We start from the raw sequence: 55,826 nt of genomic DNA, 5'->3' as shown, positions 1-55,826 counted from the left end.
GGCGCCAGGGGAGGCGCCGGTGGGGGTGGATGATGCGTAATCTCCCGGCCTTTACGCTGGCCGGATACGACAAGGGCCGCGGGAAGCTGACCCAGGCGCTGTGGTTCGCGGTGATGAACACCGTCTTCATGGCCTGGTTCTGCCCGGCCCGGCTGCGGGTCGCGCTGCTGCGCGCCTTCGGGGCGCGGATCGGCGAAGGCGTGCTGATACGCCACCGGGTGCGGGTCCTGTGGCCGTGGAAGCTCACCGTCGGCGACCACACCTGGATCGGCGAGGGCGCCTGGCTGCTCAACCTCGAGCCCATCACCCTCGGCGCCAACGTCTGCGTCTCCCAGGAGGCGCTGCTGTGCACCGGCAGCCACGACCACCGGGCCGCGGACTTCCGCTACCGCAACGCCCCCATCACCGTCGAGGACGGAGCCTGGGTCGCCGCCCGCGCCACCGTGCTCGCCGGTGTCACCGTCGGCCGCCACGCGGTCGTTGCCGCGGGCACCACGCTCCACCGCGACCTGCCCGAACTGACCCTGCACACCGCGGACGGCCGCCGGCCGATCCCGGTCCCCGCATGAGCCCCGGAGCGGACATGAGTGCCGGGAGAGCCACGAGCGCCGAGAGAGCCATGAGAGTCCTGCACGCCGTCACCCTGCACAGCCCCACCCACGCCTTCGGCGGCCCCGTGCGGGTCGCCCTCAACCTCTGCAAGGGGCTGGCCGCCCGCGGCCACCAGGTCCGGCTCACCGCCCTCGGTGACGGCTTCGACGGCCCGCTGCCGACCGACGTGGAGGGCGTGCCCGCCCGCCTCTTCCAGGCCCGCTCCATCCTGCCGCTCGGCTTCAGCGGGATCACCTCCCCGCAACTGCTCGCCGGCGCGCACCGGCTCGTACGGGACGCGGACGTCGTCCATGTCCATCTCGCCCGCGACCTGGTGACCCTGCCGATCGCGCTGGCCGCGCTGCGCGCCGGACGCCCGCTGGTCCTGCAGACCCACGGCATGGTCGACCCGAGCGAGAAGCTGCTCGCCAAGGCCCTGGACGCCCTCGCCGTGCGCCGGGTCCTGACGCGCGCCTCGGCGGTGCTGTATCTGACCGGCCATGAGCGCACCGGCCTCGACGCCGTCCTGGGACGGCCCCTGGAGCACGCCGTACGGCTGGTGAACGGCGTGCCCGCGCAGGAGGCGCGCCCCGCGCCCGCCGGCCCGCCGCGGATCCTGTATGCGGCCCGGCTCCAGGCCCGTAAGCGGCCGACCGACTTCGTGGCGGCGGTGCCCGAGATCCTGCGGGCCCATCCGGACGCCCGGTTCGTGGTGGCCGGACCCGACGAGGGTGAACGGGCCGCCGTGGAGGAGCTGATCGCGCGCCTGGGCGTCGGCGACCGGGTGAGCGTCCCCGGCCCGCTGTCGGCGGAGCGGATGCGCGAGGAGCTCGGCCGGGCGCACGTCTACGTCCTGCCGTCGGTCGACGAGCCGTTCCCGATGTCCGTGCTCGAATCGCTCTCCGTCGGCACCCCGGCCGTCGTCACCACCTCCAACGGGCTCGCCCGGGACATCGAGGAGGCGGGCGCCGGACGGGTGGTGGCCGACGCGGCCGGGCTCGCGCCCGCCGTCCTCGGCCTGCTCGATCCGGCGGCGAACGACAACGCCTCCGTGGCGGCCCGGAAGCTGGCCACGGAGGCGTTCTCGATGGACGCGGTGCTCGACACCCTGCTGGGGGTGTACGAACGCGCCACGCGCGCGTGATGGGGTTGAGGGTCAGGCGGGCAGCCAGGCGTAGCAGCCGGTGGAGGTGAACTCCTTGGTGCCCGCCGGGACCTTGGCCTTGACCGTCCCGTCGGCGCCGGTCGCGGGCCCGGAGGCGAGCACCTTGCCGCCGCTGCCCACGGCCCGCCAGCTGCACGCCGGGTTGGTGGTCAGCGCCCGGTAGGTCCCGGCGGCCGGCCGGTTCTTCGTGCCGTCTGGGAAGCCCTTCGAGGCGGCCGTCACCAGCGGCTTCTGCTCGGGGCACAGGTGCTCGACGACGTCGGCGGCGTCCGGGATGTCGCCCGCGATGATCGCGCCGACGGCGGCGTCCTTGTCCCGCTTGGCGGTACGCGCCAGGCGCTGGCAGGACTCGTCGCCGGTCTGGAGGACCGCGGCCGGGTCCATGCTCGCGGGCACCCGGCCCTCGAGGAACTTCTTCTGGGCCTTGGTGAACGACCCGGTGGCCGGGGTGATCTTCGCGTCGGGGAGCACGGGCCCCTTGGACGCGCTGGGGGAGGGGGCGGTCTCCGGGCTGCTCTGTGGGTCGGGCGCGTCGACCGAGGCGGCCGGGGACGGCGGCGGGTCCGCCTTGGCCTTGCCGTCGCTCCCGGACGAGCAGGCGGACAGCGACAGCAGGGCGGCGGTCAGGACGGCCGCGACCCGCGCCGGGCGCCGGTGGAATCCACGCATGAAAGGGCTCCTGTGGTACGGGAGATGCGGGGCCCGGCGCTGCCGGGCCCCGCATCCTGTTGTCACGAACTCGACGGCGTTACGGGGCGCCGAAGGTCAGCACCAGCTGCGGGGTCCCCTCCGCGGCCGGCGCCTCCGACGACCAGAGCCACAGCGGGTCGGTGCCGGTGCTGGTCAGCGCGACGCTGTAGGAGCCACCGAGCTCCGAGGCGAGCGCCGTCGGGTCCAGCGTGGCCGAGTAGACGGTCGAGCCGTCCGTGGCCCCGCTGAGGGTGCCGATCGGCGCGGTGCCGAGCGACGGGCGGTTGGTGTACGACAGCTGCGACTCGGACCAGTCGCCCGTGACCGGGACGACGGAGACCTTGTCGGCCGTGCCCGCGCCGGTCATCGTGGTGGTCTTCACCGCGAGCCGGGCGTTCTTGAGCACCGTTCCGGCCGGCGCGGCCGGCAGGTTGAACCGCAGGTACGACTCGTACGCCGAGGTGCCGCGCACCGCCATCGAGGTCGACGTGCCGTAGTTGGTGCCCGGCGCGCCCGCGTTGGCGTAGGTGTCGTCCGTGGCGGTCACGGTGGAGACCGTGTCGGCCGGGGCGGTGGCCAGCGCATAGTGCTTGGCGACCTGCTGGGCGCTGAGCGCGGTCGGGTAGACCGCGGCCTCGTCGAGCTGGCCCGCGAAGAAGGTGCTCGACGGACGCAGCGGCCAGCCGGTCAGGTTGTCCGCGCCGACGTGCCAGTAGCCGGTGTACTGCTGGCTGGTGGTGACGCCGTTGGACGCGACCTGCTTGCCGTCGACGTACAGGGTCATGCCGCCGGGGCCCTGGGTGCCGACGACGTGGTGCCACTGGCCGTTGTTGTACGAGCCCCACGTCGACAGGGTGCGCGTACCGCCGCTGTACACACCGAACACCAGGTTGCCGGTGTTGGTCATGTACAGGTGCTTGTCGTAGTTGCCGCTGTTACGGGTGGTGTTGTTGCCGAAGCCGATCAGCTTTCCACCGCGGGTCGAGGTCGTCTTGAACCACGTCTCGATGGTGAAGGTGCCCGGCGAGTTGACCCGCTTGTCGCTGTAGAGCTTCTGGTTGGTGCCGTTGAGCGCGACCGCGGTGCTCGGGCCGTTGACCGCGGGCGGGGTCTGGCGCAGCGTCGGCGCGTTCACGTACAGACCGTTGTTGTTGGCGTTGGAGGAGTCGGCCACGTACGGCGTGGTGGACTCGTCGAAGCGCCAGTACAGGCTCGCGCCGTCGGCGACGACCTGCGAGGGGTAGGCCTCGGTGGAGGTCGGCACGGTCACGGTCGCGTTGGCGGACTGCGCGCTGGTGTTGCCGTCGGCGTCCGCGGCGGTGACCCGGTAGCTGTAGGTCTGGCCGGGGGTGACCGAGGTGTCCTTGAAGGAGAACTGCGGACGCGCCCACAGCAGCGACTCGCCCTCGACCGTGTGGACCGGGGTGGTGGAGCCGTTGCGGTAGACCTTGTACGTCAGCTTGCTGTCGTCGAGGTCCGTGCTGGCGCGCCAGCGCACGTGGACCTGGTTCGGCGAGATGGCCGCCGCGCTGGCCTGCGGGACGGTCGGCGCGCCCTTGTCGGGGCCGGTCGCGAACCGGGTCAGGCCCTGCTGGGCCTTGCCGTTGGTGGTGGTGAACTCGCCGCCGACCCAGAGGTACTTCGTGGCGCCCGAGCCGGAGATGGTGAAGGCGCGCGGGCCGATGCCCTCGCCCAGACCGTCGTTGGTGTCCGGGAACCAGCCGAGCTTGCCGGTGCTGGTGGTCGGCTGCGCGAGCAGGTGGTAGCGGCGCCCGTCGGGGAACTCGCCGACGCTGGAGCAGTCGTGGGCGTGCGAGGCGCTGTAGAGGACGCCCTGGTACTCCTCGACGGCCTGGGTGGCGCCGAGGCAGGTGTCGCGCCAGCGCTGCTCGTAGTTGCTCAGGTTGAAGGCGATACGGCCGTCGAAGACGCCGCCGCCGGTGCCTTCGTTGCCGGTGTAGAAGCCGGTGCCGTCGGTCTCGATGTCCTTGACCACGGAGTTGGTCGGGATGAAGCCGTTGGGGTAGGCCTTCGTCACCGCGCCGGAGTGGGCGTCGACCACGGCGAGCGCGTGCGAGTTGGTGCCGTTGACGGTGAAGAAGTCACCGCCGATGAGCACCTTGGAGCCGTCGGGGGTGACCTCGATGGCCCGGCCCGGCTCGTCCGCGTCGGCCTTGAAGGGCAGCAGCTCGCCGGAGGTGGTGACGGCCGCGAACCGCTCGCGCTGGTGGCCGTTGACGGTGGCGAAGTCGCCGGCGGCGTAGACCGTGTCGTCGGTGACGGCCAGGGCCCGCACGGTGGCGGGGAAGCTCGGCGTGAAGGCCGGCTTCGCCTTGCAGGTGGCGATGTCGATGGCCGCGAGGCTGCTGACCGGCGTGCCGTTGACCGCGCCGAAGTAGCCGCCGGCGTAGAGGGTCTTCTGGTCCGGGGAGACGACGAGCGTGCGGACGGTCGCGCTGCCCTCCCCGACCGTGAAGGACAGGGCGCAGGAGGTGGGCGCGCCGGTGGCCGCGTTGAGCGCGGCGAAGTTGACGGCGCCCTTCGGGGTGCCGGTGGCGCCCTCGGGCGGGCGGACCTCGGAGAAGGTGCCGCCGACGAAGACGGTGTCGCCCGCCTGGGCCAGCGCCCAGACGATGCCGTTGGTCTGCCAGGTGGGCAGAGCGTCCGCGGTGAAGGCGACGGGCGGGGTGACCGCTCCGGCCTTGGGCGCCAGGGCCCATCCTCCGACCCCTGCGGCGCCTACCGTCAGGACGAGGGCAGCGGCGAGCCCCCATGATTTACGCATGTTCCCCCCAGGCGTCAGAGCCCAGTTCATATGGCGAGAATTCGTGCTCAAAGAGTGTGTGTGATGCTCAGAGAGTGTGTGAAAGCGAACTGTACGACGAAATGACAAGCTCGGCGCCACACTTGACCAATCCGGTATCTCCGGTGGCCGCGCACCTCACGGCGCGCGGCCGCCCCGGCGGTCGGCCGGGGCGGCCATCAAGATGAAACCGCAGGTCAGCGGTCGATACGCACCGAGGCACCGGCCAGCTGGTCGGTCACCTGGCGGATGTCGGCGTCGACCATGATCCTGGCCAGCTCCTCCACCTGCACGGTGGGCTTCCAGCCAAGAAGATCGCGGGCCTTGCTCGCGTCGCCGATCAGGGCGTCGACCTCGCTGGGGCGCTCGTACTTGGGGTCGTAGCGGACGTACTCGGCCCAGTCCAGCTCCGCGTGGGCGAAGGCCGTCTCCACGAACTGCCGCACCGTCGCCGGGACGCCGGTGGCCACCACGTAGTCGGTCGGCTCGTCCTGCTGGAGCATGCGCCACATCGCATCCACGTACTCCGGGGCGTACCCCCAGTCCCGTACCGCGTCCAGGTTGCCCATGTAGAGGCGGTCCTGAAGGCCCGCCTTGATCCGGGCCACGGCCCGGGTGACCTTGCGGGTCACGAAGGTCTCACCGCGGCGCGGGGACTCGTGGTTGAAGAGGATCCCGTTGACGGCGAACATGTCGTACGCCTCACGGTAGTTGACCGTGGTCCAGTACGCGAAGACCTTGGCGGCGCCGTAGGGGCTGCGCGGGTGGAAGGGGGTCTGTTCGTTCTGCGGGGGCGGGGTCGCGCCGAACATCTCGGAGGACGAGGCCTGGTAGATGCGGGTGTTCACACCGCTGGCCCGGATCGCCTCCAGGAGGCGCAGCGCGCCGAGGCCGGTCACGTCGCCGGTGTAGAGCGGCGCGTCGAAGGAGACCCGCACATGGGACTGGGCGCCGAGGTTGTAGACCTCGTCCGGCTGGATGTCGCGGAGCAGGTTCACCAGCGCCACGCCGTCGGAGAGGTCCGCGTGGTGCAGCACGAACGAGCGGTCCACCGTCTGCGGGTCCTGGTAGATGTGGTCGATCCGCTCGGTGTTGAAACTGGACGAGCGGCGCACGAGCCCGTGCACCGTGTACCCCTTCGAGAGCAGCAGCTCTGCGAGGTAGGAACCGTCCTGCCCGGTCACGCCGGTGATCAGCGCGGTCTTGCTCATGCGGGTTGCCCCCAGAAAGAGAGTGTCATTCGTACAAAAATGCGGGGTATGCCCCCGATGATGGAACCGGGCCTGGCATGATCCCCCGTATGACTGCATCGCTGCCGTACCTGCCCACGCACGCCCGGATCTTCGTCGCGGGCCACCGTGGCCTCGTCGGATCCGCCGTCGCCAGGCGGCTGACCGCCGACGGCCACGAGGTGATCACCCGGGGCCGCGAGGAGCTCGACCTGCGTGACGGGGCCGCGACCGAGGCCTTCCTCAAGGACGTCCGGCCCGACGCCGTCGTCCTCGCGGCCGCGAAGGTCGGCGGCATCATGGCCAACAGCACCTACCCGGTGCAGTTCCTGGAGGACAACCTCAGGATCCAGCTGAGCGTCATCTCCGGCGCCCATGCCGCCGGCGTCGGCCGGCTGCTGTTCCTCGGCTCGTCCTGCATCTACCCGAAGCTGGCCCCCCAGCCGATCAGCGAGGACGCCCTGCTGACCGGTCCGCTGGAGCCCACCAACGAGGCCTACGCGCTGGCCAAGATCGCCGGCATCGTCCAGGTGCAGTCGTACCGGAAGCAGTACGGCGCCTCGTTCATCTCGGCGATGCCGACGAATCTCTACGGCCCCGGAGACAACTTCGACCTGGAGACCTCGCACGTCCTGCCCGCCCTCGTCCGCCGCTTCCACGAGGCGGCCGCCGAGGGGCGCGAGGAGGTCGTGCTGTGGGGCTCGGGCACCCCGCGCCGGGAGTTCCTGCACGTGGACGACCTCGCCGCGGCGTGCGCACTGCTGTTGGCCGCCTACGACGGCGACGAGCCGGTCAACATCGGCTGCGGCGAGGACCTGACCATCCGCGAGCTCGCCGAGACGGTCGCCGAGGTGACCGGCTTCACCGGCCGGCTCGCCTGGGACACGAGCAAGCCCGACGGAACGCCGCGCAAGCTGCTCGACGTCACCCGGCTCACCTCGCTCGGCTGGCAGCCGCAGATCAAGCTGCGGGACGGAATCGCCGCCACCTATGCCTGGTGGCGCGAGCAGAGCTGATCGCATCCGGCCGGCCCGTCAGTACGCGCCGCGACCGTCGACGACGGCGCGGAGCGTACGGGCCATCACATCGACGTCGCTGGTGAACGACCAGTTGTCGACATAGTGCAGATCAAGCTCAATCGTTTCGTCCCAGGACAGGTCCGAACGGCCGCTGATCTGCCACAGACCGGTCATACCGGGCCGTACGGTCAGCCGCCGCAGCTCCACCTCGTCGTAGCGCGCGACCTCCTCGGGCAGCGGCGGGCGCGGCCCCACCAGCGACATCGAGCCGGTGAGGACGTTGATGAGCTGTGGCAGTTCGTCGAGCGAGGTACGGCGCAGCAGCCGGCCCACCCGGGTCACCCGGGGGTCGCGGCGCATCTTGAACATCAGCCCGTCGTGCTCGTTGGCCTGCGCCAGCTCCGCCTTGCGGGCGTCGGCGTCCAGGAACATGGTGCGGAACTTCCACATCACGAACGGCGTCCGGTCCTGCCCGACCCGCTCCTGCCGGTAGAACACCGGCCCGGGGGAGGTGAGCCGCACGGCCGCCCCTATGGCCAGGAACAGCGGCGAGAGGACGACAAGGCCCAGCGCGGCGCCCACCCGGTCCATGGCGTTCTTCAGGACCTGCTGGACCCCGCTGCGCACCGGCGGCGCGACCCGAAGCAGTGCCATGCCGGCGGCCGACGTGGTCTCCAGGCGCTTGACGGCGCACTCCACCAGGCCAGGCGCCAATGCCAGTTCGGTGCCCGCGTCGTGCAGCCCCCAGGAGAGCCGGCGCAGCCGGGGGCCGGCCATGTGCGCGCCCGCGGCGACGAGCACCAGATCGGCCTGGAGCTCGGCGGCGGCGGTGAGGACGACGGTGGTGTCGCCGTCGGGCGACGGCGGGGCCGTCAGGCCGAGCCGGGCGGCCACCGGCGCACCGGTCCGTACCTGTCCCTCGCCGACGGCGACGACGCCGACGACGACGTACGGATGGTCGGTGCGGCCCGCCAGGTGCTCGGCCACGTCCCCGGCCGCGGCCGGTTCGCCGAGCACCAGGACGCGCGTGACGACCTGCGCCTCGCGGCGCTCGGCCACCAGGTGGTGGTAGGTCGCCTTGCGGCAGAACAGGGTGAGCGCGGGCGCGGGCAGCAGCGCCAGCAGGCAGAGCAGCGGCGGATGGTGGAGCTCGGCGGCGGCCCGCAGGACCGCCAGTACGCCCACGAGGATCAGCCAGTCGTGCAGCACGGGCAGGCTGCCCCGCGACTCGCCGAGCTCCCGGCGGGCGTAACGGCGCCTGGCGGAACGTATCGCCAGCCAGGCGGCCGCGGCCACGGCCGCGCATATCAGGGCATACGGCTGATGCTCGGCGCGCAGGATGGACGCGACGGGCAGCGCCACACCGGCCGCGTCGACGAGCAGCGCGGCCGGCAGATACCAGCGCGCCTTGGCGCGTGGGTGTGGGTGGACCGGTCTGGACCTGGTTTCTCCAGGAGCAGCGGTCTCAGTTGTACGGACATGCCACATGTACCCCCCCGGCACGTGTTGACGTTCGACGCACCGTTCGCCAAACCTCTGATCGGTGAACAAGCGTCGCAACGCGGAACAGTACGACAAACACACGTAGCTCCGCTGCTGTTCACACGAAAGACGCCACCGGGTGATGGCGTGTTCATCTCGCGAGACGGGGGCCGGTGTGGTCACGGCGGAGCACATGATACTTCCGGTAGACCAGTGGTTTCGCAGGTGAGCCCGGCAAAGGCGGGCCACCCGTGGTGACCGGGGATGATGGGGCTCCCCGGCCGGCGGCGGCGAGGGATGTGGCGCATTCCACGCGCCGCGTTCGAACACCCCGTACGGCTGTGCGGAGACGGGCCTCCATGCGCCCGCGCGGATGTTGCGGCCCGATGCGGAACGCCCACCGGGCCGCTCGGGCGCCGGTCACCGCGCCCGGGCGTCGGCAAGCGGTACGCGCGCGTGGACCCGGCGGCGCCCGGTGCGTGTTGAACGGCCGCCCGGGATCGGGTCTACTGACTGGCACGCCCGCGCGGTTCTGCAGGCCAGGGGGCATCCAGCCGTGCCTCCGCCCGGCCGGGCCACCCGCGCCGGTGCCCTGCCCGAGCCGGACAACACCGGCCACGCGCGCGGCGGCGCGCCCGCCGCCCGGAAGGAACACCCATGGGGGACACGCCCGCAGGCCCGTCCAGCCCGCGCCGCCGTCACCGCGCGCGTGGACCACGCCGGCTCCTGCCCGCACTGCTGCTGGGCGTCATCGCGCTCGGCGCCTGGGCCGGCAGTTCCATGGCTGCCTGGAACGACGCGCCGCCGCCCTCCGCCGAGCGGCCCCCGCTGACCGGAAAGGCGCCCGCCACGGGCCGGCCCGGCACGGAACTCCCCTTCGACATGCCCTCCACGCGCGCCCTGCGCGCCTCCGGCCGGCTCGTCTTCGCGCACTACTTCACGCCGTACCCCCTGTCCCTGGACAACCGGCCCGCGCGGGAGGACTACTACACCCGCAACTACCTCACCCGGCACGGTGAGAAGGGCAAGCATCAGAGATACGGCGGCCTGCTCCGCGACCGGCCGCTGCCCGTCGCCCCGCGGCTGGGGAACTGGGAGCTCGCCAACCTCCGCCAGGAGGTCCGCACCGCCCGCGCCGCCGGACTCGACGGCTTCACCGTCGACATCCTCTCCCTGTCGGGGCGCAACTGGGAGCGGGTCAACCTCCTGCTCGACGCCGCCCACGCCGAGGACCCCGGCTTCCGGATCATGCTGATGCCGGACATGACCTCACTGCGCGCCGACCCGGCGACGCTCGCCGCGCGCCTCGCCCAGCTGGGCCGGCACCCCGCCGTGCACCGCCTCCCCGACGGCCGGCTCGTCGTCTCGCCGTTCAAGGCCGAGGCCAAGGACCCCGGCTGGTGGTCGCACACCCTCTCCGCGCTGGAGCGGCGGCACGCCACCCGTACCGCTCTGGTGCCGCTCTTCCTCGACCTCGCGGGCAACGCCGAGCGGTTCGCCCCGATCAGCCATGGTTTCTCCGAGTGGGGCAGCCGCAGCCACACACGCCAGTCCGGCGCCACCGCCGACACCCGGCTCGCCCACCGGCTCGGCAAGATCTGGATGCAGCCCGTCTCCGTCCAGGACGCCCGCCCCAACCAGGGCGTCTACGACGAAGCCGGCAACACCGCGACGCTCCGGGCCAGCTGGGGCCACGCCATCGACGACGGCGCCGACTGGGTCCAGCTCACCACCTGGAACGACTACTCCGAGGGCAGCCACTTCGCGCCCTCGCTCCGCCACGGCCACGCCTATCTCGACCTGTCCTCGTACTACCTGACCCGGTTCAAGACCGGGAAGTGGCCGCGCATCGTCCGTGACACCGTCTACCTCACCTCACGCGCCCAGTTCGCCGGAGCCACACCCCCGGCGCGCGCCCAGCGGCTCACCATGAGCATCCGGCCGGGCAGCGCCGAACCGCGCGACACGGTCGAGGTGCTGACCTTCCTCACCGCGCCGGCGACCGTCCACACCTTCAACGGCGGCGAGCGGGCGAGCCACCGGGCTCCGGCGGGGGTCCATCCGAAGCTGCTGCCGCTGCGCCACGGCTTCAGCGCCGCCACCGTCGAGCGCGGCGCCGCCGTCACCGCCGAGGCGTCCGCCCGCCACCAGGTCCGCGAGCGGATCGACGTCCAGGACCTCCAGTACTACGCGGTGACCAGTGGGCGCCCCGGCGCGGGCGGCTGGTCGGGCGACTAGGGCCTGCCCGGCCGATCATGTGACTCCTCCGCTCCTCCGCGCACGAGTCGTTCCTGTGGGGTGCCCGCGCGCACCCGTGCACCGCGCCCGGTCCGGCGCCGACCGTCGGCCGCCGACCAGGTTGTGGAGGCTCTGATCTGCGGCAACGGATTAATCGGCGTGCTTCCCGGCAGGCCCGTCGGGCATCATCACGGGATGATCGGCAATCGGATCACCCATCGCATGGCGGACGGCGTCCGTGTCCCCGGAACCTGGCGCCACGCGTTCATATGCAACGGCGGCACCTACTTCCTCACCGACCTCTTCATCTACGCTGACGGTCTCGTCGACTGCTGGGAACTGGTCACGCTCGACGAGTTCGAGAAGAAGCTCCGCAGCGGGTGGGTGGCCACCAGCCTTCCTGACGGCGGCCCGGCATCCGCACACCACCTGGCCTCGTGGACCTTCGGTGACCCGGACACCTGGCTGACCCCGGAGCTGCTGCTCGCCGAAGTCCGCGACACCATCGACGAGCTGAACGGTCGCCCCGATTCGACCGGCCGCTGCCTGGCGGCGGTGGAGGTGTTCCTCGCCGAGCGGACGGAGGAGAACCGGTCCGCGGCCAGGGCCGCCTATCTGGCCATCCCCGAGACTGTGCGTCATTACGCTCTCGGCGACATGGACCGCAAGGACCGTCCCCTGCAGGTCCTGGTGGCGGGGCCGGGCGGTCGCTTTCCCCGCTGGCCTGACGAAAGGGTTTCGCAGGAGGAGTACGACGAGGCCGTCGCGTACTTCGAGGAGCGGCGCCGATGGCGGGCCGAGGCACCTTCGCGGGTGCCGGCGGACGGGGCGGTGAACTCCTTCGCCCCCGCGGTGAAGCTGTACCACTCGTATCCGCAGCGCGCGCTCGAGCACCCGGACAAGCGGTGCCTGCGCAATGACTACCCCGCACCCATCACCCTGGACGACGTCACCTATCCGTCGGTGGCGCACGCCTACTGGGCCCAGTCCGTCGCCGCACCGGAGGTGCGCATTTCGGTTGTCACTGCGGAGACCGGGGCGAAGGCCCACGCACTCGCGGCCAAGGCGACGCGACGTGAGGGCTGGGAGCGGACCCGCACGGCAGTCATGGCCCGATTGCTGCGCACCAAGTACGAGCAGCACTCCGACCTCGCCGCGATCCTTCTGGCCACGGGTGACGCGACCTTGCTCTACGACGACGCGAACTCGGATTTCTGGGGCGACAACGGAGGCCGGGGCCGAAACTGGACGGGCCGCCTCTTGGAACTCGTCCGGTCCGAACTGCTGGCCGGCCAGGCCCGCGTCGACTAGGAACCGTCCGGCCGATCGTGTGACTGTCGCTTGATCTGCTCGTTCTCCAGGTATGGGGCGGGGTGAACGCGGTGATCTGTCGGAGTGGTTCAGGCCGTGGAAGACGGTCTACGAGCGCCATCGACTCTGGTCGGCCGACGGCACCTGGGAACGGCTGCTGCAGCAGGTCCAGGCCGCGGTCGAGGCCGCCGGCGAGATCGACTGGGACATCTCGGTGGACTCCACCAGCGTGCGAGCGCACCAGCACGCGGCCGGTGCCCGGACCGACCCGCCTCCGGCACCTGCCGTGCCAAACGGGGACAAGGCACCAGAACATCAGGATGAACCGCCGTGGCAGAGCCTCCTCGGCCGCCTGGTGGAGGTGGTGAGCGAGGCGAGGGCCTGGGCCGCTCGCGCGGCGGCTTCACCAGCAGGATTCACCTGAGTGCCGACGGCCGCTGCCGCCCGCTGTCCCTGGTCGTCACCGAAGGGCAACGGACGGACTGCACGCAGTTCGTGTCAGTGCTGGAGAAGATCCGCGTTCCTCGTCTCAGGCCGGGGAGGCCCCGAAAGAAGCCCGACAGCGTCGCGGCAGACAAGGGGTACAGCAACGGCCCCTGCCGCGGCTATCTGCGGCGACGGGGCATCCGGCACACGATTCCGGAGAAGATCGACAGCCGGGCTGCCCGCCTGCGCAGGGGATCACGGGGCGGGCGCCCGCCGGGCTTCGACGAGGAGCGGTACAAGAAGCGCAACACCGCGGAGCGGGCCATCAACAGACTCAAGAACTCCCGGGCGGTGGCCACCCGGTATGACAAGCGCGGCTATGTCTTCCTCGGTACCGTCACCGCCGCAGCCGTGGTCATCTGGCTTCGAGCTTGGGACCGTCTCATAGCGCGAAGGGCCGGTACTCCAGAGCCTGATCGATAACCTCAGCGGCTGTCGGCTCCGGGCCCTTCGGCCAGAAGATCAAGCCGCTGACATAGCCACTCGGGCACCCAAAAGCCCTGTCCAGCACCTCCAAGACCTGGGCGAGCTTGGCATCGTCGGCATAGTCCGCGTCCATGACCTTCTGCACCATCGCAACGGCAGTCTCGCGAGCCATCACCACTGCAGTCACCCCCTTCAAACGAAGGGGAGCCTAGCGACTCACATGATCGGCCGGACAGTTCCTAGTCGCGGCGCAGCAGCCGGGTGATCACCGACTCCAGATAGGCGGGCAGCTCAGGGCCCGCCGGGAGCACCTGCGGGACGGCGTGGCCCAGCTGGGTGTGGCCGAGGTAGCAGGAGTACGCGAGGAGTCCACGCTGCCGTGCCTCGGCGGGCGGGAAGCCGTACTCCTCGAAGAGATGGGCCACGTAACCGATCCGGCGCTCCGTCACCCGCCGCAGGACGGCGGCGACCAGCGGGTGGTCGGCGGTGGCCAGCAGCGACATCTCCAGCGGGTCGGCGGCCGCGGCGGCGATCACCTCGTCGAAGAGATGGCGCAGCCGCTTCTCGGCGTCCGGCTCGCGCTCGGTGGCGGTGATGATCGCCTCCGTGCAGAGCTCCTCCCAGCGGGTGAGCGCGGCCTCGATCAGCGCGTCCCGGTTGGTGAAGTGCCAGTAGAAGCTGCCCTTGGTGGTGCCCAGCCGGGTGGCGAGCGGCTCCACGGCCACGGCGGCGAGTCCGCGCTCGCCGATCGCCGCCAGGGCCGCGTCGGCCCAGTCGGTCGCGGTGAGCCTCTTGCGCCCTTGGGTGGCCGCCCGCGCCGCGCCGCCTGCCCGCGCCTTCTGGTCCGTCCGGTCCGCTCTCGCCCGCGCCATGTCCATACGGTACCGTATGGTGGAACATACGCCACCGTATGGAGGTGTGCCATGCGCACGCTGCACAACGTCCACGAACGTGTCGTCGACGCTCCGGCCGAAGCCGTGGGAGCCCTGATCGACCGGATCTCCGCACCGGACGACCCCCTCAGCCCCAGCCCGGTCTGGCCCCCGATCCTCTTCGACCGCCCCCTGGCGGTCGGCGCGGACGGCGGCCACGGCTTCGTCCGCTACTCGGTGAGTGCCTACGAGCCGGGCCGCAGCATCCGCTTCGACTTCCCGCCCGAGGAAGGCGGCCACCACCGGCTGGAGGTGGAGCCTCTCGGCCCGGACCGCTGCCGGATCCGGCACGTCATCGAGCAGCGGCAGGGCCTCAAGGACTCGCTCGTCTGGTCCCTGCTCATCGGCACGCTCCACGACCTGTTCGTCGAGGAGTTCTTCGACAACGTCACCCGGACCGCCACCCCCGCCGCACCACTGCGCCCCGTGCGCTGGACGCGCCGGGCCCGTGCCCTGCACCGGCTGGTCTTCGACCGCCCGCGGGCGGTCGAGGTCCCGGCCGGCGCCGCCCTGGCCCACCAGGCCGTCCCCAGGCCCGACTTCGCGGACGCCTGGCAGCTGGACCTGAGGCCCGGCATGCCGCGCGACCCGCTCGCCTGGCGCGAGGTGCTGTCCTTCGCCGTCCGGGGCAGCAGCCAGGACGAACTGCTGCTCGGCGAGGACGCGGCCCATCTCGACTTCCGCGCCTCGGTCCTGATCCGCGACGACACCATCACCCTCACCACGGTCGTCACCACCCACAACCGCCTCGGCAGGCTCTACTTCGCCGTCGCCCGCCGCGCCCACCCCTTCATGACCCGGTGGATGCTCCGGCGCGCCTACCGCCGCCTCGCCTTCGCGGCGCCGTCCGCGGCGGAGCGCACGGCCAGGCACGCACCGGCGTCCGACGGCGTTGTCAGTGCCTCCCCCTAACGTTTCCGGTGTGGGGCTCGCGGACCGATCCGTGAGGTCCGTCCGGTTCTGCCCTGGGAGGGGTCTGCCTTGACGACGACGTATCTGGAACTGTCCGAGGACGGCGGCGGTGCGCACAAGTTCTACGAAGTGACCGTGGAGGGGCTGGTGGTGTCGGTCCGTTACGGCCGGATCGGCGCCGGCGGGCAGACCCAGACGTCGACCTTCCCGACCGTGCAGAAGGCGCAGGCCGCGGCGGCGAAGAAGGTCGGCGAGAAGGTCCGCAAGGGCTACGCCCCGGCCGTCCCCGGCGCCCGCGCGGCCCGCGCCGTCACTCGCCGCCAGGTCTCCTCGGCCCCCTCCACGGCCCGCGCCGTCGCCCCGGTGCTGTGGCGCTTCCGTACGGGATCCGCGGCGTTCGGCATCCACGTCGACGACGACCGCTGCTGGGTGGGCAACCAGTCCGGCGACGTCTACACCCTCAGCCACGCGGGGGAGGTGCTGGCCCGCTTCAACCTGCCGGACGGCGTCAAGTGCCTGGTCGCCGACGACTTCTGGATCTACGCGGGCTGTGACGACGGGCGGGTCTACGACCTGTCCTCGAAGCTGCCGTTCGCGGCGTACGACATCGCCGCCGACGTCGACATCTTCTGGCTCGACATCCACGAGGGCGTGCTGAACGTCGCCGACCGCGCCGGGCGCCTCACCGTCATCGACCACGAGGACGAGCACCAGTGGTCCCGGCGCAGCCGGGGCGAGCACGCCTGGATGGTCCGCGCCGACGACCGGGCCGTCTACCACGGCCACCAGGGGGGCGTGACCGCCTACGCCCCCGACGGCGGCGGCGAGTTGTGGCACACCGCCACCCGGGGCGGGGTGCTCTTCGGCTGGCAGGAGGACGACGCCGTGTATGCCGGCACGGCCCGCAACACCGTCCAGCGGCTGTCCAAGGCGAGCGGCGCCGTCGAGGCGACGTACCCCTGCGACAGCGCCGTCTACTCGTGCGCGACCTCGCCCGGCGGCCGGTTCGTCTTCGCCGGGGACTCGGCCTCCTCCGTCTACTGCTTCGACCGTGACGGTACCCGGCTGTGGAAGCTCTCCACGGGTGGCGGCTCCGCCCTGTCCATGCAGTACCGCGACGAGCGGCTCTATCTGGTCACCACGGACGGTTCGCTGGTGTGCGTCGACGCGAGCGAGGCCGCGGTCACCGCCGCCCAGCAGGGCACCGTCCCGGTCGCCCGGGACGTCAAGCTCGCCGCGGCCACGCCTACGTACGCCCCGGCGACGGCGGCGACGGCGGTCGCCTCCGTGACGGTGGCCCCGGCGGGCGCGGTCGTCGTGGAGTGCGTCCAGGAGGCCGGCCGGATGCGGGTCCATGTGGTCTCGGAGGGCTACGAGCCGTCCTGGAACGTCCAGTTCCCCCGCGCGATACGGGAGCCGGGCGCCCGGTACGTGGTCGACGCGCTGCACGCCGCGTCCGGCGGGTTCTACCGGGTCCGCGGTGACATCCGGCGGCTGCTGTGACCACCGCGCCGGACGGTGGCGGGACCTTCGAGCCCGCCACCGGCGACGGCCCCCTCACCCCGCCCGGCTCGGCCGAGCGGCGCGCGGCCGAGGTACGGGTGGCCGCCGAGAGCCTGATGCAGATCCGGCGGCTCACCCGCACCGCGGGCGGCGATCCCCGGACGGCCCCGGCCGCCTGGGAACTGGCCCGTCCGGTACGGGCCGTGGCGCTCGCCCTGGAAGCGGCCGGGATCAGCCCCTCGGCCGTCGACGCCGAGGGCCGCCGGGTGGCGACGGGGTACAGGGTGCGGGCGGCCGACCGCCGCCACAGCGCCGTGGTGGAGTGGCTGGGGCCGCCGGGCAGCGGCGCCCAGGGGGAGGAGGAGCGTGAACTGACCGGCTGCGCCCGGGCCCTGGCGGAGCTGGGCTGGGAGGCGCTGCTCTACCGGGGGCCGCGCGGCCGCCGCTTCCTGGAGGTCGAGCCGGCCGGCCCCTGAACGAGGCTCAGCCCATGAAGAGACGGAAGTGGTCCGCCGCCAGGGAGCCGTCGCAGACCGCAAGCGCGGCCGGCCGGTTGCCGGAGTCGACCACCTTCGCCGGGTGCGTCGTACGGGCCCCGGCCAGGGTCACCCGTACGGTACGGGCCTCCGTGCAGACCGGGCGGCCCGAGGGGGAGGCGCCCGCGACCGCGGCGCGGTGGCGCAGTACGGCGACGGCTTCCTTGCCGGCCTTCAGCACCATCGGCTCGGCCTTCGCGCCGAGCGGCGTGGACGCCAGCGTCACGGCGCCGGCACCGGTGCCGGCGGCACTGTCGGTCTCGGCGGTGAGGGTGGGGAAACCGTCGAGCAGGCACGGCTCCTGGGTGTTGTTCAACGCCAGCAGCTTGCCGCGCCCGGACTCGCCCCTTGCCGGGGCGGGCCCGTCGTCGACGACGACCTCGTACAGCATGTTCAGCCCCTCGCAGCGGGCCACGCCGTCGAGGGAGTTGCCCGCGCTGTCGGTCGCGGCCGCGGACGGGGTGGCGGAGGCCGCGGCGGACGGGGGCGCGGACGTGGGCGTGGCCGCGGTGGGCGGCCCGGCCTTGTCGGCGGGGCCGGGGGCCTCGCCGCCGCAGGCGCTCAGCGCGAGCGTGAGGGCGGCCGCGGTCAGCACGGCGCGCAGGGTGTCGGGCATGGTGCGGCTCCCCCGTGGGCGGGGCGCGACGGGCGGTCGCGCGGGTGGGGTTCGAGCATGGCGGGCAGAGGCGGCGCCGCGCCCGCGCGGCGCCCGCGCTCCACCCGCAGGGACCAACGGGTCAGGCGATCGAGGCGGAGACGATCGCGGAGACCGCGAGGTTGCACGAGGCGGTCACCCAGACCGCCGGGTGCGGCTGCGGATCGACCAGGGTGGCGCCCAGCTTGCCCGGGGTGACCAGGTCGACGACGAGGAAGGCCACCGCCATCATCACCAGGCCCAGCAGACCGAACGCGGCGGTGGACACAAGGCCCTTGCCGAAGTCGTGGTACGTCGTCCAGATGGAGGTGAAGACGATGCCGCCTATGCCGAGCAGCGCCGAACTCAGCAGCGTCGCGGCGTTGCGGTTGCGCTCCTGCCAGATCTGGCGGCCGAGCTTGCCGGGAGTCAGCGCATCGATGAGGAAGATGCCGAGGATCAGCAGAACCACGCCGAGGGCACCGTAGGCGGTGGCCCGGCCGAGTCCGTTGACGATGTCGCTCATGAAGTTGCCGGCTCCGTGTCAGAAAGAGATCGATCGTTTGACCGAAACGATCGTGGTCAGGGAGAGGCAAAATCTAGCGCACGGGTCAAGTGACCGGGTCGGGGCGGCACTCGTATGCCCGGCTCAGGGCGGTTCGTGTACCCGGCTCGGGGCGGTTCTGTGGCCGGATCAGGGGGTTCGCGTCCGCTCACACCCCCGCCGGGAGCCGTTTCGCACGCGCCCGTAGGGAGAACGCGGCGAAGATCTCGACGATGCCGAGGGCCACCAGCCAGCAGCCGCCGACCCAGGTGAGCACCGCGACCGACTCCAACGGCGAGACGATCAGGACGACACCGGCCAGCGCGCTCAGCACGCCGAGGAAGGCCTGCCAGCCCCGGGCGGGCATGGCCGGGTCGCTTGCCGCGGCGACCGCCTGGGTGATGCCCCGGAAGAGCCAGCCGATACCGATCCACAGCGCCAGCAGCAGGATCGACTGCATCGCGCCGCGGAAGCAGAACAGCCCCAGCAGGATCGACAGGACGCCGCTGATGAAGGCCATCACCCGCAGCGCGGTCGACACATGGGTGCCGAAGGCGCCCACCAGCTGCATCATGCCGCTGAAGATCAGATACAGACCGAACAGCACCCCGGCGGCGAGCAGCGAGGCCCCCGGCCAGACCAGTACCAGCACCCCGAGGATCAGGGCGGCGATCCCGGCCAGGAGGACGGCCTGCCAGGCGCTGTGGGCGAGGAACTCCAGCGGTCCGGCGCCGGCCGGCGTCCCCGCCGGCTCCTCGAACAGGTCGCCGGGGCCGCGCGCCTCGCCGAGGCGGGCGGAGGTACCAGCGGCACCGGCGGCACCAGCGGTACCAGCGGCACCGGAGTCACCGGGGGCGTCTGGGGAACTGAAGGGCCCGAAGGCCCCGGCTTCACCGGGGGGCCTGGTGGGGCCGCCGGGCTCGGAGCGACCCGAGGGGGCCGCGGGGCCCGCCCCCGGATCGCGCGGAAACGCCTCGCGGCGCGGGTCGTCCGGCCCGCCCGGCCCCTCCGGTCCGTTCGGTCCGTTCGGCCCGTTCGGCCCGCCCGGCCCCTCCGGCCGGTTCGGTCCGTTCGGTCCGTTCGGCCCGTTCGGGTCGTAGGGATCGCGATCACGCATGTCGCTCATATCCGATTGTTCGATCGGCGTCCCGGCGCCCGCCACCGCTGCGACCCGTCGGAGTGCCGCCGCGTACGTCTTCTCCCGCACCCGCCCTGCCCCGTACGGCCCAGTCCGGCAGCGCCCAGGCCCGCCCGCCGCACGAGAGTGGTGGCACGACCCCTGACCCACCGCCGCCCGGGAGACCCCATGACCCGCCTCAACATGAGCTGCCTCAACCGACACGATCTCGGACTGCTCGCCCTACGGACCGGGACGGGCGCGGTCCTCGTCGCGCACGGCGCCCAGAAACTCTTCGGCTGGTTCGGCGGGGGCGGCCTGGACGGCACCACCAAGGCCATGGAGGCGATGGGGTTCCGCCCTGGCAGGCAGAGCGCGATGGCCGCCGGGCTCGGCGAGGCCGGCGGCGGTCTGCTCCTCGCCCTCGGCCTTGCCACCCCCGCCGCGGGCGCCGCCGCCGCGGGAGCGATGGCGGGCGCGGTCTCCGTCCACGCCCCGGCCGGTTTCTTCGCCCAGGCCGGCGGCTTCGAGTACCCCGCCTTCCTCGGCTTCACCGCGGCCGCCATCGGCCTCACCGGCCCCGGCGACTACTCCCTGGACCACGTCACCGGCCACCTCTTCGACCGGCCCTGGACGGTGGCCGCGGCCTTCCTCGGCAGCGCGGTGGCGGCGTCCGTCGTCGTCGGCGCCCGCGCCATGCGACAGGCCCGGGCCGAGGAGTCCGCGCCCGACCAGGACACCAACGCAGCCTGACGCCTTCGCACTCCGCACCGACGCACCCCCGCCCCGCCGCGCCCCCGCCCCACCGTCACCAGGCCAGGTCCTCCAGCGCGTCCAGGTCCGGCACCGGCCCCGCCAACGCCGCTACGCCGTCGGTCAGGGGAAGCTCGGCCCAGATGACCTTGCCGCGCTCGGTGTAGCGCGTGCCCCACCGCTCGGCCAGCTGCGCCACCAGGAACAGACCGCGGCCGCCCTCGTCGGTGCTGGCCGCGTACCGCAGATGCGGCGCGGTGCTGCTGCTGTCGGAGATCTCGCAGATCAGGGCGCGGTCGCGGAGCAGCCGGACCCGGATGGGCTCGCCGCCGTAGCGGATCGCGTTGGTGATCAGCTCACTGAGGATGAGTTCGGTGGTGTAGGCGATGACGTCGAGGTCCCAGGCGGTGAGCTGCTCCGCGGCGGCGTTGCGTACCCGCGACACGGCGGCCGGCTCCGCGGGGACGTCCCACTGCGCGATCCGGTCCGCCGGCAGCAGGCGCGGACCGGCGACCAGCAGCGCGATGTCGTCGCTGGGCGCCGGGAAGAGCAGCGCGGCCAGCACGTCCGCGCAGACCTGCTCCGGGCTGCGGCCCGGCCGGGCCAGCGCCTCGCGCAGCAGCTCCAGACCGGTGTCGAAGTCGCGGTCGCGGTCCTCCAGCAGACCGTCGGTGAACAGCACGAGCCGGCTCTCCTCGGGCAGCCGCAGCTCCACGGACTCGAAGGGCATGCCCCCGACCCCGAGCGGCAGACAGGCCGGCACCTCGGGGAACACCACCCGGCCGTCGGGATGCACCAGCGCGGGGCCGGGATGCCCGGCACTGGCCACGGTGCAGCGCCCCGACGTCGGGTCGTAGATGGCGTACAGCAGCGTGGCGCCCGCGATCGCCTCCCGGGAGCCGTCGCCGTCCCCGGCCTCGTTCTGGTCGATCCGGGCGATCAACTCGTCGAGATGGGCGAGGAGTTCGTCGGGCGGCAGGTCCAGCGTGGAGAAGTTGTGCACCGCGGTGCGCAGCCGGCCCATGGTGGCCGCCGCGTGCAGCCCATGGCCCACGACGTCGCCGACGACCAGCGCGACCCGGGCGCCGGGCAGCGGGATCACGTCGAACCAGTCCCCGCCCACGCCCGCCTTCGCGGGCAGGTAGCGGTGGGCGACGTCGACGGCGTTCTGCTCCGGCAGGACCCGGGGGAGCAGGCTCCGCTGGAGCGTCACCGCCATGGCGTGCTCGCGGGTGAAGCGGCGGGCGTTGTCGATGGAGACGGCGGCGCGGGCGGCCAGCTCCTCGGCGAACGCGACGTCCTCCTCGCCGAACGGCACGGGGCTGTCGGCCCGCCAGAAGTTCGCCATCCCCAGCACCACCCCGCGGGCCTGCAACGGCACGGCGACGAGCGAGTGGAAGCCGTACTCCAGCGCCTGCGCGGCCCCTTCCGGGTCCTGCACCTGCCAGCCGGTGGCCCCGGCCAGATCCGCTTCGAGTACGGCGTGACCGGAGTCCAGCGCCGCGGCCATGGGGGTGCTCGGGACGATGAAGCGGATGATGTCGCCCACCGGTTGCAGCGGCTGGTCGGTGCGGATGCCGCTGAGCGCCGTACGCCGCATCTCCGTGTCCGCGCCGGACGGTTCCTCGCCGCGCAGGACGGGGTCGAGCAGTTCCACGGTCACGAAGTCCGCGAAGCGAGGGACCGCGACCTCGGAGAGCTCCTCGGCGGTGCGCACCACGTCCAGGGTGGTGCCGATGCGTACGCCCGCGTCGTACAGCAGGTCCAGCCGGCCCCTGGCCAGTTCGGCCCGTCCGGCCAGCGCGGCGAGCTCGGTCGAGTCGCGCAGCGTCATGACGATGCCGGAGGGGTGCCCGGCGTACGGCTTGGTGGGCCGGACGTTGACGGCGAGGAGCCGCTCCCCTGCCAGATACACCTCGTCGGTCGCCTCCCGGCCCGAGGCGAGCAGCTCGGTGGTGTGCGGGTCGAGGCCGAGCTCGGCGACGGGGCGCTGTTCGGCGTCGGCCGGCAGGTCGAGCAGGCGGCGGGCCTCGTCGTTGGCGAGCACCAGCCGCCCGTCGGACCCGACGATGAGGACGCCCTCGCGCACGGCGTGCAGCACCGCCTCGTGATGCTCCTTCATCCGGGTCATCTCGGCCGGTCCCAGGCCGTGGGTCTGGCGCCGCAGCCGCCGGCTCACCAGCGCGGCGCCGACCGTGGCTAGCACGAGCGCGCCCGCCGCGGCGCCGAGCAGCAGCGGCAGCTGACCCTCCACCACGTCGGAGACGTTCTCGATCTCGATGCCGGTGCCGACCAGGCCGACGATCCGGCCGCTGTCGTCCCGTACGGGCACGACGGCCCGTACCGCGTCGCTCGGCTCCCCCTCGAAGATCTCTGTGAAGGACTCCCCGGCCGCCGCGCGGGCGATGTCACCGGTGGCGCGCTGTCCGATCAGCGCCAGGTCGGAGTCGGTGTGGCGGGTGCCGTCGGGGGTCATCACGGCGATGAAGTCGACCCCGGAGGCGCGGCGGGCGGCCTCCGTCCGCGGCTGGAGGACGGCCGTCGGATCGGGCGCCCCGAGCGCATCGACGAGGCCGGGGGCGTGCGCGAACGCCTCGGCGGCGGCGAGCGACCGGTGGCGCGCGTCCCGCTCGCTGTCGTACCGCGCCTGCAGGACGAGCGCCGCGGCGGCCGCGGCGATCAGCAGGAGCGCGATCAGCGCCTGGAGCGCGAATACCTGACCGGCGACGCTGCGCACCCCGTGCAGCAGGCGCGGCCGCCGCCCGGCCGGCTGCGGCTGCCGGGGCGGGGTCGGCGCGGGGCGGTCGGGACGTTCGGTCACGAGGGGCTTCCCGCACTGTCGGGGGCGCGAGGTCCGCTCCGGGCGATCAGGAGCGCGACGTCGTCGGGGTCGTCGGGGCGGCGCAGCGACCGCAGCAGCAGGTCGCAGGTCTCCTCCAGCGGCCGGCCCGGATCGTCGAGGAGGTGCAGCAGAACCTCCAGCCGTTCGTCGATGGGATCGTCGCGGGTCTCGACCAGACCGTCGGTGTAGAGGATCAGCTGGTCCCCGACGGCGAAGTCGATCCCGATCGTCTCGAAGGGGATGCCGCCGACGCCAAGAGGCGCTCCGCTGGGCACGTCGACCAGCCGCGCGGATCCGCCGGTCGGCAGCAGTACGGGCGGCAGGTGGCCCGCGTTGGCCATGCGGCACCGCCCGCGCCGCGGGTCGTGCACGGCGAACAGGCAGGTGGCGATGTAGTGCTCCAGACCGGCGGTGATCTTGTCGAGATGCCGGAGCACCTCGGCCGGATCCAGATCGAGGTCGGCGAAGGCGCAGGTGGCGGTGCGCAGCCGGCCCATGGTGGCGGCGGCGTCGATACCGCTGCCCATCACATCGCCCACGACCAGCGCGGTCTTGTCGTCGGCGAGCGGGATCACGTCGTACCAGTCGCCTCCGATCTCGCTGGAGGCCTGGGCGGGCTGGTAGCGGGAGGCGATCTCCAGGCCGGCTCGGGGCGGTGGCCGCCCCGGCAGCAGGCTGCGCTGGAGGGTGATCGCGGAGTTGCGCACGCTCTGGTACCAGCGGGCGTTGTCGATGGCGACGGCGGCCCGGGCGGCCAGCTCGCAGGCGAGCAGGGTGTCGTCCTCGTCGAACGGCAGCGGATTGCGGGTGCGTTTGAGGTCCAGCGCGCCGAGGACCTCCCCGCGGGCGATCAGCGGCACGGCGAGGTACGAGTGGACGCCCGCCCGCGCCAGCTGGGCGGCGGCGTCGGCGTGCCGGGCGATGCGGAGCAGATCCTCCTCGCCGACCTCGGGCACCAGGACGGGCCGGCCGGTGTGCACACAGCGGGTGATCAGCCGGTCGCCGCCGTACATCGCGGGCTCGCCGGCGGGGTCGGCGGCGTCCAGGGCCGCGGTGGGCCGCACGGCTCGGACCGCCAGGGCCCGGAAGAGTTCGGGTCCGCTGACCGGGGCGCCGGGGCGGCGGCAGGACAGGACGGAGTCGAGGACGTCGACGGCGGCGATGTCGGCGAGCTCGGGCACCGTCACCTCGGCCAGTTCATGGGCGGTGCGGTCCACCTCCAGGGTGGTGCCGACCCGGGTGGAGGCGTCCGCGATCAGGGCGAGGCGCCGCCGGGCCCGGTCGGCCTCGGTGGCCGCGCGGTGGCGTTCGGTGACGTCGACGATGGAGGCGGCGGCCCCCAGCACCCGCTCGTGGGCGCCTTCGAGCCGGTAGAAGGAGACCGACCAGGCGTGCTCGCCGCCCGGGTCGGAGGGGGTGCGGCCGACCGTGTACCGGTCGAGGAGCGGGTTGCCGGTGGTCAGCACCCCGCGCAGCGCCGTTTCGAGGGCGTCGATGTCCTGGAAGGGCAGGGTGTCCGTGATCCGCCGGCCGGTGTGGTCCGCGGCCCGGATCCCGTCGATACGCTCCAGCGCCGGGTTGACCAGCAGGAACCGCAGGTCGGTGTCGAGGACGGCGAGCCCGATCGGGGACTGGGAGACGAGCCGCTCGGAGAGCGCGAGGTCCCGCTCCACCCGCCGTACGGTGACGTGGTCGGCGGCGATGCCGAGCGCGTACACGTCCCCGAAGCTGTCGAGCAGCCGCATGTTGCGGAACTCCACCAGCCGGATGCCGCCCTCCTTGGGCCGGATGGGGAAGGCCCCGGCCCAGCTCTCGCCGCTCCCCATCACATCGGCGAACAGCCGCACCACCAGATCCCGGTGCTGCTCGTGGACGAGGAGCCGGGCCGCGGACCGGCCGAGCGCCTCCGCCGCGGTGTAGCCGAACAGCTCCTCGGCCTGGGGGCTCCAGAACACGATCCGACCCTGCGCGTCGACCACCACGGCCGCGACGCCGAGGATGTCCAGCAGCCCGCTCGGCCCTGACGCCGCACGGGGCCCGCCCTCCTCGCCCCGGAACGAACCGGCCGTCACCGTGCACTCCCTCCGGTCGGCGCCACGACGCCCGGCCGCACCGCGTACGGGCCGGGGCGCCCGGTCCTTCCATGCTGCCCCCGACCGGCCCGCCGCCGCAGCGCGTGGCCCCGCGAGGACCGTCAGGCCTGACCGTCCGCCCCGCCCGCCGTCCGGGGCGCGGCACCGCCTGATCGGGGCGGACCGGCTCGGACTCCCCACCGGCCGGGAGGATCTGCTTGTAGGCGTGCAGTCCGCCCAGGTAGCGGGTGAGCGGGACGAACGTCTGGGCGTGGCGGGTGAAGGGGCGCGGACGGATCCGCGGACCGCCCGCGGCCGGCGCTCCCACCAGCTCGTCCAGGGGCACGCCGTGGACCTTCGCGATCGGCAGCAGCAGCTCCAGGGTCGGCTTGCGCTGTCCCGCCTCCAGGCGGGAGGGGGTGCTCGGGGAGATCCCGGTCCGCTCGCCGAGCTGGGCGAGGGTGGTGCCGCGTGCCCGGCCCAGCGCCCGCAGGCGCGGCCCCACGCCGGTCAGGACCCGGGCGAGGCTCGTCCGGGAGACCGCCGCGCTCACCCCCGGCACTGCCCTCGACCTCGGCTGCGCCGAAGGCGCCGACGCCCTGTGGCCGGCCGGCCGGCCGGGGCTGGCGGGTCACCGGCGTCGACGTCTCCGCGACCGCGCTGCGCCGGGCCGCCGCGCACGCGGCCGAGGCGGGCCTGACCGCGCGCGTCAGCCGACAGGAGCACGACCTGTCCCGGTCCTTCCCCGAGGGCACGTACGACCTGGTGTCGGCGCAGTTCCCGCACTCACCGGTGGCACCGGCGGGGGAGCGCGAGTCCATCCTGCGCCGGGCGGCCGCGGCGGTGGCCCCGGGCGGCGCGCTCCTGATCACCGGCCACGCCGGCTGGCCCTCCTGGGTCCAGGAGCCCCCCTTCCCGTACGACTTCCCGACCACGGCCGACGTGCTCGCCACGCTCGCCCTGCCGCCGGACGGGTGGCGGACCGCGACGGACGACGTGCTCCTGCGCACCCTGACCGCACCGGACGGCAGCCGGGGCACGCGCAGGGACAACGTGCTGCGGCTCCACCGGCTTTCCTGAGCCACGCCCGCCGGCCGCCCGGCGCCCAGGATCCCTGGCCGCCGGACGGCCGCCGCTCAGCCGGGCCGGTGCGCGGCGCTCTGCGCGCGCAGGGCGTGGCCCGCGCCGTGGCGGGGGCCGGTGAAGTAGTCCGTGTCCTTCGGGCGCGTGGCGTCATGACCGGCGGGCCGGGGGGCCGGTTCCAGGTGGGGTATGTACTTGGAGCAGTGGATGTACGCCTCCTCGACGCTCACATGCACCCACATCTCCGGACTGCGCCCGGGCGCCACGTCGGTGGGCAGTGCGGGGTGGAAGGAGCGCAGGCTCGCGTCGGTGTAGAGCCGGGCCACGCCGTTGACATGCAGGCCCACGTGGTGGTGGGTGAAGTCCACGAAGAGCATGCCCAGATGGGGGTTCTCCATCATGTTGCCCGCGCTGGCGAGCACACCGTTCCCGCGGAATTCGGGATAGGCGAGCGTGCGGTCGTCGATGACATGGACGAACCCCGGAGGTCCGGCGCGGAAGCTGGCGTCGCACTCTCCGTGGGAGTCGGCGGTGGCCAGGAAGACCATGGCCTGACGGCCGATGAAGTCCCGCATCTCGGGGGTGAGATACGGGCGTACCTGTTGGTCGTAGAACCGGGCGGCGCGGTCGGCGGTCCCCAGTTGCTGCTGCAGCTGGTGTTCACCCGCGGATCCGAAGGGCGGCGGAGGCAAGGGCACGGGGCGTTCTCCTGGCAGGACGGACAAGCGCTGGGCTCAGGGGATGGACAGGACGGGGGTCTCGTACGGGTCGTGATGGATACGATCGGGCAAAGTGCCGCCCCGCGTGAGGGTTTCCTTGGCGGAGACGACCATCGGGATCGGGCCGCTGAGATAGACGTCGTGCTGGTACCACGGCCCGTACTCGGTCAGCACCTCCGGCAGGGATCCCCTGATGCCGGCGATGTACTCGTCGGACACCGCGCCCCTGATGGTCAGCCAGTGGTACCGCTGGGCCATCCGGAGCATGTCGTCGACGCCGTACAGCTCGGCGCCGGTCCGGGCGCCGAGGAACAGGTCGACCTGGTGGCGCTCGCCGCGGCGGGCGACCTCTTCGACCAGCGCGCGGATGGGGGCGAGGCCGGTGCCGCCGGCCACGCAGAGCAGGTCGCGGTGGACGGCGGCGTCCAGGACCATGTCCCCCATCGGGGGCCCCAGCTGGATCACGTCGCCCACGGCCGCCCGGTGCACCAGCACGCCGCTGACCGCGCCGCCGGGCACCGCCCGTACGTGGAAGGTGAGCGTGCCGTCCTCACGGGGCGCGTTGGCGGGGGAGTAGTAGCGCCACTGCTTCGGCCACCAGGGCGTCTCGATGCTCACGTACTGCCCGGCGGCGTACTCGTAGCGCGTGTGGGGGCGGACGGTGATCTCGGCGATGCCATGGCCGCGCGAGACGCGGTGCACGACCGTGGCGGGCCAGACGGCGGGCCGTATCGCCTCGTCCTCTTCGGCGGCGCTGATCATGACCTGGGCGACCGTGCCGTACGCCTTGGTCCAGGCGGCGGCGATGTCCGCGGTCCACGCGGGGCCGGCGTAACGGGCGAGGGAAGCCAGGAGGCACTCGCCCACGGCCGGGAAATGCTCCTTGAGCGTGCCGAACTTGCGGTGGTCGCGCCCGAGATGTCCGCAGAAGCGGACCAGGTTCTCCGGATCGTCGACCAGGTCCACGATGCGCAGCAGCGCGCGCAGCAGGCGGTCGTGCTGGGCGTCCATGCCCGGCGGGAACATCGGCCGGACCTCGGGGTAGCGGGCGAAGAGGATCGCGTAGAAATAGACCGTCATGTCCGTGGCGACGGGCGCGACCACCGAGACGGAGGCCCGTATGAGCTCCATCTCATGGGCCGACAGAGGCGGCTCGGCGGCCTGCGGCTCCGTGGCGTACGGCGCCGGGGCGGGTATGGGGGCCTGGTCCGCCGCGGACGGGTGCGCGGAGGCGCGACCTGAGCGATTGATCCGGAATCTCACGGGACCAGCGCGCCTCTGTCCGATATGCGGCGTGCCGATCCGTCGGTGGGGCCCTCACGGAACCCTTGTCCCAGGGAAGCGGCGATCGGCACGTCGACATTGGCGAGCATGAGTCCTCATCGGGCAGCGTCATGGAAACGGATCAAGTGGCTCCGGACGCTACATGACGGCGTGAGTACTCAGAAGTAGCTAGGGCGACTCCCTACCGCCGACCGTGTCCGCTGAGGAGTTCCACGGTGCGGAGCATGGCGGAGTGGTCGAGGTCCCCGTCACCGCGGGCCACGGCGGAGGCGATGAGCTGGGCGGCGGCGGTGCCGAGGGGGATGGCGGCGTCGAGGGTGCGGGCGGTGGCGGTGACGATGCCCATGTCCTTGTGGTGGAGGTCCATCCGGAAGCTGGGCGTGTAGTCGCGTTCCAGGAAGTTGGTCTTCTTGCGGGTGAGGACGTGGGAACCGGCGAGACCGCCGCCCAGGACGTCGAGGGCGGCTTCGAGGTTCACACCAGACTTCTCCAGGAAGACCACGGCTTCCGCGCATGCCTGGATGTTGACCGCGACGATGAGCTGGTTGGCGGCCTTCACCGTCTGGCCGACGCCGTGGGGTCCGCAGTGCACGACGGTCTTGCCGAGCGCTTCGAAGACCGGCCTGGCCTCCTCGAAGTCTGCGGCCTCTCCGCCGACCATGATCGACAGGATCCCTTCGATCGCACCGGTCTCACCGCCCGCGACGGGCGCGTCCAGGACACGGACGTCCCGCTCGGCGGCCTTGCGGGCCAACGCGATCGAGGCCTGTGGCGCGATGGTGGACATGTCGATCAGCAGCGTCCCGGGCCGGGCGGCCGCCAGGATTCCGTCCGGGCCGTAGGCGACTTCCTCCACCTGGGGAGAGTCCGGAAGCATGGTGATGACCACGTCGGCGTCGCGGACCGCTTCTCCAATCGTCGCCGCGCTCTGCCCGCCCGCCGCCAGCAGGGGGCCACTCCTGCCGGCCGTGCGGTTCCAGCCGCGCACGGTGAAACCGGCGACGGCGAGGTTCACCGCCATGGGGCTGCCCATGGTGCCCAGGCCGATGAAGGCGATCGTCTGCAAAACAACGTTCCTTTGTCGTGGCATGCGGAAGGTGACCCCGGGTCAGGGGAGGAGGATCTGTTCCAGATCGGCGGGCGGCAGGCGGCCGACGAAGGACCCAAGGGGTAGCGGCGAGCCCGTGTCTCCGGCGAGGATGCCGCCCAGGAGCGCGCCGGTGTCCGGTCGCAGCAGGACCTTGGCGTAGCGGGTGTCGTCCTCGGCGAAGACGACTTCGAGGGCCTGGCCGTCCTCGGGGCGGGTGGTGCCGAAGGTGGCGACGTTCACGCCGAGGAGCTTCAGCGTGGTCGAGGTGGCGTCCGCGCCCTCGAAGGGTTCGGTGTCCTGTCCCAGCAGTTGGCGTGCCACTCCGTCGGCCATGCGGTACCCCGGCGCGACCAGGCCGTAGCAGCGACCCTCTACCGCTGCGCACTCGCCGATCGCCCACACCTGCTCGTCGGACGTACGGCAGTGGCGATCGACGAGGATGCCGCCGCGTTCGCCGCGCTCCAGGCCCATGGGGGCGGCCAGTTCGTCCCGCGGGCGGATCCCCGCCGCGAAGACCACCAGGTCGGCCTCCACGGCCGTGCCGTCGGAGAGGGTGACCGCACGGACCGTACCGTCGGGGTCGGCGTCGACCGACGCGGTGGCGGTGGCGCAGTGCACGCGCACACCGAGGCCGGCGACGTGCTGGTGCAGCACGCGCGCCGCACCCGCGTCGAGTTGGGCCGGCATCAGGTGGGGCGCGGTTTCCACGATGTGGGGGCGCATGCCCAGCAGTCGCAGGGCGTGGGCCGCCTCCAGGCCGAGGAGCCCGCCGCCGACCACGACGCCCGGGCGGCCGGGGCGCGCGGCGGCGCGGATCGCGTCGAGGTCGTCGAAGGTGCGGTAGACGAAGCAGCCGGTCAGGTCGCGCCCGGGCACCGGCGGGACGAACGGGCGGGAGCCGGTGGCCAGCACCAGGGCGTCGTACGGGATCCGCTCACCCGCGGCGGTCCGGACCGTACGGGCCGCCCGGTCGACGGATGCCACGGGGCAGGACAGCCGGAGCTCCACCCGGGGGTCGCTGAGCACGTCCTCTCCGGCGAGGATGAGGTCGCCCCGGCTCTTGCCGTCGAGGTACGAGGACAGGCCGACGCGGTCGTAGGCCGGGACGGCCTCCTCGGCCAGGATGACGATGCGCCAGGCGGCCCCGGTGTCCAGGGCCCTCAGCCGGTCGACGAGCCGGTGGCCGACCATGCCGTGTCCGAGGACGACGAGTGTGCGGGTCACAGGGCTTCCTCCAGTACGTTCCCGGTCTCGTGCGCCCACGAGCCGCAGAGCCCCTTCACCGTCCGGCTGCAGCCGCCGCAGCCGGTCGTGGCCCGCGTCGCCGTCGCGAGAGCCGTGACCGTGCGGGAGCCCGCCTGCCACGCCCGGGCCAGGGCCCGTTCCGTGACGTTGTTGCAGAGGCAGATCAGCGCGTCCTCGCCGGCCTCGGCGCTGTCGGACGCGGGCCGTGGCGGCAGTCCAAGGAGCAGACCCAGCCGGTCGGAGGGGAGCCGCTGCCCGCGCCGGTGGAGGAGACCGATCGTGGCGATGGCCTGTGGAAGGCCGAACAGCACGGCGGATACGACGCGTTCGTCGCGCAGCGCGAGCCGCGCGTACCGCAGGTTGGCGCGGTCGGTGAGCGTGACCAGCCGGCTGCCGGGCTGTTCGAGATCGGCCGGCGCGCCGATGCAGGACACGTCCGCCACCTGGGTGCGCAGGCGCAGAGCGGGCGGGACGGGCTGGTAGGCCGCGGTCCGGCCGGTGAGGATCTCGGCGAGGGTGTCGGCCTGCTGCCAGGCGGCGGTGATGCCCGCCATGGTCCGGCCGTCGTGTTCGGCGCAGTCACCCATCGCGTGGATCCGGGGGTCGCTGGTGCGCAGCTGGCCGTCGACCACGATCCCGTCACGGACGGCCAGCCCGGCGGCTTTGGCGAGCCGGGTGTCGGGGGCGGCGCCGGTGCACAGGACGAGCGTGTCCGCGCGGAGCGTGGTCCCGCCGTCCAGACGCAGCCGGCCCGGTGTGCGGCGCACGGCGGTGCTGCCGCCGAGCACGCTCACCCCTGCCTGCGCCAGCCGCTCGGTGAGCATGCCGCCGCAGGTCTCGCCGAGCCGGTCGTACATCGGGTGCGGGTCGGCGCAGACGAGGGTGGTGGCCGTGCCACGGGCGGCCAGCGCGCCCGCCGTCTCCACGCCCAGCGGCCCTCCGCCGAGCACCACGACGTGCTCCCCGGTGATCCGGCCGCAGTCGGCCGCGGTACGCAAGGTCGTCACGCCCGGGGCCAGGCTCCCGTCGGAGCCGGTGACGCCGGGAACACCGGGTATCAGGGGGCGGGCCCCCGTCGCCAGGACCAGGGTGTCGTACGGGTGGACGACCTCTTCCCCGTCCACCTGGGCCCGCACCCGGCGCCGTTCCCTGTCGATGCCGGTCACGACGGTCCCCAGGTGCACCCGGGCACCGGGCAGGGACGGCAGGTGTGTCGCCTCGGGGGCGAGCAGGCCGGCGACCACGGAGGGCAGCAGCGGCCGGTGGTGCGCGGGCCGCGGATCGGCCCCCAGGATGGTGAGCGTTCCGTCGTGGCCGTGGTGGCGCAGGCGTTCCGCGAGCCGGTGGGCCGCCGGGCCGTTGCCGACGATGAGGACATGACTCACGGCGTCACTCCTCGAACGGGGGCGATCCGTACGGCGCACACCTTGAATTCGGGCATGCCGCTGCGCGGATCCAGAGCCGGGTGGGTGAACAAATTGGCCCGGCCCACGCCAGGAAAGTGGAAGGGGACGAACACGGTGTCCAGGCGCATCGTCGCGTCCACCCGGACCCGGGCCGTCATGGACCCGCGCGAAGAGGCGACCAGCGCAAGCCCCCGGTCCACCAGGCCGGACCGGGCCGCGGTGTCGGGATGGACCTCGACGAACGCCTCGGGAACGGCCTCGTTCAACTCCGCGACACGGCGGGTCTGCGCCCCGGACTGGTAGTGCGCCAGGACCCGGCCCGTCGTGGCGCAGAGGGGGTACGCGGAGCTGATGTCCTCCGCCGGCCCCCGATGATCCACCTCGGTGAAGCGTGCCCTGCCGTCGGGGTGCGCGAACCGGTCGAGGAAGAGCCTCGGCGTGCCCTGATGCGGCTCCCGGGAATCCGGGCAGGGCCAGTGCAGGACCTCCCCGGCGTCCAGCCGCTCGTAGGAGATACCGGAGTAGTCGGCCTTCCCGCCCCGGGACGCGGCGCGCAGTTCCTCGAACACGGCCCGCGGCGCGGTGGGGTAGCGGCTCGCCGGCTCGCCCAGCCGCACCGCGAGGTCGTGCACGATCCGAAGATCACTGCGCACCCCCGCGGGGGGCGGCAGCAGCGAGCGGCGGCGTAGGACACGGCCTTCGAGGCTGGTCAGGGTGCCTTCCTCCTCGGCCCACTGCGTGACCGGCAGCACCACGTCGGCCATACGGGCCGTCTCGGAGGGCACGAAGTCGGCCACCACCAGCAGATCGAGGGAGGCAAGCCGCTCGGCGACGCGGGAGGCGTGCGGGGCCGAGACGACCGGGTTGGAGCCGAACACCAGAAGGCCCCGCGGCCCGTCCTCGCCGCCCAGGGCGTCCAGGAGTTCATAGGCGCTGCGGCCAGGGCCCGGCAGGTCCCCCGGCGCCACGCCCCACACGTCGGCGACATGGGCGCGGGCCGCCGGATCGGTGAGAGACCGGTAGCCCGGCAGCTGGTCGGCCTTCTGCCCGTGTTCCCGGCCTCCCTGCCCGTTGCCCTGCCCGGTCAGGCACCCGTACCCGCTGCCGGCACGTCCAGGCAGGCCGAGGGCGAGGGCGAGGTTGACGAACCCCGCCACGGTGTCCGTGCCCTTGCTGTGCTGCTCGACCCCGCGCCCGGTCAGGACGTACGCGCTCCGCGCCTCGGCGAGCATCGTCACGGCTTCGCGCTGCGCGCCCGCCGGAACGCCGGTGATCTCCTCGACCCGCTCGGGCCACCAGGCCATGGCCCGGCGCGCCGCGGCGTCGAAGCCGCGGGTGCGCTCACGGATGTAGTCCTGGTCGAGCAGCCCGTCCACGACGGCGATGTGCAGCAGGCCGAGGACGAGCGCGAGATCGGTGCCGGGAGCGGGCTGGAGGTGCAGGGCCGCGCGCTGGGCCGTCGCCGTGCGACGCGGGTCCATGACGATCAGCGCGGCCTGCTCCAGGTGCTGCATCAGGGGCGGCATGGTCTCGGCGACGTTCGCGCCGGCCAGCAGGACGGTCTGCGCTCCCCCGAGGTCGGTGACGGGGAAGGGCAGGCCTCGGTCCAGGCCGAAGGCGGCGTTGCCCGCCGCGGCGGCGGACGACATGCAGAAGCGGCCGTTGTAGTCGATCTGGCTGGTGCCCAGCGCGACGCGGGCGAACTTGCCCAGCATGTAGGCCTTCTCGTTGGTCAGGCCGCCGCCACCGAACACCGCCACCGCATCGGGACCGTGCCGGTCGCGGATCGTGCGCAGGCCCTCGGCCACCGTGTCCAGCGCGCTGTCCCAGGAGGCCTCGGCGAGCCGGCCGTCCGGGCGGCGCACCAGCGGCCGGGTCAGCCGGTCGGTGACGGTGAGGACATCGGGGGCGGTCCAGCCCTTCTGGCACAGCCGGCCGCGGTTCACCGGGAAGTCGGCCGGCCGTACTTTCACGCCGACGTCCCGGTCACCGCTCAGCCGCGTACCGCATTGCAGCGCGCAGTACGGGCAGTGGGTGTCGGCCTCCGGTATGGGAGGGGGCAATTCAGACATGGGTGTTTTCCCTGACGACGCCTGCGGCGTTCTTGTCGTGCGCGGCCGTGCGGCGCAGGTAGACGGTCCTGATCAGTGCTATGCAGAGCATGTAGTACGCGAGAAAGGCGAGGAAGGCGGGGGTGCCGGAGCCGGACCCGTCGGTGTACGAGAGCTTGAAGGCGACGTTGATGGCGGTGCCGCCGAGCCCGCCGATCGCACCGGCGATGGCGATGACCGCGCCGGACAGGCGGCGCGCGCGGGCGAAAGAAGCCTTCGGCTCCTCGGCCGTCGGCTGGTACGTCTCGGCCATGGCCGCGCTGTCCCTGATCTGCGTCCTCGCCCTCCCAGAAACCCGCGAGCGCGACCTCGACACCTGAGCCCACCCATTCCGCGATCGATGCGACGGACCCGCCCCCTCCCCCCGTAGAGCAGTCGGTGGAAACGAACGCGAGCAGGAGGGGGACCGGCGTATGGCGCGGCGGTTTGCAGGGCGAGTACGCAGAGGTGTGGTGGCCGCGACGGTCGCCGCGACGGCCATGGCGGCGCTGACCGGGTCACAGGCGCCGGGTCTCGCCGCGCGGGCCGCCGGCCCCGAGGCCGGCACGGCACCGGATCAGGACACTTCGGGTGATGGGCACTATCTGAGCGAGCTGCCCCCGCTGCGGGTGCACAACCCCGTCGGTACGCCCCCTGCCGGTGCCCTCTTCGTGGCGGACGGCGGCCGCGGGGCTCTTCCCGCCACGGTCTTCGCCGCGTACCGGCGGGCGGAGGCGGCGCTCGCGCGGTCCACCCCGGGCTGCGCGCTGCGCTGGCAGTTGCTCGCCGCGATCGGGCAGGTGGAGTCGGGCCAGGCGCGGGGTGGAAGGGTGGACGCGGCCGGTACGACGTACACGCCTGTCGTCGGACCGCAGCTGAACGGCCGGGGCTTCGCCCTGATCCGGGACTCCGACGGCGGCGCGTACGACGGCGACCCGTCCTACGACCATGCCGTCGGCCCGATGCAGTTCATCCCGTCCACCTGGGCCCGGTGGGGCGCCGACGGCAACGGCGACGGCAGGGCCGACCCCCACAACGTCCATGACGCGGCGCTCGCGGCGGGCCGCTACCTGTGCGCGGGCGGGCGCGACCTCTCCCGGCGGGAGGACCTCGATCGCGCGATCCTCGCCTACAACCGGTCCCGGGAGTACCTGAGTCTCGTCCTGTCCTGGTACGGCTACTTCCTGGACGGCCACCGCGTGGTGCCCGACCTGGGCGGTGCGGATTCCGGTGCGGATCCCGGTACGGATACGGGGCCGGCCTCGCCCTCCGGCACCGGGCGGACCGAGCGGCGCGGCCCGGGGCCCCGTACCGGCGCGGCGCCCGAGCCGACCCCCAAGCCCGCACCGGCACCGGCACCGAAACCGTCACCCGAACCGACCGCGCCCCCGGCCCCGACGCCGAAACCGATGCCCACGCCCGTGCCCAAGCCCCTGCCTTCCCTGGTCACCGAGCCTGTCGACCGGGTTCTTCCGGGCGCCGGGCGGCTTCCCGGCAACGGTTAGGACTCACTCGCGCGCCACCCCCTCCACAACACCGGGTACCCGCCGGTAACGTCCCAGGGCATGGCAACGGACATCCGTGACGACGCGGCCGACCTGCGATGGCAACGTATGTGGAGCCACCGCGAGCAGCTGCTCAAGGTGGCGCGCCGCAGGTCCATGAGCGCGGAGGACGCCGAGGACGCCGTCCAGGAGGCGATGGTGCGCGGCGCGCTCCACGCGCACCTGGACGACGAGCGCCTCGGCGCGTGGCTGACCACGGTGACCATGCGGCTGTGCGTCGACCGGCACCGCCAGGTCCGCCGCGAGGCCGAGGTCGGCAGTGCTCCGAAGCTCGCCGCCCCCGGCCCCGTCCCCGTCGAGGAGGTGGTGTGCGACCGGGCGGAGGCCAGGTGGGTGGCGTTCCGGAGCAGGGAGCTGCCCGCCCGTCAGGCGGAGGCGCTCCGGCTGAAGGCGGAGGACCGGGACGTCGACCAGATCGCCCGGGAGATGGGGCTCAGCTACCAGGCCGTCGAGTCCCTGCTCGCCAGGGCCCGGCGTACGCTGCGCAACTCGCTGGCCGGCACGCTGGCCCTTGGCCTGTGGCTGATCGGCCGCGGGCGGGACCAGGCGGCGCAGGCGGGAGTCCCGGCCCACGCCCTCGCCGCGACTTCGGCGGCGACGCTGGCGGTGGTGGGCCTGGTGGTCATCCCGTTCGCGTACGACGCGGACCCGCCGCGGTCCGCCCGCCCTGCCGTGTCGCAGCCCGGGATGGAGAACGCCGGTGACGACGCGCCGGCCACCACCCCCTCCGTACGTCCGGCACACCCGGCACAGCAAGCACCCCGGGCCGCTGACGCGTCACCCACCGTCCTCCCGCCGCGTGTGTCGCCCTCACCCCCACGCCTGCCCGTGCCGGTGAAGGTGCCCGAGGTGGCCCTGCCGGAAGCCGATGTCGAAGGCGTCCTGCCGAAGGCGCCGGCCCCACTGCCGTCCCTGCCCGCCGCCCCCGCCGCGTCGGCACCACCGCTCCCGGCCCCCGACCCCAGCGCCGTACGGAACGAAGTACGCGACGACGTGCGAAACGCGGTACGGAACGCCGTACCGGATCTCCCGCCCCACCTGCCGTAAAAAATCTTCGGTTCTCCGCGACGGACCCGGCGCCCCTCCCCGTAGAGCAGACGTACGAGCCGCTCCGCTGAAGGGTGAACCGGATGGGTGTCGAGATCTGTGTGGAAGGGTTGACCAAATCCTTCGGCCACCAGGTCATCTGGCAGGACGTGTCCCTGACGCTGCCCGCCGGTGAGGTGTCCGTCATGCTCGGCCCCTCGGGCACCGGCAAGTCGGTCTTCCTGAAGACACTCGTGGGCCTGCTCAAGCCGGAACGGGGATCGATCCGGATCGCCGGGCAGGACATCACCAAGCTCCGCGAGCACGACCTGTACGAGGTGCGCAAGCTCTTCGGTGTGCTGTTCCAGGACGGCGCCCTGTTCGGGTCGATGAACCTCTACGACAACATCGCCTTCCCGCTGCGCGAGCACACTCGCAAGCCCGAGAGCGAGATCAGACGGATCGTCCTGGAGAAGATGGACATGGTCGGTCTGATCGGCGCCGAGGAGAAGCTGCCCGGCGAGATATCCGGCGGTATGCGCAAGCGGGCGGGCCTGGCACGGGCGCTGGTCCTCGACCCGGAGATCATCCTGTTCGACGAGCCGGACTCGGGACTCGACCCGGTGCGGGTGGCCTATCTCAACCAGCTGATCGTGGACCTGAACGCGCAGATCGACGCGACCTTCCTGATCGTCACCCACGACATCGCCTCGGCCCGCCAGGTCCCGGACAACATCGGGCTGCTCTTCCGGCGCGAACTGGTGATGTTCGGACCGCGCGAGAAACTGCTCACCAGCGACGAGCCGGTCGTACGGCAGTTCCTGAACGGCCGGATGCAGGGGCCGATCGGCATGGCCGAGGAGAAGGACGCCGCCCAGGTCGAACAGGAGCTCGCCGGCCTGGGCGACGACGACCACCCCGCCCCCGCCATGACACCGCGCCTGCTGCCCAGCCCCGGCATCACCCGCCCGCCCCGCTGGCAGGCGATCGCCGACCGGGAGCAGCGGATCCGGGAGGCGGCGGACGTATGAGCCTCTCCCCGACCGGAGCCCTCCGCCACTGCGGCAGCCTCTTCGCCATGGCCCTGGACGTTCTGCGTACCCTGCCCCGACGCCCCTTCCAGGTGAGGGAGTTCATCCAGCAGGCGTGGTTCGTCGCGTCCGTGACCATCCTGCCCACGGCTCTGGTCTCCATCCCCTTCGGCGCGGTCATCGCCCTGCAGATCGGGAGCCTGACCCGGCAGCTCGGCGCACAGTCGTTCTCCGGCGCCGCCTCCGTCCTCGCCGTCCTGCGGGAGGCGTCCCCGATCGTCACGGCGCTGCTCATCGCCGGGGCAGGCGGCACCGCGATCTGCGCGGACCTCGGGGCACGCAAGATCCGCGAGGAGATCGACGCCATGCAGGTGCTCGGCATCGACCCGATCCACCGCCTCGTCGTCCCCCGGGTGCTCGCCACGATGCTCGTGGCGGTGCTGCTCAACGGACTGGTCTCGGTGGTCGGGGTGGCCGGCGGCTACTTCTTCAACGTGGTGATGCAGAACGGCACCCCCGGCGCCTACCTCGCCTCCTTCACCACGCTCGCCCAGCTCTCCGACCTGTGGGCGGCCGAACTGAAGGCGCTGGTCTTCGGCGCCATCGCCGCGATCGTCGCCTCGTACAAGGGACTGACCGCCAAGGGCGGCCCCAAGGGCGTCGGCGACGCCGTGAACCAGTCCGTGGTCATCACCTTCATGTTGCTGTTCGTGACGAACTTCGTGCTGACCGCCGTCTACTTCCAGATCGTTCCGCAGAGGGGATGACGATGACTCTGCCGAACCCGCTCGAACGGGCCGGGCGCTCCCTCGACGCGCTCGGCGCCCAGCTGGTCTTCTACGGCCGCTCCCTCGCCTGGACCGGTCGCACCCTGCGCCGTTACAAGAAGGAAGTCCTGCGCCTGCTCGCCGAGGTGAGCTTCGGCCGCGGCGCCCTGGCGGTCGTCGGCGGCACGGTCGGCGTCATCGCCTTCCTCTCCTTCTTCACCGGCACCGAGGTCGGCCTCCAGGGGTACGCCGCGCTCAACCAGCTGGGCACCTCCAACTTCGTGGCCTTCCTCTCCGCGTACTTCAACACCCGCGAGATCGCCCCGCTCGTCGCCGGGCTCGCGCTTTCGGCGACGGTCGGCGCGGGCTTCACCGCCCAGCTCGGCGCGATGCGGATCAGCGAGGAGACCGACGCGCTGGAGGTGATGGGCGTCCCGTCGCTGCCGTTCCTGGTCACCACCCGGATGATCGCCGGCTTCGTGGCGGTGATCCCGCTGTACGTGGTCGGACTGCTCTCCTCCTACCTCGCCGCCCGGACCATCACCACCGGCTACTACGGGCAGTCCGCCGGGACGTACGACCACTACTTCCAGCAGTACCTGCCGCCGGTCGACGTGCTGTGGTCCTTCGGCAAGGTCATCGTCTTCGCCGTCGTGATCATCCTGGTCCACTGCTACTACGGCTACTACGCGAGCGGCGGCCCGGCGGGCGTCGGTGTCGCGGTCGGCCGTGGCGTGCGGACCTCCATCGTGGCGGTCAACGTCCTCGACTTCTTCCTCAGCCTCGCGATCTGGGGCGCCACCACGACCGTACGGATAGCGGGGTAGGGCCGGTGCGTATCACCAGACTCAGGGTGTACGGGATCGTGTTCATCACGGCCATCGCCCTGCTGCTGTCCCTGTCCGTCGCCGTCTACCAGCAGATGTTCATCTCCGTCGTACGGATCACCCTGGAGGCCGACACCCTCGGCAACCAGCTGGAACCGCGCGCCGACGTCAAACTGCGCGGGCTGCTCGTCGGCGAGGTACGCGAGGTGACCGCCGACGGCGAGAAGGCGACGCTCGGCATCGCGCTCAAGCCGGAGCACGTCTCCCTCATCCCCTCCGACGTCCACGCCCGCCTGCTGCCCAAGACCCTGTTCGGCGAGAAGTACGTCGACCTCGTGGCCCCGCCCGGGCGCTCCTCGGCACGGCACATCCGTGAGGGCGACGTCATCACCCAGGACCGCACCACGGTCGGCATCGAACTCCAGCAGCTCATGAACGACCTGCTGCCGCTGCTGCGCACGGTGCAGCCCGCCAAGCTCAACGCCACCCTGTCCGCGTTCGCGACCGCGCTCGAAGGACGCGGGGACAAGATCGGCGACAATCTCGTCCGCCTTGAGGACTACCTGCGGCGGCTCAACCCGCACATGCCCTCTCTCAAGGAGGACATCTCCCGGTTCGCCGATGTGGCCGAGGTGTACGGCGACGCCGCCCCCGACCTCATGCGGATCCTGGACAACACCCTCACCACCAGCCGGACGATCGTCGAGAAGCGGGACCAGCTGTCCTCGCTGCTCACCTGGACCGCCACCGCTGCGGACACCACCGAGGGCGTACTCGACGAGAACTCCGCGCGACTCATCACCCTGGGCCGTGTCTCCCGCCCCACCCTGTCCCTGTTCGCCCGCTACTCACCGGAGTACCCGTGCCTGCTGGCCGGGCTCGTACGGCAGGAAGCCGCGTCCGAAGAGGCGTTCAAGGGCGGAAAGATGCGCATCACCCTCGAGTTCGTCCACCCCCGTCCCCCCTACCGACCCGGCGAGGAACCGCGCTATGCCGACCGATCGGGCCCCGACTGCAGAGGTCTGCCCCGCCCCCACGTCCCGGCGCCCGCGATCAAGCTCAACGACGGTACGTCGAGCGCGCCGAGCGGTCGTTCGCACCCTCCCGTGTCCGGCACGGCGGCCGAACAGCACGCCGTCGCCTCGCTCGTGGCCCCGGTCATGGGCGTGCCCGCCGACGAGGTCCCGGCCGTCACGACCCTGCTCTTCGGCCCGCTCGCACGGGGAACGGCGGTGAGCCACGCATGAGTTCCACACGTCGTACGAACGCCCGCTCCACAGCCCCCCAGCTCATCAAGCTCGGCGTCTTCGCCGTGGTGACCATCGCCGCGACCGCCGTCCTCGCGGCCACGATCGTCAATCTCTCCTTCACCCCCAAGGAGACCTACACCGCCGTATTCAGCGATGTCACCAGCCTGGAGGAGGGCGACGACATCCGTGTCGCCGGGGTGCGCGTCGGCGAGGTGGAAGAGATCCGGATCAAGGACCGGACCCTTGCCGAGGTCACGTTCAGCGTCTCCCGCGACCGGCCCCTGCTCACCACCAGCCGGGCTGTCATCCGCTACCGCAGCCTGGTCGGGCAGCGGTACGTCGCGCTGACGGAAGGCACCGGCAACGGCAAGCGGCTCGCTCCCGGCGGACGGATCCCGCTCTCCCGTACCGAACCGGCTCTCGATCTCAACGCGCTGCTGAACGGCTTCAAGCCGCTGTTCGCCGCCCTGAGCCCCGAGGACGTCAACCAGCTCGCCACCGAGATCGTCAAGACCCTCCAGGGCGAGGGTGGCACGGTCCGCAGCCTGCTGGCGCACACGGCCTCGCTCACCACCACGCTCGCCGAACGGGACAAGCTGATCGGATCCGTGATCACCAACCTCAACACCGTGCTGAAAACGGTCGACCGGCGCAGCACCCGCTTCTCCGATCTGCTCACGCAGCTGCAACGGCTGATCTCGGGACTCTCGGCCGACCGCAAACCCATCGGGAAGTCGCTGGCCGGCATCAACGGCCTCGCGGAGGCCACCTCGGGCCTCCTCAAGGACGCCCGCCCGCCCCTGAAGAGCGACATCGCCGAGCTGGCCGAGCTCACCGGAACGCTGAACGACCACGAGAAGACCGTGGAGGGTGTCCTGCAGCGGCTGCCGAACAAGCTCAACAAACTGACCGGCACAGCCTCGTACGGCTCCTGGTTCAACTTCTACCTCTGCGACTTCGACGGCCGGATCGTGCTGCCGAAGACCGACGAGGTCATCACCCCCGAACTCCATGTCGCCCGGGCGAGGTGTGGCGGTTGATCCCCTTCCGTGAAAAAAACCCGGTGGTGATCGGCGCCGCCGGCCTCACCACGATCGCGCTGTTCATCGCCGCCGCGTTCAACGTCGAGAGCCTTCCGCTGATCGGCGGCGGCGACACCTACAGCGCGGCCTTCTCCGAGGCCGGCGGTCTGCGGCCCGGCGACGAGGTACGGATCGCCGGGGTCAAGACCGGCAAGGTCGAGGACGTCGAGCTGGCCGGCGACCACGTCAAGGTGACCTTCCGGGTCACGGGAGACCCGGAGCTCGGCACCGCGACCGGCGCGTCCATCCGTATCAAGACGATCCTGGGCGCGAAGTACCTCGCGCTGGAGCCGAAGGGCCACGGCCGGATGAACCCGGGCAGCGAGATCCCGCTGAGCCGCACGGTCCCCGCGTACGACGTGGTCGAGGCCTTCAGCGACCTCACGACCACCACGGAACAGGTCGACAAGCAGCGCCTCGCCACCGCCCTGGACACCCTCTCCACCACCTTCGAGGACTCACCCGCGGAGGTCAGAGCCTCCATCCAGGGGCTCTCGAAGATCTCCCGTACCGTCGCCTCCCGCGACGAGGCGCTGCGCGAACTCCTCGGCCACGCGAACGGCGTCACCGGTGTACTCGCCGAACGGAAAGGGGAGTTCAGCAAACTGGTCAAGGACGGCGACAAGCTGTTCAAGGAGATCGAGTCCCGGCGCAAGGTCATCCACGCGCTGCTCAAGAGCTCCGTCGCGCTCGGCGTCCAGCTCTCCGGTCTGGTCGCCGACAACCGCGCGACGATCGGACCGGCGCTCACCCGTCTGAACACCACGGTGAAGATGCTGGAACGCAACCAGGCGAGCCTCGACCGGAGCGTCCAGCTCCTCGCGCCCTTCGCCAGGGTCTTCACCAACACCCTGGGCAACGGCCGCTGGTTCGACAGCTACATCCAGAACCTCGTCGCCCCCGGACCGGTGACGCCGCGGACAGGAGGGGCACGATGAAGCGCCTGTGGAACCGGCGGATCACCCGCCGCCTCGGGATCGTCACCGTGCTCGCGGTGGCCGCGGCGGTGGTCGTCGTACACCTGCCCCGGGAGTCCACGGTCCAGGTGACCGCGTACTTCCCCCGCACGGTCGGCATCTACCCCGGCTCCGACGTGCGGGTGCTCGGCGTCCGCATCGGAGAGGTCAAGGAGATCACACCGCAGGGCGACCGGGTGCGCGTCGAGCTGGAGTACGAAGACCGGTACAAGGTCCCGCCGGACGCCAAGGCGGCCATCATCAACTCCTCGGTGGTCAGCGACCGTTACCTCCAGCTGCTGCCCGTCCACCGGGGCGGCCCGGCGATGCGCAGCGGCGCCGTGATCCCCCTGCACCGCACGGCGGTCCCGGTCGAGCTGGACCGCGTCTTCGACAGCCTCCGTACGACGTCGGACGCGCTCGGCCCCCAGGGCGCCAACAAGGACGGTTCGCTCTCCCGGCTGCTCGCCGTCAGCGCGGACAACCTCCAGGGTCAGGGCGGGCAGCTGCATCAGACGGTCCAGGACCTTTCGCAGGCCGTCACCACCCTGTCCGACGGCCGCCAGGACCTGTTCGGGACCGTACGGAACCTGCAGGTGTTCACCGCGGCGCTCGCCGCCGACGACGCCTCCGTGCGGTCGTTCAACGACAGCCTGGCCAAGGTGGCCGAGCAGCTGGCCGGAGAGCGCAAGGACCTCGCAGCGGCGATCACGCACCTGGCGGCGGCGCTCGCGGACGTGTCCGACTTCGTGAAGAAGAACAAGAAGGCACTGACCGCCGACGTGAAGGGCCTCTCCAAGGTGACCAAGGTGCTGGTCACGCAGCGCGCCGCCCTTGAGGAGCTGCTCGACGTCGTCCCGGCCGGCCTGTCCAATCTGCACAACGCCTACAACCCCTCCTCCGGCACGCTCGACACCCGCGGCAACCCCGAGCAGCTCCAGGACCCGGCCGCCCTGCTGTGCTCCCTGCTCAAGACGGCCGGGGAGAAGGCCGGGGAGGCCGACTGCCGGAACCTGAAGAAGCTGTTCGACTCGCTGCCCGAGCTGCCCGAGGCCGATCCGCTGACCGGAGCGGCGCTCCCCGTGGCGGGAACGGCCTCGACGGACCGGACGCTCGGCGGAATCCTGGAGGCCCGCACGTGAAAGCTCCCCGAAAAGCGGCGGTGTGGGCGGCCTCCGGCTCCCTGCTCCTCACCGGCTGCGAGTTCAACGGGCTGTACGACGTACCGCTGCCCGGCGGAGCCGCGGCGGACGGCCACAGCTACCGGGTCACGGTCGAGTTCCGGGACGTCCTCGACCTCGTACCGCAGTCCACGGTGAAGGTGAACAACGTCACCGTCGGCGCCGTCGAGAAGGTGGAACTGTCCGGCTGGCACGCGCGGGTGCGCCTGCGCGTCGCCGACTCGGTCACGCTGCCCGGCAACGCCGTCGCCGAGCTGCGGCAGACCAGCATGCTCGGCGAGAAGTACGTGTCGCTGTCGGCACCGACGGACACCAAGCCCGCCGGCCGCCTCACCGACGGCGCGACGATCCCGCTCTCCCGCAGCGGCCGCAACCCCGAGATCGAGGAGGTGCTCGCGGCCCTGTCGGCCCTCCTCAACGGCGGTGGCGTCGCCCAGCTCAAGACCATCACCACCGAACTGAACAAGGCCCTGGAGGGCCGCGAGGACCGCGTCGCCGCCCTGCTCACCGAGCTGAACACCTTCATCGGCGGCCTCGACAAGCAGAAGAAGGAGATCGTCCGCGCCCTTGAGGGCATCGACAAGCTGTCCGCGACCCTCGCCAAGGAGAAGAAGACGATCGGCCAGGCCCTCACCACCATGCCGCCCGCGCTGAAGGTGCTGGCCGACCAGCGCACCAAGCTGACCGCCATGCTCACGTCGTTGTCGAACCTCGGCACGACGGGTACGAAGGTCGTCAACGCCTCGCGCGCCGATGTGATCGCCAACCTGCGCGCTCTGCAGCCGATCCTCCGCCAGTTGAACAAGGCGGGCGCCGATCTGCCCAACGCCCTGGAACTGCTGACGACCTATCCGTTCCCCCGCAACGTCGTCGACGCCATCAAGGGCGACTACGTCAACCTCAAGGTCACCGCCGACCTCGACCTGCGCAGCCTCTACGGCAATCTGGCCGACCCGCCCACGAAGCCGCAGGCGCCCGCGCGGCCCGGGAAGCCCGCGGTCCCCGGGCTGCCGGACCTGCCCGCCCCCGGACTCCCGGACGTGCCGGCCCCGACGGTCCCCAAAGCCCCTCTGCCGTCCGCGACCCCGAGCGTTCCGACGGCCCCCGGCGGCGACGGCGACCTGGAGTGCCTGCCGCTCTGCACCCCCGCCGACCCCGTCTCGTACGGCCGCGGCGACAGCCGGCCGCCGAGCGGTGTCGACCTCGCGCTCGCCGAGCTGCTGATGAAGGGACTGGTTCCGTGATCACCCGCACGGTCAGGGCGCAGCTGCTCGCCTTCACGCTCATCACCGCGACCGGAGTGTCATACGTCGGCGCCGAGTACACCGGGCTCGTCGACCGTGTCCTGGACCGCGGATACACCGTACGGGCCGATTTCGCCGACTCCGGAGGCATCTACACCGGCGCCGAGGTCACCTATCGCGGGGTGCCCGTGGGCCGCGTGGGCGATCTGCGGCTGACCGGCGCCGGCGGTGTCTCGGTGGAGCTGCGTCTGGAGGACCGCCCCGCGATCCCGGCCGACAGCCTGGCCGTGGTGGCCAACCGCTCGGCCGTGGGCGAGCAGTACGTGGACCTCCAGCCGCGCTCCGCGAACGGCCCCGAACTGCGCGACGGCGGCACCATCCCGCGCCGCAACACCCGGGTGCCGGTACCGACCACCGAGATGATCCTGAGCCTGGACCGGCTCGTGAACTCGGTGAACAAGCAGGACCTGCGGACCACGGTCGACGAACTGGGCAAGGCGTTCTCCGGCACCGGCCCGCATCTGACCCGGCTCGTGGACTCGGGCAACGCCCTGGTCGAGTCGGCGTCCGGCTCGCTCCCCGAGACGATCGCGCTGATCGAGGACTCCCGGAAGGTCCTGAAGACCCAGGCGGACCAGGGCTCGGCAATCACGTCCTTCTCGCGGGATCTGGCCGACCTCACCGGCCAGTTGAAGGCGAGCGACGGCGATCTGCGCACCCTGCTCGGCAGCGGTACCTCCGCCGCCCAGGAGGTGACCGGGCTGATGCGGGACACCCGGCCCCACCTCCCCGTCCTGCTCGGCAACCTGATCAGCGGCGGTCAGATCACCGTCGCCCGCCTGCCCGGAGTGGAACAGACGCTGGTCACCTTCCCCGTGGTGGTCTCGGGCAGCCACACCGTCGTCCCGGGGGACGGCACCACCCACTTCGGCCTGGTCGTGAACGCCGACGACCCGCCGCCCTGCCGCCAGGGCTACGGCACCCAGCGCCGCGATCCCGCGGACACCTCAGACCGCCCGGCCGACACCCGTGCCCGCTGCACCGCTCCGCGCGGCGGAGTCACCTCGGTCCGCGGCGCCCAGAACGCTCCCGGAGCGCCGGTACGGATCGGCTCGACGGGCGGAGCACAGAACGTGTTCGGAAAGGACTCCTGGCAATGGCTGCTCGTGGGACCCATGGCATGACCCGCCTACTCCTCACCCGGACGGCCCGGCTGCTGCGCCGCCGGTGGGCCGTGGCGGTACTCGGCGTCCTGACCGCCGTACTGACCGCCTCCGCCGGCTGGCTGGGCGTCCAGCTGTACGAGCGCCATGAGGAGGACCGGCGACACCAGGACATCCTGGCCGCCGCCCGTCAGTCGGCGCTCAACTTCACCTCGCTCGACCACCGGCACTACGACCGGGACAGCAAGAACGTCCTGGACGGCGCGACCGGCGAGTTCAAGAAGCAGTTCGCGGCCCAGACCGCGCAGCTCACGAAGATCGTCGCCGAGAACAAGTCGGTGTCGGAGGGCCAGATCCTCGCCGCGGGTATCGCACGGGCCGACGAACGCACCGCCCGCGTCCTGGTGGTGGCCGACAGCAAGGTCACCAACGTCGCCGCCCCCCAGGGCACCTCCCGCAACTACCGCCTTCAGCTCGACCTCGTCCTCGAGGACGGGCAGTGGCTGACGTCCGACGTCGAATTCGTCGGCTGACAGGAGAACACCGTGCCGAACCCGACCCTTCGAACGGCGACCCTCCGCGCCGCCGCCAAACGCGCCGAGCGGGCGCGGAACACGGACGGCCCGGCCGCCCCGCAGCCGGCGGGTGCGCCGCCCGAGAAGCCGGCCCGCGCCGCCACGCCGGGCGCGGTACTCGCCGTCCTGGCCGTCCTCGGCGTGATCGCCACCGCCCTCCTCGGATGGGAGTACCGCGAGGCCGAACGCACGGCCCAGGCCCGCACGGCCGCGCTCACCGCGGCCCACAAGGCGGCCCCGGCGATCCTGTCGTACGACTACCGCCACCTGGACCGCGACTTCACCACGGCCCGCGCCCACCTCACCGGCCCGTTCCTCGACCAGTACGCCAAGACCACCACCACCGTGGTCGCCCCCACGGCCAAGAAGTACCGCGGCGTGGTCAAGGCCACGGTCGCCAAACCCCCGACGGGCGACGCCTCCCCGGCGACCTCGGTGGTGTCGGCCACCCCGGACGAGGCCGTGGTCCTGCTCTTCATGAACCAGGTCACCACCAGCACCCAGGTCGCCACCCCACGCCTCGACCTCAACCGCGTACGGATGACCCTCGTCCGGGGCCCGGAGGGATGGAAGGTCAGCGCCGTGGACGCGCTGTAGGCGGGCGGGCGGACGGCGGTCGAGGCCGAGGACAGGTGCGCCAGGCGCCCGGGGACGGCGGACCGACAACTGCCCTGTACGTGATCGCGTACGACATCCACGGCCACTTGGCGAGCGCAATCGGCCCCGACGCCGAGCTGTCGTACATACGGGACCCGTCCGGCCGTATCCTGCGGGAGACCTGCAACGGCCGGGAACTGACCCACGTCTACGACGAGTCCGGCCGCCGCGTTCGCCGCATCACCCCCTCGGGGGCGGTCAGCACCTGGTCCTTCCCGGCGGACTTGCACGCCGAACTGAACGCCTCCGGTCACCCGGTGGCCTTCGAATTCGACGAGACAGGCCGCGAGAGCACCCGCCGGGTCGGCGACATCCTCGCCATCGAGCACGCCTACGACGCGCTGGGCCGGCTGACCGACCAGCGCGTACGCGGCGCAGGCGGCCGGACCGTCCAGCAGCGCTCCTACACCTACCGCCCCGACGGCCACCTCACGTCGGGTGACGACCGGCTCGCGGCCGCCGGCAGCTGGAACTGACCAGGGACGGCCGAGTCACCGGCGTGAGCGCCGACGACTGGAGCGAGCGGTACGCCTACGACGAGGCCGGAAACCAGACCGAGGCGAACTGGCCGGGCAACAGCGACGCCACCGGCTCGCGCGAGTACACCGGCACCCGTGTCACGAGGGCGGGCCGGATCCGCTATGAGTACGATGCCCAAGGCCGGGTCGTCCTGCGCCAGAAGACCCGCCTCTCCCGGAAGCCCGATACCTGGCACTACGACTGGGACGCCGAGGACCGCCTTGTCTCGGTCACCACCCCGGACGGCACGCGCTGGCGCTACCGCTACGACGCGATGGGGCGCCGGGTCGCGAAGCAGCGCCTGGCGGCGGACGGGCTGTCGGTCGCCGAGGAGACGCGCTTCACCTGGGACGGCGACCTCCTGTGCGAACAGACCAGCCATGTGCCCGGCTCAGCCGAGACCGTCGCCCTGACCTGGGACCACGACGGAGCGAAGCCCGTCACCCAGGTCGAACGCCGACTCCTGGACCAGACGGAGGCCGACCGCCGCTTCTTCGCCGTCGTCACCGACCTGATCGGCACTCCGCGCGAACTCGTCGACGAGCAGGGTGAGGTGGCGTGGCGCACCCGCGCCACGCTCTGGGGCACCACCACCTGGAACCGAGGCGCGGCGGCGTACACGCCGCTGCGTTTCCCCGGCCAGTACTTCGACCCGGAGTCCGGCCTCCACTACAACCGCCACTGCCACTGCGATCCCGACTGTGGCCGTTATGTCTCCCCGGACCCCCTGGGCCTGGCGCCGGCGCCGAACGCGGTCGCGTAAGTCGACAACCCGACGACGTCCCACCGCCCGGCTTGGGCGGGACCGCCGTGCCCCACGTCGAGGAGTCCGTCGTGCTCCAGCAGGGAGACCGTGACGACACGGTCGGGGCGGTCCTGGGCCATCTGGGCGGCGGCCGCCGCTCCGCTCGAGTGCCCGGCCACGTGGACGCGGTCGATGCCGAGGCGGTCGAGCAGCGCGATGGCATCGGCGGCGTGGTCGGCGACGCTGACCGGCCCGGCGGTGTGGGTGCTGCCGCTCCAGCCCCGCTTGTGATAGGTGATGAGGCTGTAGCGCTCGGTGAGTGCCGGTTCGGCGACGAGCGGGACAATCCGTCGGAGAGGACCGGGCTGATGAACAGGACCGGCTCCCCGGTTCCGCGGATCTCGTGTTCCAGCTGGATGTCGCTGACCGTGACGGTATCCATGATGTCCTCCACTGCGGTTACGTCTCACCATGGAGGCGTAAGCGAGACGGTTACCGCTGTAACCGGCTCGCCCGGGATCGAAGGACGCATCCATGAACGGTGCCCCCGGCGATGGATCCGCGCTGGAGCGGGCGCGGAACGCCGCTGCCTGTGGTGCGTGGGCGGACGCCTACGCCGGCTATCTGGAGGCCCGTGAGGAGGGTTGGCTCGGCCCCGCGGAGCTTGCCGACTTCGCCGGCGTCGCGTATGCCGCAGGGCATCTCGACGTGACGATCTAGACCTGGGAGCGACTCCACGGCGAGCTGGCCGCGCTCGGCGAGGACAACGGGGCGGCCGGGGCCGCCGTGCGGGCCCGAGGCGAGGAAGCTGAAGAAGCCGTGCCCACCAGCCGTCGAGGCCGTCGCCGACGGACCGGGCCGTGAGCCGGCCCGCAGAGACCAGCCGCGGCAGCTGCCCGTACACCGACAGCAGGGCGAGGAACGCCCCGAGATCGGCGCTGAACTCGGCGTCCTCGCGGCGGGCGACGTCCTTGCGTCGCGCAGATGGGCCTGGAAGGCGTCCGCCTGCAGGCCCTGAAAGTTGCCCGCACTGGGACCGGGTGTCCGCGCACCCGACCGGGCCCGCGGCGACAAGGCGTACTCCAGCCGCGCCAATCGTGCCTGCTCGCGCAAACGCTGGATCAAGGGGGAATCGGCCGGCAGGCCCGGGATGAGGGGTGCCGGGGGCGGTGGCATGGCGGACCCTGTGGCAGTGGAACGGGGTGGCGTCTGCCGACGGGGACGGGCCCGGCCAGGCATGAGGGTGTGCGCCGATTGGTCGGGGGTCGGCTTGCTGGTGTGCGGGCACTGATGAAGGATCAAGTTACGGCATGTGCCGCCTAAGTATCGTGATGCCACGATTTGCGGCGTTTCGTCCTCTGTCTGCTCGACCTCATGAGGAGTGGCCATGGAAGACAGTCCGCTCAGCCGTCGACGGCTGTTGTGGGGTACTGCGGGCGCGGCGGGTACGGCTCTGGCCGCTGTCGGGCTACGCCAGCTAATGGGCCCCGAGGAGAAGGTGAAGGCTGCGTTGCCGAGGCCGGTGGGCAAGGCCCCCGTCGCCGCCGGGCCGCCTGCGACCCTGCGTCGGGACCACTCGGTGGACTACGCCCCCGCCGTCTGGGTCGAAGCCTCCGAGTCCAACTACACGTCCTCCGACCGCCCCGAGGCGTATCCCATCGAATACGTCGTCATTCACGTGACAACGGATATTTTGCCGATGATGCTCGCCACGTTCAACGACCCCGCCGAGCGGATGTCCGCGCACTACGTGATCAGCGCAACCGGCACACAGATCGCCCAGTGCGTGCGCGAGCGCGACGTCGCCTGGCACTGCGGCAGCGTCTGGTACAACCACCGGAGCATCGGTATCGAGCACGAAGGCTGGATCGACCAGCCTGTTTACACCGACGGGATGTACGAGGCGTCCGCCGTGCTCACGGCCACGATCTGCGCGAAGTACGACGTGCCGGTCGACCGGGACCACATCCTGGGCCACGGCGAGGTCCCGCTGTCCACTCACGAGGACCCCGGGCCCGTGTGGAACTGGAACAAGTACATGAAGCTCGTCGAGACCGCACACCGGCGCATCAGGACCTGACACCGCGTCGACCCCATCACGCGGGCTTGCGGTCTCCGTAGAGCCACGAGTCCCAGATCGAGTCGAGGTCCCGGCCGGCCTTGGCCTCCGCATACGCGGTGAAGTCGTCCGTGGAGGCGTGGCCCTGGCGGTGGCCCAGGGTCCAGCCCCGCACCAGCGTACGGAAGGCCTCGTCGCGACCTGGTGCACAGATCGCATGAGTGGATCTTCGAGCGATCCGTCGTGACCGCCGGAATGATCCGACCGGGCCGGCCCGATCGGTTCGCGACTCCTCTCACGACGCCGAGTAGTCCCAGGCCACCAGTCCCTCCTCCCGTGTCGGGCAACGCATGGACGTCCCCTCATCCACAAGGCGGTTCACTGCGGCGGTACGCGTCATGACGCAGGGGGCTTTCGGTCGCCGCTGCGCACCAAGGTTCGCAGGTCGATGACGCGGTAGCCACGGTCGCTGAACGCATCCAGGATCTGCGGCAGGGCTTGGGCATCGATCACCTCGGTGCGGCCCTCGGAAGCGCCGACGTGCATCTGCACGATCGCTCCCGGGCGTAGGGCGTCCAGTGCTCTGTCTACCGCGCCCTTCACGGTCATGCCGCCCTCGGTGCCCTTCCATCCGTCGGTGTCGGTCGTGAACTCGACGACCGCAAAGCGGAGGGCGTTGACCTCCTTGATGTGTGTGGGGCTGGTCTCGCTGTAGGGAAACCGGAAGAACGGGGTGCGGGCTGCTCCCGCCCCGGCCGCGCTAAGCGCCTGGTCCGCGGCCAGCACTTCCTGTCTTCTGCCGGCCTCGGTTAGGTCCTTGAAGTAGGGGTGGCTGTGGGAGTGGTTCCCCAGTCCGTGCCCGGCGGCTGCGATCCTGCGGACCGCCTCGGGATGCCGGACGGCGAAGTCGCCGGTCAGGAAGAACGTCGCCGGCGTCCCTCGGCGGGCAAGCTCGCCAAGGACGGTCGTCAGGCCGGCGTCGTTCCACGCCGCGTTGAACGTCACCGCGACGACCCGCTCGCGTGTTTGGATCACGCGGTTCTCCGACCCGAACAGCGACTGCAGGGCCCCCTCATCCGTTGCGGCCCCCGCGTGGGCAGAGACAGGCTTCGACGGCACTGCCGTAGGCCCTGGCACCGCCGTCGGCCCCGGCTCCACCGTGCACGAGACAGCCAACAGCCCAGCGGCCGCCACGAACAGGCGACGGAACCGCAGACGGCATGCGGCGAATGGAGCATGTGTAGTCACACCGCCGTCATCGGCCGACCGACGCCTGTCCTTTAACCTCTACCTCCGTCCGGCCGCACGGAGAGCCAGAGGGAGAACCTGATGGTTGCTCCGCCTGCCGCGCTCGACTCACCGTCCCCTGAGGCGATCGACGGCCGCCAGATCAGGGAGCCGTTGCCTTCCAGGACGTACGTATGGAATATCTGACGGGCGCTCTGGAAAAACACAGCCTGACCGCCGTGGTCGGCAGGCGGGCTCTGGTTCTTGGGAGCGGCCCCGGGCTGCTGGCGCGGGGCCTGGCGCGCCCGGGGTTCGACGTCGTCGCCGTCGATCCGTCCTCCAGCGCGACTGCGATGGCTCAAGAGGCGGAGGGGCGTGAGGGCCGCGGCATCACGTACAAGACCGCAGTGGCCGAGGAACTGGGCTCCGAGTACGCCGAGTTCGACCTCGCCTACTACGCCGACACCTTCGAGATCACTCCGCGCCTTCGGCGAGTGCTGGGAGAGGCCACCCGGGTGCTCAAGCCCGGTGGCATGCTCGTCTACGACACCGTCAACCGCACCTTGCTGTCCCGGCTGATCAACCTCGGCGCGTTTCCAGGCGCTGCCCATGACCAGGATCGCGACTTCACACCCAAGGACCCGCGCAACCTGATCAAAGGTGTCATCGCCCGGTGCCGCGGGAAGATCGCCGACGAGGAGATCGCGCCGCTCGTGGACTTCGTCCTCCACCGCGACCGCGGGTGACTGGAGCCTTTCCGTATCGTTTCCCGCCACGGTCTGGACGACGCCCATGAGGCCGACACGGTGATCGTTCCAGGCATCCGGCAGAGCGGCAGCCGCACCCGCGCGTCGTGCGGCTGCTGCGCGACGCGGCATCCGGTGGAGTGCGCATCGCGTCGATCTGCACGGGGGCCTTCGTTCTGGCGCGGGCCGGGTTGCTGGAAGGGCGCAGGGCCACGACCCACAGGCGGTTCGCCAGCATGTTGGCCGACTCTTTCCCCGGTGTGGAGGTCGACCCGTCCGCCCTGTTCGTTGGGCTGGTACCTGCTCGCCACCGGCGTACCGCTGCAGATCCTCTACCCCGTATCCGGCGCGCCCGGACTGATCGTGCTCGGGCTACTGGCTCTGCTCACTTCCCGGCAGGATACAAAGGCCACGACAGCAGCAGAAGCGGAAGAGCACCGCCCGTGAACTTGGTAGGCGGTGGAGCTCGCCGGCTGCTCGAGCCGTACGGCCCCCCTCCGATCCGACCTGACGACACCTCAGAGAAGTCAGCCACGGGTCAGCATGAGTCCTGCAAGACCTGGGGAGAGCTGACCGAACATGCGAATCGTTGTAGGCTCCGGAGACCGCCCTTGACCTGCGTGAAGCAGGCAGGGAGCAGACATATCGGGAGTTATTTCATGCTTCGCACCATGTTCAAGTCCGGCATCTGACATCTGAACGTTTCCGCAGGTCAGCGGCGCGGCGACGGGGCTTTGGTCAGCAAACGGTCAGCATCAGCCCCTTGGGCTGCTCACGCAGGCACACCCGTCGGCGGTCGCGCATGCTGCTGGCGCAGGGGCCTGGTCGGCGCCCCGTGACGGTCTCTCTGCCACGTGTAGCCCGACGTCCCTGAGGCGGCGTCTGGCCCTACCCGCCGGCGACACGGGTGTAGTCGTCCACTCGATGACGAGGGTCTGGAGCGAGGCGGCCCCCTTCCGGCTCCAGGGCTCGTACCGCAACATGAACAAGATCACTGCCCGCATCTCACCCGCCATGAACGACGCCGAACTCGCCGCCGTGATCGACGACCACTACACTGCCGAGGCCCAGACCCTCACCGCCGAGGCCGAGGCCAACCTCCTCAAACTCGCGTCGCTCCGGGGCACGCTCACCGCCGCGCAGGCCGCCCGCTGGTCGGAGGTCACCACCGCCTACCTGCGCACCCAGGCACTCGGCGGCTCCGGAGACGACCCGCTGAGCAGGGCGGTCGCCGCCCTCGGTCTCCTCGCCGACCGCATCACGGCCGTGGAAACGGCGATCAGCCGGGCGACGGACCCGCGCCATCTGCTCGCCCGTCCGGTAGGAAGCCACGCGGCAGGACCGGCAGAAGCTGCCGGCTAGGCAGCGTGAGGTGCCTGCTGCTCCATGCGTTGCTGCATGTGTCCGAAGAACTCCTCCGGGCGCGTCACGCCGGCCGTCACGCGGGCGAACTCGTCTTGTGCCGAGCGGTTCCGGGACACGGCGTAGAGGAGTTCCTGCATCTCGGGGGGTGGTGGTTCAAGCGTGGCGAACTCGGCCGTGAACTCGTAGATGCTCATCACCTCGGAGTCCCGTGTCTCCTGGCAGGATCGCATGGCTTCGTTGAAGGGCCGACGGCCGGCGAGTACGTCGTCGAGTGCTGCGGTGCACCGCTCCGCGTCCCTGAAGGCGTCTTGGATGCCCTGTGCGGTGATGGGGTCCTTCAGGTACCCGGCGTCTCCGACGAGGATCCAGCCGGGTCCGTAAGGCTTGCGGAAGTAGTTGGGGATGGCCATGCCGACGAACCGCTCGGCCTGAGTGGCCTTCGAGACCCTTTCGGCGAAGGCCGGCGCGCGGGCCAGCGTGGCGTGGTAGTTGCCTTCGATGTCACCGCGGTTGGCCTCGAAATCGCGCATGGGCCAGGCGGAGATGACCATCGTCAGGTCGTCGTTGGTGGGCCATGCGGCGAAGGCGCGGTCTTCGCGGTCGAACGCCTCGAATTTCCCGTACATCGGTAGGCCGGCCCAGTAGGTGTAGTAGTACGCGTTGATCTTCGGCTTCTCCGCATACCCCGTGGCGCCCGTTGCCTTCGCGACGGTCGAGTGGAGTCCGTCCGCACCGACGACGATCCGGGCATGGTCGGTGGAGGTCCGCCCGTCCTTGCCGTGCCCCCTTATTCCGGTGACCGTTCCGCCGTCGAACAGGATCTCCTCGACGGTGAAACCCTCTCGTACTTCGGCGCCCGACTCCGCGGCGGAGTCGACCAGGATCTTGTCCAGGACCGTGCGGCGCGGGGCGTAGGACACATCGAAGCCCTCCCCGGCAGGAGACCCGGCGATGACGAAGGGGCCCAGGTCGAACTCGTAGAGGTCGATTGCTGGGCAGCCCGTGCCGACGACCCGGTCCAGCAGCCCCCAGCGTTCGAGCGCGGCCAGTCCGGGCGGATGGATCAGATGGGTGGAGATCGTGTCGCTCGGGAACGTCGCCCGGTCGACGAGGAGAACCCGGTGACCGAGGCGGGCCAGAAGCATGGCGGTCGGGGCGCCCGCACACCGTGCGCCGACGACGATCACGTCGTAATCCTGGGTTCCTGCACCGGACACGCCGGCCGTCCTGGTCATGGACCTCACCTGCCGATCGAGCACACCGCTCGGCGGAACCGTATGCGGGCAGACGGGTGTCTGTCGCAGGTGCGGTGCGTCACTTCCACGCTAGACCAGGCTCGCGCGCCGTTCCCGCCGAGCCGTGGACGACTGTCTGCGGCCATCCCACGTGAAAGGGGTGTCACGTGCTCAAGGTCCTGACCTGCGGAGATAAGTGCACCGTGAACGGACATCGTGTCCGGATAACGGTCACGTCACGCTGGGACTTTCGAAGATCACCGTGCGTTATGTGACGTCCGTCAGGCTCCATGGCGAGTGTCGTGGTCGGAATGCGCAACTTCGCAGGTGGAACCGCACGTCGCCGCTCCTGCACAGTGTCGGCACGCACCGGCAGCACGACCAAGGTGATCACGTTCCGAGTC

General features: G+C 71.7%; 50 protein-coding genes and 3 pseudogenes. 30 read left to right on the top strand and 23 right to left on the bottom strand.

All coding sequences use genetic code 11. The features are described 5' to 3' along the window. Nucleotides 1-32: 32 nt before the first annotated feature. Both ACZ7LT_RS10085 and ACZ7LT_RS10080 read left to right on the top strand, forming a co-directional pair. A complete protein-coding gene (locus ACZ7LT_RS10085) occupies nucleotides 33-569 on the top strand; it encodes a WcaF family extracellular polysaccharide biosynthesis acetyltransferase (RefSeq protein WP_106960028.1) in 537 nt (178 codons plus the stop codon). A gap of 50 nt (nucleotides 570-619) precedes the next feature. Next, a complete protein-coding gene (locus ACZ7LT_RS10080; protein ID WP_471235511.1) occupies nucleotides 620-1,735 on the top strand; it encodes a glycosyltransferase in 1,116 nt (371 codons plus the stop codon). Nucleotides 1,736-1,747: 12 nt separating this feature from the next. Here the strand turns inward: ACZ7LT_RS10080 and ACZ7LT_RS10075 are convergent, their stop codons facing one another. The 3 genes from ACZ7LT_RS10075 to gmd form a co-directional block, all read right to left on the bottom strand. Continuing rightward, nucleotides 1,748-2,425, bottom strand: a complete 678-nt coding sequence (locus ACZ7LT_RS10075) for a hypothetical protein (RefSeq protein WP_471235510.1) — start codon at nucleotides 2,423-2,425, stop codon at nucleotides 1,748-1,750. Nucleotides 2,426-2,504: 79 nt separating this feature from the next. Then, a complete protein-coding gene (locus ACZ7LT_RS10070) occupies nucleotides 2,505-5,231 on the bottom strand; it encodes a LamG-like jellyroll fold domain-containing protein (RefSeq protein WP_471235509.1) in 2,727 nt (908 codons plus the stop codon). Nucleotides 5,232-5,446: 215 nt separating this feature from the next. Then, a complete protein-coding gene (gene gmd / locus ACZ7LT_RS10065) occupies nucleotides 5,447-6,460 on the bottom strand; it encodes a GDP-mannose 4,6-dehydratase (protein WP_471235508.1) in 1,014 nt (337 codons plus the stop codon). 89 nt (nucleotides 6,461-6,549) lie between these two features. On the opposite strand from gmd, the gene ACZ7LT_RS10060 reads away from it, so the two are divergent. After that, complete coding sequence (locus ACZ7LT_RS10060; RefSeq protein ID WP_471235507.1) at nucleotides 6,550-7,494, top strand: GDP-L-fucose synthase family protein; 945 nt, start codon at nucleotides 6,550-6,552, stop codon at nucleotides 7,492-7,494. Nucleotides 7,495-7,512: 18 nt separating this feature from the next. On the opposite strand, the gene ACZ7LT_RS10055 is transcribed toward ACZ7LT_RS10060, so the two are convergent. Further along, nucleotides 7,513-8,985 (bottom strand): sugar transferase, encoded by a 1,473-nt coding sequence (locus ACZ7LT_RS10055; RefSeq protein WP_471235506.1) that lies wholly within the window; start codon nucleotides 8,983-8,985, stop codon nucleotides 7,513-7,515. Nucleotides 8,986-9,636: 651 nt separating this feature from the next. Here ACZ7LT_RS10055 and ACZ7LT_RS10050 point away from each other — a divergent pair. The 3 genes and pseudogenes from ACZ7LT_RS10050 to ACZ7LT_RS10040 form a co-directional block, all read left to right on the top strand. Continuing rightward, nucleotides 9,637-11,217 carry a glycoside hydrolase family 71 protein gene (locus ACZ7LT_RS10050; protein WP_471235505.1) on the top strand — a complete coding sequence of 527 codons (1,581 nt, stop codon included), beginning with the start codon at nucleotides 9,637-9,639 and terminating at the stop codon, nucleotides 11,215-11,217. 195 nt (nucleotides 11,218-11,412) lie between these two features. After that, nucleotides 11,413-12,528 (top strand): NADAR family protein, encoded by a 1,116-nt coding sequence (locus tag ACZ7LT_RS10045; RefSeq protein WP_471235504.1) that lies wholly within the window; start codon nucleotides 11,413-11,415, stop codon nucleotides 12,526-12,528. 73 nt (nucleotides 12,529-12,601) lie between these two features. Next, nucleotides 12,602-13,437: pseudogene (locus ACZ7LT_RS10040) on the top strand (IS5 family transposase); the annotation flags it as partial. Here the strand turns inward: ACZ7LT_RS10040 and ACZ7LT_RS10035 are convergent. Together ACZ7LT_RS10035 and ACZ7LT_RS10030 are read right to left on the bottom strand one after the other, a co-directional pair. After that, complete coding sequence (locus tag ACZ7LT_RS10035) at nucleotides 13,397-13,627, bottom strand: e9imm peptide (RefSeq protein WP_471235503.1); 231 nt, start codon at nucleotides 13,625-13,627, stop codon at nucleotides 13,397-13,399. The pseudogene ACZ7LT_RS10040 and the gene ACZ7LT_RS10035 overlap by 41 nt on opposite strands. 52 nt (nucleotides 13,628-13,679) lie before the next feature. After that, complete coding sequence (locus ACZ7LT_RS10030) at nucleotides 13,680-14,312, bottom strand: TetR/AcrR family transcriptional regulator (protein ID WP_471235502.1); 633 nt, start codon at nucleotides 14,310-14,312, stop codon at nucleotides 13,680-13,682. 51 nt (nucleotides 14,313-14,363) lie between these two features. On the opposite strand from ACZ7LT_RS10030, the gene ACZ7LT_RS10025 reads away from it, so the two are divergent. The 3 genes from ACZ7LT_RS10025 to ACZ7LT_RS10015 all read left to right on the top strand — a co-directional run bounded on the left by ACZ7LT_RS10025 (nucleotide 14,364) and on the right by ACZ7LT_RS10015 (nucleotide 17,263). Beyond that, nucleotides 14,364-15,284, top strand: coding sequence for a DUF2867 domain-containing protein (locus ACZ7LT_RS10025; protein ID WP_471235501.1), 921 nt, complete (start codon nucleotides 14,364-14,366; stop codon nucleotides 15,282-15,284). Nucleotides 15,285-15,353: 69 nt separating this feature from the next. Beyond that, a complete protein-coding gene (locus ACZ7LT_RS10020) occupies nucleotides 15,354-16,787 on the top strand; it encodes a WGR domain-containing protein (protein ID WP_471235500.1) in 1,434 nt (477 codons plus the stop codon). Continuing rightward, entirely contained in the window at nucleotides 16,784-17,263 is a 480-nt protein-coding gene (locus ACZ7LT_RS10015; protein ID WP_471235499.1) for a hypothetical protein, read from the top strand. The genes ACZ7LT_RS10020 and ACZ7LT_RS10015 overlap by 4 nt, the downstream gene beginning before the upstream one ends. A 7-nt stretch (nucleotides 17,264-17,270) precedes the next feature. Here ACZ7LT_RS10015 and ACZ7LT_RS10010 read toward each other — a convergent pair whose 3' ends face one another. The 3 genes from ACZ7LT_RS10010 to ACZ7LT_RS10000 all read right to left on the bottom strand — a co-directional run bounded on the left by ACZ7LT_RS10010 (nucleotide 17,271) and on the right by ACZ7LT_RS10000 (nucleotide 19,264). After that, nucleotides 17,271-17,939, bottom strand: coding sequence for a DUF4232 domain-containing protein (locus ACZ7LT_RS10010; protein ID WP_471235498.1), 669 nt, complete (start codon nucleotides 17,937-17,939; stop codon nucleotides 17,271-17,273). Nucleotides 17,940-18,060: 121 nt separating this feature from the next. After that, nucleotides 18,061-18,483, bottom strand: coding sequence for a DUF350 domain-containing protein (locus ACZ7LT_RS10005; protein ID WP_019890773.1), 423 nt, complete (start codon nucleotides 18,481-18,483; stop codon nucleotides 18,061-18,063). 187 nt (nucleotides 18,484-18,670) lie between these two features. Then, nucleotides 18,671-19,264: an HdeD family acid-resistance protein gene (locus ACZ7LT_RS10000; protein WP_471235622.1), complete on the bottom strand. Its 594-nt coding sequence runs from the start codon at nucleotides 19,262-19,264 to the stop codon at nucleotides 18,671-18,673. Nucleotides 19,265-19,822: 558 nt separating this feature from the next. Between ACZ7LT_RS10000 and ACZ7LT_RS09995 the strand changes: the two genes are divergently transcribed. Further along, the gene (locus ACZ7LT_RS09995) at nucleotides 19,823-20,371 is read left to right on the top strand and encodes a DoxX family membrane protein (protein ID WP_471235621.1); all 549 of its coding nucleotides are present in this window, start codon (nucleotides 19,823-19,825) and stop codon (nucleotides 20,369-20,371) included. A 55-nt stretch (nucleotides 20,372-20,426) separates the two neighbouring features. On the opposite strand, the gene ACZ7LT_RS09990 is transcribed toward ACZ7LT_RS09995, so the two are convergent. The 3 genes and pseudogenes from ACZ7LT_RS09990 to ACZ7LT_RS09980 form a co-directional block, all read right to left on the bottom strand. Next, on the bottom strand, nucleotides 20,427-23,192 hold the full coding sequence (locus tag ACZ7LT_RS09990; RefSeq protein ID WP_471235497.1) for a SpoIIE family protein phosphatase: 2,766 nt from the start codon (nucleotides 23,190-23,192) through the stop codon (nucleotides 20,427-20,429). Then, nucleotides 23,189-25,285: a SpoIIE family protein phosphatase gene (locus ACZ7LT_RS09985; protein WP_471235496.1), complete on the bottom strand. Its 2,097-nt coding sequence runs from the start codon at nucleotides 25,283-25,285 to the stop codon at nucleotides 23,189-23,191. The genes ACZ7LT_RS09990 and ACZ7LT_RS09985 overlap by 4 nt, the downstream gene beginning before the upstream one ends. A gap of 181 nt (nucleotides 25,286-25,466) precedes the next feature. Continuing rightward, nucleotides 25,467-25,838 (bottom strand): annotated as a pseudogene (locus ACZ7LT_RS09980) (helix-turn-helix domain-containing protein); the annotation flags it as partial. On the opposite strand from ACZ7LT_RS09980, the gene ACZ7LT_RS09975 reads away from it, so the two are divergent. Then, nucleotides 25,757-26,365, top strand: a complete 609-nt coding sequence (locus ACZ7LT_RS09975; protein WP_471235494.1) for a methyltransferase domain-containing protein — start codon at nucleotides 25,757-25,759, stop codon at nucleotides 26,363-26,365. The pseudogene ACZ7LT_RS09980 and the gene ACZ7LT_RS09975 sit on opposite strands and share 82 nt — an antisense overlap. 56 nt (nucleotides 26,366-26,421) lie before the next feature. Here the strand turns inward: ACZ7LT_RS09975 and ACZ7LT_RS09970 are convergent, their stop codons facing one another. The 7 genes from ACZ7LT_RS09970 to ACZ7LT_RS09940 all read right to left on the bottom strand — a co-directional run bounded on the left by ACZ7LT_RS09970 (nucleotide 26,422) and on the right by ACZ7LT_RS09940 (nucleotide 34,476). Further along, on the bottom strand, nucleotides 26,422-27,066 hold the full coding sequence (locus ACZ7LT_RS09970) for a pyridoxamine 5'-phosphate oxidase family protein (RefSeq protein ID WP_471235493.1): 645 nt from the start codon (nucleotides 27,064-27,066) through the stop codon (nucleotides 26,422-26,424). 36 nt (nucleotides 27,067-27,102) lie between these two features. Then, on the bottom strand, nucleotides 27,103-28,350 hold the full coding sequence (locus tag ACZ7LT_RS09965; RefSeq protein WP_471235492.1) for a globin domain-containing protein: 1,248 nt from the start codon (nucleotides 28,348-28,350) through the stop codon (nucleotides 27,103-27,105). A gap of 202 nt (nucleotides 28,351-28,552) precedes the next feature. Further along, the gene (locus ACZ7LT_RS09960) at nucleotides 28,553-29,404 is read right to left on the bottom strand and encodes a 2-hydroxy-3-oxopropionate reductase (RefSeq protein WP_471235620.1); all 852 of its coding nucleotides are present in this window, start codon (nucleotides 29,402-29,404) and stop codon (nucleotides 28,553-28,555) included. A 75-nt stretch (nucleotides 29,405-29,479) separates the two neighbouring features. Beyond that, nucleotides 29,480-30,685 (bottom strand): NAD(P)/FAD-dependent oxidoreductase, encoded by a 1,206-nt coding sequence (locus tag ACZ7LT_RS09955; protein WP_471235491.1) that lies wholly within the window; start codon nucleotides 30,683-30,685, stop codon nucleotides 29,480-29,482. Further along, entirely contained in the window at nucleotides 30,682-32,091 is a 1,410-nt protein-coding gene (locus tag ACZ7LT_RS09950) for an NAD(P)/FAD-dependent oxidoreductase (RefSeq protein WP_471235490.1), read from the bottom strand. The genes ACZ7LT_RS09955 and ACZ7LT_RS09950 overlap by 4 nt, the downstream gene beginning before the upstream one ends. Further along, on the bottom strand, nucleotides 32,088-34,184 hold the full coding sequence (locus tag ACZ7LT_RS09945; protein WP_471235489.1) for a molybdopterin oxidoreductase family protein: 2,097 nt from the start codon (nucleotides 34,182-34,184) through the stop codon (nucleotides 32,088-32,090). The genes ACZ7LT_RS09950 and ACZ7LT_RS09945 overlap by 4 nt, the downstream gene beginning before the upstream one ends. Beyond that, the gene (locus tag ACZ7LT_RS09940) at nucleotides 34,177-34,476 is read right to left on the bottom strand and encodes a hypothetical protein (protein WP_471235488.1); all 300 of its coding nucleotides are present in this window, start codon (nucleotides 34,474-34,476) and stop codon (nucleotides 34,177-34,179) included. Before ACZ7LT_RS09940 ends, ACZ7LT_RS09945 begins: the two co-directional genes overlap by 8 nt. A gap of 199 nt (nucleotides 34,477-34,675) precedes the next feature. Between ACZ7LT_RS09940 and ACZ7LT_RS09935 the strand changes: the two genes are divergently transcribed. The 14 genes and pseudogenes from ACZ7LT_RS09935 to ACZ7LT_RS09870 form a co-directional block, all read left to right on the top strand. Further along, on the top strand, nucleotides 34,676-35,707 hold the full coding sequence (locus ACZ7LT_RS09935; RefSeq protein ID WP_471235487.1) for a lytic transglycosylase domain-containing protein: 1,032 nt from the start codon (nucleotides 34,676-34,678) through the stop codon (nucleotides 35,705-35,707). Between the two features lie 60 nt (nucleotides 35,708-35,767). Further along, complete coding sequence (locus ACZ7LT_RS09930; protein ID WP_471235486.1) at nucleotides 35,768-36,814, top strand: RNA polymerase sigma factor; 1,047 nt, start codon at nucleotides 35,768-35,770, stop codon at nucleotides 36,812-36,814. Between the two features lie 83 nt (nucleotides 36,815-36,897). Beyond that, a complete protein-coding gene (locus tag ACZ7LT_RS09925; RefSeq protein ID WP_471235485.1) occupies nucleotides 36,898-37,824 on the top strand; it encodes an ABC transporter ATP-binding protein in 927 nt (308 codons plus the stop codon). Then, complete coding sequence (locus ACZ7LT_RS09920) at nucleotides 37,821-38,591, top strand: MlaE family ABC transporter permease (RefSeq protein WP_471235484.1); 771 nt, start codon at nucleotides 37,821-37,823, stop codon at nucleotides 38,589-38,591. The genes ACZ7LT_RS09925 and ACZ7LT_RS09920 overlap by 4 nt, the downstream gene beginning before the upstream one ends. 2 nt (nucleotides 38,592-38,593) lie before the next feature. Continuing rightward, on the top strand, nucleotides 38,594-39,418 hold the full coding sequence (locus ACZ7LT_RS09915) for an MlaE family ABC transporter permease (RefSeq protein ID WP_471235483.1): 825 nt from the start codon (nucleotides 38,594-38,596) through the stop codon (nucleotides 39,416-39,418). A gap of 5 nt (nucleotides 39,419-39,423) precedes the next feature. After that, complete coding sequence (locus tag ACZ7LT_RS09910) at nucleotides 39,424-40,665, top strand: MCE family protein (RefSeq protein ID WP_471235482.1); 1,242 nt, start codon at nucleotides 39,424-39,426, stop codon at nucleotides 40,663-40,665. After that, nucleotides 40,662-41,708 carry an MCE family protein gene (locus ACZ7LT_RS09905; protein WP_471235481.1) on the top strand — a complete coding sequence of 349 codons (1,047 nt, stop codon included), beginning with the start codon at nucleotides 40,662-40,664 and terminating at the stop codon, nucleotides 41,706-41,708. The genes ACZ7LT_RS09910 and ACZ7LT_RS09905 overlap by 4 nt, the downstream gene beginning before the upstream one ends. Beyond that, on the top strand, nucleotides 41,705-42,688 hold the full coding sequence (locus ACZ7LT_RS09900; RefSeq protein ID WP_471235480.1) for an MCE family protein: 984 nt from the start codon (nucleotides 41,705-41,707) through the stop codon (nucleotides 42,686-42,688). Before ACZ7LT_RS09905 ends, ACZ7LT_RS09900 begins: the two co-directional genes overlap by 4 nt. Further along, nucleotides 42,685-43,848 carry an MCE family protein gene (locus tag ACZ7LT_RS09895; protein WP_471235479.1) on the top strand — a complete coding sequence of 388 codons (1,164 nt, stop codon included), beginning with the start codon at nucleotides 42,685-42,687 and terminating at the stop codon, nucleotides 43,846-43,848. The genes ACZ7LT_RS09900 and ACZ7LT_RS09895 overlap by 4 nt, the downstream gene beginning before the upstream one ends. Next, nucleotides 43,845-45,131 carry an MCE family protein gene (locus ACZ7LT_RS09890; protein ID WP_471235478.1) on the top strand — a complete coding sequence of 429 codons (1,287 nt, stop codon included), beginning with the start codon at nucleotides 43,845-43,847 and terminating at the stop codon, nucleotides 45,129-45,131. Before ACZ7LT_RS09895 ends, ACZ7LT_RS09890 begins: the two co-directional genes overlap by 4 nt. After that, nucleotides 45,128-46,315, top strand: a complete 1,188-nt coding sequence (locus ACZ7LT_RS09885; protein ID WP_471235477.1) for an MCE family protein — start codon at nucleotides 45,128-45,130, stop codon at nucleotides 46,313-46,315. The genes ACZ7LT_RS09890 and ACZ7LT_RS09885 overlap by 4 nt, the downstream gene beginning before the upstream one ends. Next, nucleotides 46,312-46,827, top strand: coding sequence for a hypothetical protein (locus tag ACZ7LT_RS09880; RefSeq protein ID WP_471235476.1), 516 nt, complete (start codon nucleotides 46,312-46,314; stop codon nucleotides 46,825-46,827). Before ACZ7LT_RS09885 ends, ACZ7LT_RS09880 begins: the two co-directional genes overlap by 4 nt. A gap of 12 nt (nucleotides 46,828-46,839) precedes the next feature. After that, nucleotides 46,840-47,466: a hypothetical protein gene (locus ACZ7LT_RS09875; protein WP_471235475.1), complete on the top strand. Its 627-nt coding sequence runs from the start codon at nucleotides 46,840-46,842 to the stop codon at nucleotides 47,464-47,466. A gap of 86 nt (nucleotides 47,467-47,552) precedes the next feature. Beyond that, nucleotides 47,553-48,805 (top strand): annotated as a pseudogene (locus ACZ7LT_RS09870) (RHS repeat-associated core domain-containing protein); the annotation flags it as partial. On the opposite strand, the gene ACZ7LT_RS09865 reads toward ACZ7LT_RS09870, so the two are convergent. Further along, the gene (locus ACZ7LT_RS09865; protein WP_471235619.1) at nucleotides 48,754-49,263 is read right to left on the bottom strand and encodes an alpha/beta fold hydrolase; all 510 of its coding nucleotides are present in this window, start codon (nucleotides 49,261-49,263) and stop codon (nucleotides 48,754-48,756) included. The pseudogene ACZ7LT_RS09870 and the gene ACZ7LT_RS09865 sit on opposite strands and share 52 nt — an antisense overlap. Before the next feature lie 61 nt (nucleotides 49,264-49,324). Between ACZ7LT_RS09865 and ACZ7LT_RS09860 the strand changes: the two genes are divergently transcribed. Both ACZ7LT_RS09860 and ACZ7LT_RS09855 read left to right on the top strand, forming a co-directional pair. Next, nucleotides 49,325-49,510: a hypothetical protein gene (locus ACZ7LT_RS09860; protein WP_471235474.1), complete on the top strand. Its 186-nt coding sequence runs from the start codon at nucleotides 49,325-49,327 to the stop codon at nucleotides 49,508-49,510. A 667-nt stretch (nucleotides 49,511-50,177) separates the two neighbouring features. Further along, the gene (locus ACZ7LT_RS09855) at nucleotides 50,178-50,870 is read left to right on the top strand and encodes an N-acetylmuramoyl-L-alanine amidase (RefSeq protein WP_471235473.1); all 693 of its coding nucleotides are present in this window, start codon (nucleotides 50,178-50,180) and stop codon (nucleotides 50,868-50,870) included. 16 nt (nucleotides 50,871-50,886) lie between these two features. On the opposite strand, the gene ACZ7LT_RS09850 is transcribed toward ACZ7LT_RS09855, so the two are convergent. Both ACZ7LT_RS09850 and ACZ7LT_RS09845 read right to left on the bottom strand, forming a co-directional pair. Next, a complete protein-coding gene (locus ACZ7LT_RS09850) occupies nucleotides 50,887-51,024 on the bottom strand; it encodes a hypothetical protein (RefSeq protein WP_471235472.1) in 138 nt (45 codons plus the stop codon). Nucleotides 51,025-51,245: 221 nt separating this feature from the next. Further along, nucleotides 51,246-51,884 (bottom strand): polysaccharide deacetylase family protein, encoded by a 639-nt coding sequence (locus ACZ7LT_RS09845; RefSeq protein WP_471235471.1) that lies wholly within the window; start codon nucleotides 51,882-51,884, stop codon nucleotides 51,246-51,248. A 386-nt stretch (nucleotides 51,885-52,270) separates the two neighbouring features. On the opposite strand from ACZ7LT_RS09845, the gene ACZ7LT_RS09840 reads away from it, so the two are divergent. The 3 genes from ACZ7LT_RS09840 (at nucleotide 52,271) to ACZ7LT_RS09830 (ending at nucleotide 54,184) form a co-directional block, all read left to right on the top strand. Then, nucleotides 52,271-52,822 (top strand): class I SAM-dependent methyltransferase, encoded by a 552-nt coding sequence (locus tag ACZ7LT_RS09840; RefSeq protein WP_471235470.1) that lies wholly within the window; start codon nucleotides 52,271-52,273, stop codon nucleotides 52,820-52,822. Between the two features lie 107 nt (nucleotides 52,823-52,929). Beyond that, a complete protein-coding gene (locus ACZ7LT_RS09835; protein ID WP_471235469.1) occupies nucleotides 52,930-53,514 on the top strand; it encodes a DJ-1/PfpI family protein in 585 nt (194 codons plus the stop codon). A 232-nt stretch (nucleotides 53,515-53,746) separates the two neighbouring features. Continuing rightward, nucleotides 53,747-54,184: a hypothetical protein gene (locus ACZ7LT_RS09830; protein WP_471235468.1), complete on the top strand. Its 438-nt coding sequence runs from the start codon at nucleotides 53,747-53,749 to the stop codon at nucleotides 54,182-54,184. On the opposite strand, the gene ACZ7LT_RS09825 is transcribed toward ACZ7LT_RS09830, so the two are convergent. Further along, nucleotides 54,181-55,422 (bottom strand): NAD(P)/FAD-dependent oxidoreductase, encoded by a 1,242-nt coding sequence (locus tag ACZ7LT_RS09825; RefSeq protein ID WP_471235467.1) that lies wholly within the window; start codon nucleotides 55,420-55,422, stop codon nucleotides 54,181-54,183. The genes ACZ7LT_RS09830 and ACZ7LT_RS09825 overlap by 4 nt on opposite strands. Nucleotides 55,423-55,826 lie beyond the last annotated feature (404 nt).

Source organism: Streptomyces sp. NPDC039465, assembly GCF_055639315.1.
This window is presented reverse-complemented; position numbering and strand designations above follow the sequence as displayed.

What these genes read in the sequence shown, in the direction of transcription:
- ACZ7LT_RS10085 (WP_106960028.1), top strand. Translation starts at nt 33, where the DNA reads ATGCGTAATCTCCCGGCCTTTACGCTGGCCGGATACGACAAGGGCCGC.
- ACZ7LT_RS10080 (WP_471235511.1), top strand. Translation starts at nt 620, where the DNA reads ATGAGAGTCCTGCACGCCGTCACCCTGCACAGCCCCACCCACGCCTTC.
- ACZ7LT_RS10075 (WP_471235510.1), bottom strand. Translation starts at nt 2,425, where the DNA reads ATGCGTGGATTCCACCGGCGCCCGGCGCGGGTCGCGGCCGTCCTGACC.
- ACZ7LT_RS10070 (WP_471235509.1), bottom strand. Translation starts at nt 5,231, where the DNA reads ATGCGTAAATCATGGGGGCTCGCCGCTGCCCTCGTCCTGACGGTAGGC.
- gmd (WP_471235508.1), bottom strand. Translation starts at nt 6,460, where the DNA reads ATGAGCAAGACCGCGCTGATCACCGGCGTGACCGGGCAGGACGGTTCC.
- ACZ7LT_RS10060 (WP_471235507.1), top strand. Translation starts at nt 6,550, where the DNA reads ATGACTGCATCGCTGCCGTACCTGCCCACGCACGCCCGGATCTTCGTC.
- ACZ7LT_RS10055 (WP_471235506.1), bottom strand. Translation starts at nt 8,985, where the DNA reads ATGTGGCATGTCCGTACAACTGAGACCGCTGCTCCTGGAGAAACCAGG.
- ACZ7LT_RS10050 (WP_471235505.1), top strand. Translation starts at nt 9,637, where the DNA reads ATGGGGGACACGCCCGCAGGCCCGTCCAGCCCGCGCCGCCGTCACCGC.
- ACZ7LT_RS10045 (WP_471235504.1), top strand. Translation starts at nt 11,413, where the DNA reads ATGATCGGCAATCGGATCACCCATCGCATGGCGGACGGCGTCCGTGTC.
- ACZ7LT_RS10030 (WP_471235502.1), bottom strand. Translation starts at nt 14,312, where the DNA reads ATGGCGCGGGCGAGAGCGGACCGGACGGACCAGAAGGCGCGGGCAGGC.
- ACZ7LT_RS10025 (WP_471235501.1), top strand. Translation starts at nt 14,364, where the DNA reads ATGCGCACGCTGCACAACGTCCACGAACGTGTCGTCGACGCTCCGGCC.
- ACZ7LT_RS10010 (WP_471235498.1), bottom strand. Translation starts at nt 17,939, where the DNA reads ATGCCCGACACCCTGCGCGCCGTGCTGACCGCGGCCGCCCTCACGCTC.
- ACZ7LT_RS10005 (WP_019890773.1), bottom strand. Translation starts at nt 18,483, where the DNA reads ATGAGCGACATCGTCAACGGACTCGGCCGGGCCACCGCCTACGGTGCC.
- ACZ7LT_RS09995 (WP_471235621.1), top strand. Translation starts at nt 19,823, where the DNA reads ATGAGCTGCCTCAACCGACACGATCTCGGACTGCTCGCCCTACGGACC.
- ACZ7LT_RS09960 (WP_471235620.1), bottom strand. Translation starts at nt 29,404, where the DNA reads ATGGGCAGCCCCATGGCGGTGAACCTCGCCGTCGCCGGTTTCACCGTG.
- ACZ7LT_RS09945 (WP_471235489.1), bottom strand. Translation starts at nt 34,184, where the DNA reads ATGTCTGAATTGCCCCCTCCCATACCGGAGGCCGACACCCACTGCCCG.
- ACZ7LT_RS09940 (WP_471235488.1), bottom strand. Translation starts at nt 34,476, where the DNA reads ATGGCCGAGACGTACCAGCCGACGGCCGAGGAGCCGAAGGCTTCTTTC.
- ACZ7LT_RS09930 (WP_471235486.1), top strand. Translation starts at nt 35,768, where the DNA reads ATGGCAACGGACATCCGTGACGACGCGGCCGACCTGCGATGGCAACGT.
- ACZ7LT_RS09925 (WP_471235485.1), top strand. Translation starts at nt 36,898, where the DNA reads ATGGGTGTCGAGATCTGTGTGGAAGGGTTGACCAAATCCTTCGGCCAC.
- ACZ7LT_RS09920 (WP_471235484.1), top strand. Translation starts at nt 37,821, where the DNA reads ATGAGCCTCTCCCCGACCGGAGCCCTCCGCCACTGCGGCAGCCTCTTC.
- ACZ7LT_RS09915 (WP_471235483.1), top strand. Translation starts at nt 38,594, where the DNA reads ATGACTCTGCCGAACCCGCTCGAACGGGCCGGGCGCTCCCTCGACGCG.
- ACZ7LT_RS09905 (WP_471235481.1), top strand. Translation starts at nt 40,662, where the DNA reads ATGAGTTCCACACGTCGTACGAACGCCCGCTCCACAGCCCCCCAGCTC.
- ACZ7LT_RS09895 (WP_471235479.1), top strand. Translation starts at nt 42,685, where the DNA reads ATGAAGCGCCTGTGGAACCGGCGGATCACCCGCCGCCTCGGGATCGTC.
- ACZ7LT_RS09880 (WP_471235476.1), top strand. Translation starts at nt 46,312, where the DNA reads ATGACCCGCCTACTCCTCACCCGGACGGCCCGGCTGCTGCGCCGCCGG.
- ACZ7LT_RS09865 (WP_471235619.1), bottom strand. Translation starts at nt 49,263, where the DNA reads ATGGTGAGACGTAACCGCAGTGGAGGACATCATGGATACCGTCACGGT.
- ACZ7LT_RS09860 (WP_471235474.1), top strand. Translation starts at nt 49,325, where the DNA reads ATGAACGGTGCCCCCGGCGATGGATCCGCGCTGGAGCGGGCGCGGAAC.
- ACZ7LT_RS09855 (WP_471235473.1), top strand. Translation starts at nt 50,178, where the DNA reads ATGGAAGACAGTCCGCTCAGCCGTCGACGGCTGTTGTGGGGTACTGCG.
- ACZ7LT_RS09840 (WP_471235470.1), top strand. Translation starts at nt 52,271, where the DNA reads ATGGAATATCTGACGGGCGCTCTGGAAAAACACAGCCTGACCGCCGTG.
- ACZ7LT_RS09830 (WP_471235468.1), top strand. Translation starts at nt 53,747, where the DNA reads ATGACGAGGGTCTGGAGCGAGGCGGCCCCCTTCCGGCTCCAGGGCTCG.
- ACZ7LT_RS09825 (WP_471235467.1), bottom strand. Translation starts at nt 55,422, where the DNA reads ATGACCAGGACGGCCGGCGTGTCCGGTGCAGGAACCCAGGATTACGAC.